Origin of the sequence: Pararhodobacter marinus (assembly GCF_003122215.1) — a bacterium.
In the GTDB taxonomy this organism is placed as follows: domain Bacteria; phylum Pseudomonadota; class Alphaproteobacteria; order Rhodobacterales; family Rhodobacteraceae; genus Pararhodobacter; species Pararhodobacter marinus.
The window spans coordinates 56,253-111,585 of sequence record NZ_QEYD01000010.1 but is presented as its reverse complement, the minus strand read 5'-3'; the positions used below and the strand labels follow the sequence as shown (position 1 = coordinate 111,585).

Below are 55,333 nucleotides of genomic sequence, written 5' to 3'. Positions count from 1 at the left end.
GCAACCTGGGGCTCATCGGCGCCATCGAGCTGGAGCCGATCGCGGGCGAGCCCACGAAGCGCGCCTTCAGCGCGTTCCTGAAAGCCTATGAGATGGGCATCCTGATCCGCACGACGGGCGACATCATCGCCATGTCGTCGCTGTCGCCGCTGTTGCCGCGCCACGGGGCGACAGACCGCCGATCATGAAGCCGGCACCGCCGGAAACCGGGCCAGAAACAAATTGCGCCGCACCGCTTTTTGGTCTTCCCTGCCAGGCCAGCGAAGGTGGAGCGGTTATCCAGACCAGCAATTTCCAGAAGCAGATCAGTCTCCGGCACCTGCGGGTGATTGCCGGCATGGGGGAGTTCAAGCTGGTGGCGCGGGTGGCGCAGGCGTTGAACGTGACCCAGCCCGCCGTTTCCAAGCAGCTTAACGAGTTGGAGCGCATCGTCGGCGCTCCCATCGTCCGGCGCGAGCGCAATCGCCTTTTCCTGACCCCGGTCGGCGAACGCCTTGCCGAACATGCCCGCATCGTCCTGAGACAGATCGACAGGGCGGCTTTCGATCTCGAGGCGATGGCCAGCGGCGCGGCCGGGCCGGTGCAGGTCGGCGTCGTCTCGTCGGTGGCGCCGATCCTTCTGCCGGGGGCGATCAACCTGTTCAAGCGCAGCGCGCCCCGTTCGAATGTGGTGGTCACCGAAGGGCATTTCGTTTCGCTTTTCCCGCTGCTGGAGGCTGGCCAGATCGACCTGCTGATCGCGCGGATCTGGCAACCCACCGAGCTGGAAGGCATCGACCAGAGCGTGCTGTTCCAGGAACCCGTGGTGGTTGTCGCCGGGCGTGATCACCAATTGGGAGCGATCGAGGCGATGACCTGGGCCCGGACCGTCGGCTGTTTGTGGATCATGCCCCAGGTGAACTCGGTGGCGAGACGGGCCGTGGATGCGATGTTCGCGGGGCAGGGGTTGGCGTCGCCGACGAATATCGTCGCCTCCTCGGCCCTGTCGCTGAATACCGAGATCCTGCGCCAGACCCAGGCGCTGGGACTGTTCCCCAAGAGCCTGGCCCAGGCGCATGCGGCGCGCGGGGATCTGGTCATCCTGCCGCTCGACACCGAGGGCCTGCTGTCCGAGGTCCGTTGCTTCTGGCGCGCGGGAGGCGACGAGGCGAACGGCACCGTGACCCTCTTCCGCAAATGCCTGGCGCAAGCGGCGGAGCAGCGGCAAACCATTCCCTCAGGTTAAGGTTCGCGCGCCAGAATTCATTATTCGCCCCCGTTTCCTTTCTGTAACCTTACCGCAGGTTCCTGATGGAGCAGGCCGGCGGGCCGGGGGAGGACGCGGATGATCTATGGGGATCCTACCGAACTGTCGGCACGACAGGTCATCGCCGCCTTTGGCGACAGAAGCCTGACGCCCAGCGAATACCTCGATGCCTGCATGGCGCGGATCTCGGCCCTGAATCCCGCGATCAACGCGCTGACCGCCTTCGACGGCGAGCGCGCGGTCGTTCAAGCGGCCGCGGCCTCGCGTCGCTGGCACGAGGGCCGGCCGGCCGGGATCCTCGACGGCTTGCCGGTCGGGGTCAAGGATCTGCAGGAAACCGCGGGACTTCTGACCACGCATGGCAGCCCGCGCGCACGCGGTCACGTGCCCCGGACGGACCTGCCGATGGTCGCGCGGTTGCGCGCCGCCGGGGCGATTGTCCTGGCCAAGACCAACGTCCCCGAACTGGGGGCCGGCGGCAATACCCGCAACCCGGTCTGGGGCGCCACGGGCAATCCCTTCGACCCGCGACTGACCGCCGGCGGTTCCTCGGGCGGGTCGGCGGCGGCGCTGGCGGCAGATCTTCTGCCCCTGTGTACCGGATCCGACACCGGCGGATCGCTGCGCCTGCCCGCCGCGCTTTGCGGCGTGGTCGGCTTTCGCCCCTCGACCGATGTCATCGCCCATCCCACCGGCCCCTGGGCTGGTCGGCGATCTCGGTGCTGGGACCCATGGCCCGCGAGGTGGATGACGTGCTTCTGATGCTGCGGGCCTGCCAGGGATTCGACGCGGGCGATCCGCTGTCGGCGCCCTCGGACCCCGCCCGTTTCGACGTCCTGCCTGAAAAACCGCTCGCCGCGCTGCGCCTGGGGTTCAGCGAGGATTTCGGCGGCGCTCCTGTCGATCCGGACATCCGCGCCACCTTCCGGGCGCGGCTGGCGGTCCTGGCCCCGCAGGTCGCCGAATGCCGCGAGGTCGATCTCGACCTGGGGGCGATGGACCGCGCTTTCGACATCCTGCGCGCGGAAAGCTTCGTTGCCGGCTTTGCCGAGGCGATCCGCGAAGCGCCCGACGATTTCGGGGTGCATATCCACCGCAATGTCGAGCTGGGCCTGTCCCTGACGCTGGCCGACCGCGCCTGGGCACATGCCGAACAGACCCGCATCCTGCGGGCTTTCAACGCCCGTATCGCGGGGCTGGATGCGATCGTTTTGCCGACATCGCCGGTGTCGCCCTTCGCGTGGACAGAGCCTTATGCCCGACGCATCGACGGGCAGGAGATGGACATCTATTACCGGTGGCTGGCTCTGACCTATCGCGGCTCTCTCGGCGGCGGGCCCGCGATCACGCTGCCCAGCGGGCGCGACGGGGCGGGGATGCCCTTCGGCCTGCAATTGCTGGGGCCGGTGCGGGGCGATGCCGGGCTCCTGGCCGCCGCACGCAGTATCGAGACCTTCCTGGCGCAGGACCCGCAAACCGCCCGCCCACGACCCGACAGCAAAGCCCTGACGCGCAGCACTGTCGATCTGCGCAGCATCGTCACCCACCCGCCCCTGCAGGGCACGCAGGCCGCGCAAGGCCTGAGAACCGTAGTCTGAGAGGCCGAGCATGTGGCTGATCCCCTTCATCTTCGTGCTGCTCCTGCTCAGCGGCACGGCCTTTGCCTATCTCATGGGCGCGGTTTCGATCCTGTCCTTCGTGATGGCGGACAAGACGCAGTTCCTGTCGATCCTGCCGCAACGCGTCTTCGCGCAGCTCGATGTCTTCGCCTTCATGGCGATGCCGCTCTTCATCCTGACGGCCGAGATCATGACCCGCGCAGGCGTGACCCGCAGCCTGATCGATTTCGCGCTCTCCATCGTCGGCCGCTTCCGGGGCGGGCTGGGGCATGTGAACATCCTGACCAGCGTGTTCTTCGCCGGCATCTCGGGCTCGGCCATCGCCGACAGCGCGGCCCTGTCGCGTACCTTCGTCCCCGAGATGGTCGAGCGCGGCTACAATCCCTACTACGCCGGGGCGATCACCGCGGCCTCGTCGATGATCGGCCCCATCATTCCGCCATCCATCATCATGATCCTCTATGGCGGCCTGACCGGCGCCTCGGTCGCGGCGCTGTTCGCCGCCGGGATCGTGCCGGGCATCCTGCTGGCGGTTGCCTTGATGGTGCTCAACGCAGTCATGGCGCGCATCGGTAACCATCCCGGTGGCACCGCGGCGACGGTTCCGTCCTTCTGGCCCAGCCTGCGCCGGGCGGCGCCGGCCTTGCTGTTGCCGGTGGTGATCCTCGGGTCCCTTGTGCTGGGACTTGCAACGCCCACCGAGGGGTCTGCCATTGCCGTCCTGTTCGCGTTGATCGCGGGCCAGTTCTATACCGGCCTGTCACGGCGCATGCTGTTCGACGCGCTCGAAGCGACGGCGCGCCTGACGGGAACGATCTTCATCATTCTCGCGGCGATCTCCGTCCTGGGGTTCCTGGCCGGGCAGATGGGCTGGTCGCAAGCGCTGGCCGATTGGGTCGACTCGATCGGTCTCACCGGCACGCGCTACCTGTTCTTCCTGGTCGGTATCTTCCTGATCGCCGGCATGTTCATGGACACGCCCGTCGCCCTGACGCTGCTGATCCCGCTCTTCGTGCCGCAGGCGCTGGCGCAGGGGGTGGATCCGGTGCATCTGGGGATCGTGTTGTGCTTCAACCTTTGCGTCGGGCTGATCACGCCGCCGCTTGGCAAGTGCCTGGTGGTGGTCGCGGCGCTGACCGGGCTCAATTACTGGCGCATGGCGCTGGCCGCGCTGCCCTTCATCGCCGTCCAGCTGCTGCTGCTTCTGGCGCTGGCCTATTGGCCGGAACTCAGCCTTGCCGTGCCGCGTCTGGCCGGCTTTTCCGTCAACTGACAGGCTTCATGGGAGGAGAAGAAATGACATTGAAAGCCCTAGCCCTCGCGGCGCTTATGGCCTCGGCGACATCGGCCGCGGCCGAGGTGAAAATCGCGCTCGATACCGCGCCGGACCTTGCGACCTCGGGTTCCTACAACTGGGCGGCGGCCTTTGGCGCGGCGCTGACCGAGGCCGGGTTCGAGGTGCGCGAGATGCCGCGCGGCTCGGTCGGCAACGAAGCCGAGATGTTCGACCAGGTCACCACGGGCCTTCTGGAAATCTCGCTCTCGGACATCCGGTCGGTGGCGCAGGTCGATCCCTTCATCTACGGTATCCGCCTGCCCTATCTCTTTGACGATGCCGCGCACATGCAACGCGCCCTCCAAGAGGGCGGCGTGTTCGAGCGGGTGAACGCGGCGCTGGGGACGCAGGAAGCCCTCCTGCTGGCGGTGGTACCGCTGGGTCCGTCCTCGGGCATCATCACCACCGATACCGCGGTGCGCTCTCCCGCGGACATGGCCAGCCTGCGCATGCGCGCCCTCGATGACGCGCAGATCGCGATGTACGAGGCCTGGGGCAGCAGCGGCACCATCGTGCCTTGGGGAGAGGTCCCCGCCGGGCTTCAGACCGGGGTGATCGACGGCTATCTGAATTCGCCCTTCGTGCCGATCATGTTCGGCCAGACGGATTTCGTGCGGAACTTCTCGGACGCCGGGGTGATCATTCCGGCCCGTGCGGTGCTGGCCTCGCGCCAGTGGTACGAGGAGCTCAGCGATGACGAGCGCGCTGCCGTGGATGCCGCGGTCGAAGCCGCCGATGCCGCCACCGCGGCCTGGCTGGCCGAAGTCGCCGAGACCTCGCTGACCGCGCTGGAGGAGGCGGGCGTCACGGTGCAGCGCCTGACTGACGAGGAAAGGGACGCCTTCCGCGAACGCTCGCTGGCGGTCTATGACTCGGATCTCATGCCGTCGGACGACGTGGCGCGCTGGCAGGACATCGCCGCCGCGAGCCGCTGATACCATCGGCGCGCCCCGCCGTCGCGGGGCGTGCCGGATCCTCCGGAGGAAAAGCCATGCGCAAATTCGTGCTCGGCCTGAGCAATGCCCTCGATACCCTTGCCCGCTCCGTCGCCGTGGCGGCCGTTGCGGGCATGTTCGTTACCGTGATGATTCAGGTCATCGCGCGCTATGGCTTCGCCTCGCCTCCGGTCTGGACCGAAGACGTCGCGCGTTACATGATGGTCTGGACGGGCCTTCTGGGCGCCACGCTGTCCTTCAAGACCCGCTCGGATGCCGTGCTGATGACCAGCGTCTTTCCCGCGCGCCCGCATTGGCTGGGGCTTCTGGCCGAAGCGATCCACAGCGCCGCGGTGCTGACCTTCGTGCTGCCCGTGGTCTATTTCTGCTTCGTCGGGCTGCGCGGCGGCTTTGCCCGCGGCTATCTCGCGCGGCAGGCGGCGCTGACCATGGACACGCTGGGCATTGCCATGGTCTGGGTCGCCTCGGTGGTGCCCATTGCGATGATCATCATCCTGATCCACCTTGCCGCGCGCTGGGCCGAAGTCCCTGCACCGGCACAAGCCGAGCCGCAGACAAGCCTCGACTAGGCCTTTGGCCCCCAGCTCTGTTGGTGCGGTCGTTTCTCACGAAACGATGGAAACCTTGCGCGATGGGTTCAGGTCGCCGCCGGGGTCGCTATTGCGCAAGGCTGCGGGCGATGACCAGGCGCTGGATGTCGCTGGTGCCTTCGTAGATCTGGCAGACGCGGACATCGCGCCAGATACGCTCGACCGGGAAGTCGCGGGTATAGCCGTAGCCGCCGAAGGTCTGGATCGCCGCCGAGGCCACGCGCTCGGCCATTTCCGACGCGAACAGCTTCGCCATCGAGGCCGCTTCCAGCGCGGGCTGCCCCGCATCCTTCAGCGCGGCGGCATGCAGCACCATCTGGCGCCCGGCTTCGACCTGCGTCGCCATATCGGCCAGCCGGAAGGCGACGGCCTGATGGTCCATCAGCGTCTTGCCCATGCTCTCGCGTTCCCTGGCATAGGCGACCGCCGCCTCCAGCGCGGCGCGGGCCATGCCCACGGATTGCGCGGCAATACCGATGCGCCCGCCTTCGAGGTTCGACAGCGCGATGCGGTAGCCCTGGCCTTCCTCGCCCAGAAGCGCTTCGGCGGGCAGTTTCAGATCCTCCAGCGCGATCTGCGCGGTATCGGACAGATGCTGGCCCGTCTTCTTCTCGATCGAGGCGACGCGCCAGCCTTCGGTTTTCGTCGGCACGATGAAGGCCGAGATGCCCTTCTTGCCCGCTTCGGGATCGGTGACGGCGAAGACGATCGCGATATCGGCATTCTTGCCCGAGGTGATGAACTGCTTCACCCCGTTCAGCACCCAGCCGTCATTGGTACGCGTCGCGCGGGTTCTCAGCGCCGAAGCGTCGGAGCCCGCATGCGGTTCGGTCAGGCAGAAGGCACCCAGCAGCGCTCCCTCGGCCATCGGCTGCAGATACTCCTGCTTCTGCGCCTCGGTTCCGAAGCGCAGGATCGGCACGCAGCCGACCGAGTTATGCACCGACATGATGGTCGAGATCGCGCCGTTGCCCGCAGCGATTTCTTCCAGCGCGCAGGCATAGGCCACGGCATCGGTCATCGCGCCGCCGAAGCTTTCGGGCACCAGCATCCCCATAAGCCCCAGTGCGCCCATCTCGGCAATCACCGCGCGGGGGAATTCGCCGGTCTCGTCCCAATGGGCCGAGTTCGGGGCCAGCCGTTCAGCGGCAAAGCGCCGGGCCATGTCGCGGATCATGGTCTGATCGTCGTTCAGGATCATCGGCGTCTCCTCCAATCGGCCCGGTTCGGCAGACATGCGTCTTGCCGCTCCGTTGATACCGACCCCGAAACGAACGGTGCAACCGTCTTCATCGAACCGCCGGGGTTTCCGTTACGGTTCGGCGTGCCACAATTCGATGAAGACATGGTCGGGATCGCCGGCAGGCGCGAAGGCGGTGCCGAACAGCATCATATCGGCAAGCCCCGCCCACGGCCCTTCCGACACTTCCAGCTGCGCCCGCGTCCGGCCGTGATAGCTGCCATCCGCTTGCGGCACCATGCGCCCGGCATTGTGGACCATCACCAGCGTGCCGTCCGTCAACGCCATCAGGTAGCGCGCCTCGACCTCGTAGGTGCCGTCGGGCAGGCGGCGCGCGAAATCCGCGCCGCCGGGCAGCAGGCGCGCGGTCCAGCCCGCCCCGGCCGCCTCGCCGCCGGTGATGGGGAACAGCGCGCGCCCGTGGCCCCGCGTCGTGTCGAACTCGGTCGGCTCCGCGATATCTGCCCGGATCGCGCAGACCCGTCGCAGGCGCGGCATGCCCGGCGACAAGGGCGCGCCCAGACGGGTGATGTCAGGGCATTCATGCGTCATGGGTGATACGTCCGTCGCAGATCGTCAGCGCGATGCCCATCTGCGCGATCCGGTCATGCGGCGTCGCTTCGATATCGCCCGACAGAACGGTCAGATCGGCCTTCATCCCTGCGCGCAGGGTGCCGGTTTCCGTCTCCATGAAGCCGACATAGGCCCCGTTGCGCGTATAGGCGGCCAGCACGTCATGCAGTTCCAGCCGCTGATCGGGCAGGCCGTCGATCCAGTTTTCGCGCATCATGGCGGCCTGGATGCCCGCCAGCGGCGAAATCGGCACGATGGGCCAGTCCGACGAGAACGCCACCACGGCGCCGGCGTCGTGCAGGTCCCGCCAGACATAGGCCTGCCGCGCCCTGTCCGGGCCGATGCCCGCGGTCGTGCCGCTTTCGCCCTGCGGCGCATGGGGCGGCTGCATCGAGGCGACGACGCCCAGTTTCGCCAGCCGCGGCACGTCCTCGGGCGCGATCATCTCGATATGCTCGATCCGGTTGCGCCGGTCGCGCGGGCCGTTCGCCTGCGCCGCCGCCTCGTAACCGTCAAGCGCCAGCCGCACCGCCGCGTCGCCGATGGCATGCACCGCGATCTGCAGGCCCCGGCGGTCGGCTTCGGTCGCGGCGGCCAGAAACGCCTCGCGGGTGAACAGCGTTTCGCCGCGATGACCGGGACGGTTGGCATAGGGGGCAAGCATCGCGGCGGTGCCGCTTTCGATCACCCCGTCGAGGAACATCTTCACATAGCCCGAGCTGAGCGTCAGCCCGGTGAAATCGCGCGTCATGGCGCTGGCCCGGTCCAGTTCGGACAGATCCATCTCGGGCGTCAGGTGAAAGGGCACCCGGACCCGCGCGATCAGGTCGCCCTCGGTCTCGATCTCGCGCAGGACCTCGAGCATGTAGCGGTTGCCGTCCATGTTGTGCATCGCGGTGATGCCATGACGGGCCGCATGGCGCAGGCCCAGCTTCAGGAAGGCGCGGTCATCAGCGCGCTCCTTGTCGCTCGGCGGCACGGGCGGTTCGATGCCCGACATGCCCAGCATTTCGCGCCCGCCGGTCGTGCGCAGGTCCAGAACCGGCAGGAAGGCGTGTTTCTCGTGCAATTCCCCGGTGGCCAACCCGTCCTTGCCCATCACTACCTCGTTCCCGGGCGGCAGGGCGCGACCCTGCAAAAGACCCGCGGCTTTCAGCGCGGCGGTGTTGGCAAAGGCCGAATGGAAATCATAGGCCATGACGATCAGCGGGCGGTCGGGACAGATCGCGTCCAGCGTGTGACGATCCAGCATCCGGTCGGGACCCAGCAGCGCGTAATCCGCCCCCTGTCCGAAAAGAAGCGGGGTATCGGGATTGGCGGCGGCGAATCCGTCGACCGCGCGCTTGAGCGCGTCGAAACCCTTTACCCCGGCCAGTTGCAGAAGCGTTTCGCCATACGCGCCCGAAAACAGGTGCAGATGCGATTCGACGAAGCCGGGAAGCAGCGTTGCGCCGCCCGCGTCGCGACGCCGGGTGTCGGGGCCGGCCAGGGCGCGGATGTCGTCGTTCCTGCCCACGGCTAGGATCCGGTCGCCCGCGATGGCGATGGCCTCGGCGCGCGGATTGTCCGGATCCATGGTCAGGATGCGGGCATTGGTCAGGATGAGGTCAGCGTCCATCGGGGGCTCCGGATCTGCGAAGGCGGGGAGAGGCCAGGCTTTCGTCGTCGAAAACCAGCGAAAGGACCGGCAGCACGCGCCGTGCCACCAGCGCGTCATGCTGCGCGATCGTCATCCCCGGATCGGTGATCAGGCTGATGAAACAGGGCATCCACAGATCGTGCAGCATGGTGGCAAGGTCATGCGGATCCAGCGGCGCGCCCTGCCGGGTTGTCAGCGCGTAGGCACCCAGCGAGGCGGCGATCGACTCGACCAGCAGGGTTTCGATCTGCCGATAGGTATTCGACAGCTCGGTATGGGGGTGGCGGATGATCGAGGCTTCGGCATAGCGCCACACCCGCTTCGGGGCGACGTCCAGCGTCTGCGACGAGATCCGCGAGAACAGCGCCCGGACGACATCGGGCAGGGACACGCCTTCGGGGCGGGGCAGGCGGGTTTCGTTGTCGCGTCCGCGCCGGGCGCCTTCGTCGATGATCGCCATCAGGAGCCCGTCCTTGGACCCGAAATAGTTGAACACCGTCGGCACCGACACGTCACAGGCTTCGGCGATGTCGGCCATCGTCGTCGCGTCGACCCCCTTGTTGCCGAACAGCGTCGTCGCGGCCGCGATCAACGCGTCGCGCCGGCGTGCCTTTTTCCGGTCCCGCAGGCTTTCAGCGGCAATGTCAGCAGCCATTCTTACCATCGTTTTTTAGTCTGATAAAAAATTTGTATTGACTAAATAAACTTTGTCAATAGCGTTGCCGAAACCAGAGACGAATGGACTCCGATGCTGGAAATTAAGTCCCTATCCAAGACTTTCGGGGCCGGTGTGGCCGCCTATCACGCCCTCCGGTCGGTGGATGTCACCGTCGCGGAAGGCGAGTTCTTCACGCTGCTCGGCCCCTCGGGATGCGGCAAGACGACCCTGTTGCGGCTGATCGCCGGGTTCGAGCAGCCCACGGGCGGCCAACTGGTGCTCGACGGGCAGGACATCGCCGCCATCCCGCCCAGTCGCCGCCCGGTGAACACCGTTTTCCAGAGCTACGCGCTGTTCCCGCACATGACCGTGGCGCAGAACGTGGCCTTCGGGCTCGAGGCGCGCGGCACGGCGCCGGGGGATGTCGCCCGGCGGGTCGACGAGATGCTGCAGCTGGTGCAGATGGATCACCTGCGCGACCGCAAGAGCGCCGCGCTGTCGGGCGGGCAGCAACAGCGCGTGGCGCTGGCGCGGGCGCTGGCGCCGCGGCCCCGGATCCTGCTGCTCGACGAGCCGCTATCGGCGCTGGACCTGAAACTGCGCAAGGAGATGCAGGCCGAGCTGAAGCGGCTTCAGCGCGAGATGGGCCTGACCTTCATCTTCGTCACCCACGATCAGGACGAGGCGCTGACCATGTCCGACCGGATCGCGGTGATGGAGGGCGGGCGCCTGCAGCAGGTGGCGACCCCGCGCGACCTGTACGATCACCCGGCGAATCGCTTCGTGGCGGGTTTCATCGGCGAGACGAATTTCCTGCCCGGCCGGGCGGCGGAGGGCCAGCTCCGTCTCGACGGCTTCGCCCCTGTCGCGCTGGCCGAGGCCAAAGCCGTCAACGGGGCCGTCACGGTGATGATCCGACCTGAACACATCATCGTCGGGCGGGAAGCGCCGGATTGCGTGCAGACAAGCGGCCAGATCGACGAGCTGGTTTTCTTCGGCACCGACACCCATGTGAAGCTGACGCTGCCGGGCGGCGCCAGCCTGACCGCCCGTGCGCAGAACAGCCTGCATTCGGCAACCGACCTGAACCCGGGGCAGACCGTGCCCCTGTCGTTGCCTTACGACGCCCTGCGCATCCTGCCCGACGAGGCCGCGCATGCTGTCTGAGGCTTCCAACGGCGAGGCGCTGCTGCGGCGCGCCGAGACGCGCCGGCGCTGGTCGCTGGCGATGCCCGCCCTGATCGTGATCGCGCTGTTCTCGATCCTGCCGCTGGCGGTGATGGTCGTCTATTCGTTCCTCACGCCGGGCACCTACGGCAATGTCGTGTGGCAATTCTCGCTCGACGGCTGGTTCTCGGTCGTGTTCGAGCGCGACCTGTTCGACGACACGCTGGGGCTTGCCGACGCGCATCTGTCGATCCTTGGCCGCTCGGCGCTGCTTGCGCTGGCGACCACGGGGCTGACCATGCTGTTCGGCCTGCCGACCGCCTGGTTCATCGCGACCCGGCCCGTGGCGACGCGCGCCTATTGGATGTTCCTGATCACCGTGCCGTTCTGGACCAACCTTCTGGTCCGCACCATCGCCATCCAGGAAGTGATCCGCGCCGACGGCACGATCAACCGGCTGCTGCTGGGCCTGGGCGTGATCGACGCGCCAATCCAGATGATGTTCACCAATGGCGCGGTGCTGCTGGGCATGACCTATGTCTATCTGCCGCTCATGGTTCTGCCGGTCTACGCGGCGATCGAGAAATTCGATTTCCGGCTCGCCGAAGCGGCTTACGATCTTCATGCTTCGCGCTTCTATTGCCTGCGCCGGGTGATCTTTCCGCTGATCCGCCCCGGTATCGTTGCCGGGTCGATCCTGGTCTTCATTCCCGCGCTCGGGGCCTATGTCACGCCGCGGCTGATGGGCGGCGGCCGGGCGATGATGTGGGGCAACCTGATCGACCTGCAATTCGGGCAGGGCCGTAACTGGCCGCTGGGCGCCGCGCTGTCGGTGTCGCTGACGCTGCTGGTGATGATCGCGCTTGTCCTGAGCGTCCGGCGCTTTGCCGGCGGAGGGCGGTCGGATGTCTAAGCGCAAGTTCTCCGTCCGGCATGTGCCCGGTGCCGCGCCGATCGCGATCGTCACCTTCGTGGCGCTCTACGCGCCGGTTCTGATCCTGATCGCCAACGCCTTCAATGCCGGGCCGGTGATCGGCCGGTGGGAAGGCTTCTCGGGGCGGTGGTTCGTCGCGGCGATCGGGAACGACGCCTTTCGCAATGCCGCTCTCAACTCGCTGATCGTGGCCGCGCTGGCCGCGTTGATCTCGACCTCGCTGGCGACGATGGCGGCGCTTGCCATCACGCGGGGGCGGCGGCTCAGGGGCGAGGGTGGCATCTTCGTCGTGCTGAACCAGCCACTTCTGGTCCCCGAGATCGTGCTGGCCATCGCGCTGATGATCGTGCTGGCGCAGATCAAGCAGGCGACCGGCTATCACGGCCTGGGTTACCTGATCGTCGCGCATTCGACCTTCTGCATTCCCTTCGCCTTCATGCCGATCCGCGCGCGGCTCGAAGGCATGGACCTGACGCTGGAAACGGCGGCGATGGACCTCTATGCGGGCCGTTTCTACACGTTCCGGCGGGTCACGCTGCCCTTGCTCGCGCCGGGCATCCTCGCCGGGTTCATGCTGGCCTTCGTGGTGTCGCTCGACAATGTCGTCGTCAGCAGCTTCGTCAAATCGCCCGGGCAGGAAACGCTGCCCACCTACCTGATGGGCGAATTGCGCCGCAATCTCAGCTCGGAAATCTACGCCATCTCGGCCCTTCTTCTGTTTGCCAGCGTGACCGTCGTCGCGGCCTCGTGGCTCATTACCAGACGCAAACCGTAACCCACCAAGCCTTGACCAACCAAGAAACGGTCCAACAACGGAGACATAGACATGAAACGGAACGCCTGTTTTCTGGGGACGGCCGCGGTCGCGGCGCTGATGGCCCAGGGCGCCCTGGCCGAAGGGCAGCTCAACATCTACAATTTCGGGCTCTACACGCCGCCCGAGTTGCTGGAACGCTTTTCCGAAGCCTATGACGTCGAGGTATCGCTGACCGAGTTCGCGGCGAACGAAGAGGCCATCGCGCGGATTCAGGCGGGCGGTCACGGGCTCGACGTGGTGCTGGTCAGCGGGTATTTCATCCCCGCCTATCTCGATCAGGGGCTGCTGATGGAAAGCCGTCCGAACGAAATGGAGAATTTCGGCAATATCGCCCCGGAATGGGCGTCGATCACCGGCGATCCCGAGCGCGCCTATACCGTTCCCTGGGTCTGGGGGACGACGGGGGTGATGGTGAATACCGGCCTTTATGACGGCGATATCAACACCGCCGCCATCTTCCTCGACCCGCCCGAGGCGCTTCGGGGCACGATCAATCTGGTGCCGTCGATGAACGATGTGATCGACATGACGCTGCGCTATATCGGTGCCGAGCCCTGCACCAGCGACCGCGAGGCGCTGAGCGCCGCGCGCGATCTGCTCACCTCGGCCCGCGAGCACTGGGCCTCGATCGACTACGCGTCGTTCGAGAAATTCGTCAACGAGGATCTCAACGCCTCGGTCTTCTGGAGCGGCGCGGCCGGGCGTATCCGCGAGGCCAATCCCGACTTTGCCTATGGCTGGCCGGAAACCGGCTATATCCAGTGGATGGACAATATGGCGATCCTGGCGGATGCGACCAATGTCGAGAACGCGCGCCTGTTTCTGAACTTCATCATGGACCCGGAAAATGCTGCGCTGATCTCGAATTACACGCGCTATGGAAACGGGATTTCGGGGTCCGACGCGTATATGGATGCGGGGCTTCTGGACTCGCCCGAGCTGCAGGTGCCCGAAGCGCTGCAAGGCGCCGCGATCGATCAGCAACTCTGCGCGCCCGAGGTGCAAGAGCTTTATACCCGGATCTGGACCGAGCTCACGCGCTGACCCATGGATCCCCGCCGCCGGCTGAGGCGGCGGGGGTCGGCTTGTGGGACGGGGCCCGCTTCCTGATCGGGTCCCGTTTTGTCCGGGGCTTTCCCTGACCGCCGTATCGGCGGGCGCCCTCGGCCTTCGCCGGCAACTTGCGGTTTTCCTGTCGGCTGGATCCTGTCCACCGTCGGCCGAGGCGCGGAGCTTTCGTTGTCCGACATGGCAAGGATACCTGCTCATAACGCGTCTCAGTGAACTACGAGATCGGCATGCAAGGCGCCGGCGGCGTTGATCGTGTTCAGGATGTCGATCATGTCACGCGGCCCGACCCCCAGCGCGTTCAGGCCCGCGACCACTTGCGCGAGGGACGTTCCGCCCTGCAACTCGGCCAGCCCGATACCGGGTTCGGGCGCGATCTGGGCATTCGTTCGCGGCACCACGACCGTCTCTCCCGGAGAGAAGGGGTTGGGCTGGATCGCCTGCGGCGTCTCGTCGACCCGTAGCGTCAGCCCCCCCTGCGCCACGGCCACCCGGCTGATGCGCACGTCTTCGCCCATCACGATCGTTCCCGACCGCTGGTCGATCACGACCCGCGCACGGGTTCCGGGCGCGATGGGAAGATTTTCGATCCGGCTCAGGGCGTGGGCGGCGGTCGGCGCCCGGGTCGCGGCAATGTCGAGAACCACGGTGCCGGCATCCTGCATTGCCGCGACCGCCTGTCCGAAATGCGCGTTGATGGCCCTTTCGATATGCAGCGCCGTGGTGAAATCCGCCTGCCTCAGCGCAAGCCTCACCCGCGACAGCGACGCGAGCTGGAAGTCGACTTCGCGCTCGACCCGTGCCCCGCCGGGGATCGTGCCCGAGGTTGGCACGCCTTCGACCACCTGGGCGGCATCGCCGCGCGCGGCCACCCCGCCGGCGATTACCGCCCCTTGCGCCACGGCATAGATCTGGCCATCCGCGCCGTTCAGCGGGGTCATCACCAGCGTGCCGCCGAACAGCGAGTTCGCATCGCCGATCGCCGAGACGGTCACGTCGATCCGGGATCCCGTTCGCGCAAAAGCCGGCAGTGTGGCAGTGACCAGCACCGCCGCGACGTTGCGCGGGCGGAATTGCTCGCCCGTGACATTGACGCCCAGCCGTTCCAGGATGTTCGTCATGATGTCTTCGGTGAAAGGCGCGTTGCGCAATCCGTCGCCGGTTCCGTCCAGTCCGACGACCAGCCCGTAGCCGATCAGATCGTTCCCGCGCACGCCATCGAATTCCACCAGATCCTTCAGCCGGATCTGCGCGCTGGCGGTGTGGCAGGCGAGCGCCAGGAACAAGCCGAGCCAGAGCGCGATCCGCATCAGAGATACTCCGTCAGCGACAGCCGCGCGGTTCTGGCGGTGAAGGCATAAAGCGTTTCGAGCCGCGCCTGCACGACTTCCAGCTGTCCCGCCACCTCGTAGGGGTCGGCGCCGATCAGGGACTGGCGGGCCAGCCGCAGCGTGTCGCGTTCGCCCACGAGCCGGGCTGAGACGTCTTCCAGCTGCGCCTGCGTGTGACCCAGATCACCCTGAAGGATGGCCGTGCCGGCGGCGCTGGCCATCAGGGTTTCGGAACCCGCGCGCGCGAGGGCGCGGCGCTGGCCCTCCGACAGGCTCAGGCTGTCCGACCCCGCCAGCGCCGATATCACCAGCCCGGCCATGACCTGGCGCAGGGCCGGGTCGGCGGCGGTGGGCAGCGCGTCGGCCGTCACGCCGCGATCGATCGCGGGCCCTGTCGCCGGCGCGCCGCCCAGGTAGAGCGTGCTTTCGAAGATGCCGCCGGGATCCATGAAGGCCGACATCACGCGGGCGGCGATGTCGTCGGTGCTGGACCAGCCGGCAAGCGACGGGAGGATGGCGCCGATCATCGTCCCGGCATCGGGCAGCGGCGGCGTGTCGCTTGCGATGCCCGAGAACACCGCCCTGCCGGCGAAGCGCTGGCCAAGGGCGGCGCTCAGATCGTCGAGCGCCCCTTCCGCGGCGCCGGCGGCTGCGCGGAGGGTCGGGATCGCGGTTCCGTCCGACGAGACCGCGAGCATGCGCGATGCCGTATCCGAGGCACTGTCCGCGACACGCTGAAGGATGGCTTGCGCGAGGTCGGCGGCGCCGGAGGCGAGCGCGTTGGTTTCCAGGAAGGCTCCGATGCCGGTCAACCGGGAGTCAATCGCGTTGAGCGGAGACAGGTCGCCGTTGAGGACCTTCTCCGGTCTTGCCACCTGGCCCGTCGTCAGTTCCGTCCCCAGACGCGAGACATGATCGCGAAGGGTGACGGCGTTGCGGTTCAGTTGAAAGGGCAGCGCAAGACTGCCGAGGGATAGCCAGGTCATCGATCAGATCTCCAGCAGGGTGCGGATCATGGCGTCGGCGGTCTGGATGACGCGGGCATTGGCTGCATAGGCCTCTTCGATCAGCAGCAATTTCTGCATTTCGGCATCGGTATCGACGCCCTGTTCCAGCATCGCCTCGGTCAGGGTGTCGAGCCGCGTCCTTGCGGTGGTGGCGCCGTTTTCGGCCAATTGGCGTTCGGTCGAGATATCGGTCAGGATCGCCCCCAGCGTGGTGGCGGAATCCTGCAAGGGGGCGCCCGGCCCGGAGGAAATCACGCGTTCGAGCGCGCCGAGCATCGCGTTGATCCGCGTCGCGTCGCCGACGGGGCCCGCCACCGCGGCGCCGATTCCGTCACGCAACCGCCAGAGCGCGCCGCCATTCGCCGGATCGACGAGGCTGTTCACGCTCAGCCGTCCGGCAAGGCCCGGCAGGCCGGTATCGGGGGCGTCATTATCGGTAAAGAACCCGACCGCACCGGCCAGCGTGGCATCCGTCGCCGGATCGGCGAAGCGGGCGATCAGGTCGCGGGCATAGCCGTCGATCTGCGATTGCGCCGAGACGGCGTCGATATCGCGCGCGGTGAAGGCGGCGGCAAGCCGCCCGCCGCCCAGTGGCCCGGTTTTCGAGGTCGAAACGGCCTGTCCGTTGATGGTGAGGCCCGACAATTCCACGCCGACGCTCATCGAGGCGTCGATCGCCACGGTCGGGGAGAATGCGAGCGTGGCGGGTTGCGTGTCGAGCAAAAGGCGGCCCGAGGCGGAATAGATCATCACCCGACCGTGGTCGCGCGGATATTCCTTGATCGGCACGATCTCGGACAGGCGACCGATCAGGGCCTGGCGTTCGTCTTCCAGACCCAAGGTGGACTGGCCGCTCAGGCGCATCTTGACGATCTGGTCGTTGAGTTTGTCGATCTCGACAAGACCATTGTTGACGGTGTCGACATCGCGCGCGATCTGCGCGTCGGCCTCCACCCGCAGGGTCTGCACGCGATCTTCGACCGTCGCCAGAGTGCTGGCGAGCGCCGCGCCGGTTTCGACGATGCGCGAAAGGCGATTGTCCAGATCCGGCCGTTCCGAGGCCGAGATCAGCGCGCCTTCAAAGGCCGAAAGCGCGGCGGAGACGCCCTTGTCGGGAAGCCCCATCGCGGTTTCGACGCTTTGCCAGAATGTCTGCGCATAGGTGCTGGCCGCGGTCGAGGCGCCGGCATCGCGGTGCAGGCCCAGGACGACGGGATCGACGATCCGCGTCACGCCGGCGATCCGCACGCCCGATCCCGCGCCGCCGAGCGATGACGAGGCGAGATCCAGGCGGCGCGCGGCGTAGCCCGGTGTCAGCACGTTGGCGACATTGGCCGATGCGACCTGAACCGCCCGCGCCGTGGCCGTCAGGCCGGTTGTCGCGTTGTGGAGCGAGCTGGCGATGCTCATGTCGGCCTCCTGTCAGGTCAGCGTTTGATGTTGGTGGTTTCCTGCAGCATCTCGTCGACGGTCTGGATGACCTTGGCATTCGACGAATAGGCGCGCTGCGTCTGGATCATGTTGGTCAGCTCGGCCGCGACATCGGTCGAGGATTGTTCCTGCGAGAAGCCGAGGATCTCGCCGGTCGGACCGTCGCCGGCATTCCACAGGAACATGGCGCCGGAATTCGGCGAGACGCTGTAGGTCTGGTTGTCATGCGAGGCCAGGCCGTTGGGGTTGGGCACGTCGACCAGCGGGATCTGTCCGATGGTGCGGATCAGGCCGGAATCGTAATACGCCTTGACCATGCCCAGTTCATCGACCTGCACGCCGACCAGCGATTGCACGGGCGAGCCGTCGCGATCCGAGGAAACCGGGATGAAACTGTCGGCCATCTGGGTGATCGAATCCTCGCTTGCCGGCATGCCGATATTCAGCGCGATGTCCTGCCCGCTATCGGTGGTGACGGTGAATTCGCCGGTCAGCGGGTCATAAGGGCCGCCGGCCGCACCGGGCGTGACGCTGAGGATCCGGCCGCCATTGGGGGGCACGTCGTCGAAGACGATGGTGTATTCGCCGATCAGGGAACCCGTCGTCGGATCGGTGACGGTGGCCGTCCATTCGTTCGACTGGCCCGTCGCCGGAACGGTTGGCGTGAAGGTCATGGTCAGCGTATCGGTGGTGCCGAGCGGGCTGTAATATTCCAGCGCGATGTCATGCGACGCGCCGTCGGAATCAGCGCGCGTGCCGGTGGCGGGCAGGTTCGCGCGGACTTCGATCCGGGTGGTCGGGTCCGAGGCGAACTGGTTCGAGTTGATGCGGATCGGTTCCAGCCCGCCGATCGTGTCGCGCGGGAAGGCGGGGATCGTGCCGTCGGGATCGGCCGGCCAGCCCAGCAGGATCAGCCCTGCGGGATTGCGCAACAGCCCGTCCTGATCGGCCCGGAACGAGCCCGTGGTCGTGAGCAGAAGCGGCAGCGTGCCGGTGCGTTCCAGCGCCGAGGCATTGGTCACGGGCAGAAAACCGCGCCCGCTGACGGCAAGGTCGGTGGCGTTCGAACTGGCGACCAGCGCGCCGCGTTCGTCGATCAGCCGCATCGTCGAGGCGCGGACGCCGCCGGCGATATAGGGTCCGTAATTCGACCCTTCGCCCATCACCATCGACTGGAACGAGGCGATGACGCGCTTGTAGCCGAGCGTGCCGGTATTCGCGATATTGTCCGAGATCGCGGCAAGCCGCGTCGCGTTCGAGTTCAGGCCGGCGATACTGGCATTGAACGAGGAATAGAGCGTGGACATCGGGGCAGACCTTTCGTGCTGGTGCGGAGCGATTTCCGCCGACACTGACCGAGTCGCGTTAAAGTGTGCCTAACGCGCGACCGATCCCCCGCACGCCCGAAAGGTCGCCGTCAGGTCCGCCGCAGCAGGATCAGCTCCAGCCGGTTGTTGCGCACCGCCATCGGGTTCGGATCCGCCGGGCGCCGGTCGGCATGGCCCGTCACCCGCGAAATCCGCGCCGGATCGTACCCCGCCGCGTCGAGCAGGCGCCGCACGCGGTCGGCGCGCGCCGCGGACAGCGTCCAGCCGGGATCGTTGGCCTGCACGACCGGATAGCTGCGCGTATGCGCCTCGATCGCGAGCGGGTTGACCACCATCGGGAAGATCTGCGCGACCACGTCGATGATGCGCCGCGTCACCGGCGTCGGTTCGTCGGTTTCGGGGACGAAGAGCGGCGCGTCTGGCAGATCGAAGATCTCGATCACCAGCCCTTCATCGGTGAGCCGCGTGACGACATGGCGCAAGGCTTCGTTCAGGATCGCGCTTTCGCCGCCCATCCCGGTCAGGCGCTGCTGCAGATCCTCAAGGCTTTCGGTTTCGGCCTGCGTGTCGATCCCGGTTTCGGTGTCGCTGTCGTCGGGCGTGGCCGGCGCAGCCTGATCCGCGGTTTCGATATCGGTGCCGCCGAACATCCCTTCCCCGCCCGAGGCGATCCGGTGCACCGGAACCGAGGGATTGAAGTAATCCGCAAGCCCCCGTCTTTGCGATTCCGTCGTGGCGCCCAGCAGCCACATCATCAGGAAGAACGCCATCATCGCGGTCACGAAATCGGCATAGGCCACCTTCCAGGCGCCACCGTGATGACCGCCGCCGGCGATCACCTTTTTCCGTTTGACGATGATGGGCGCGGCATTGTTCTGCCGGCTCATACCACCACCTCTTGCTTTCACCCGTCTCCGGGATAGCGCGCAGAAGTGAAGCCGGGGTTAAGCCGCGCCGGGCCGCAGCGGGACTCGCCCCTCGTCTGTCAGCACGAAAACCTCGCGGCCCTCGACGACGATGGCGGTGAGCGGTCCGTCATAGCCCGCGCCGGTATCGATATCGATGCGGTTGCCGTGATGTTCGGGCGTCTTGCAGGTCGTGTGGCCATGGATGACAAGCCAGGGATGCGCGCCGGTGAAATCGAGAAACGGCGCCCGGATCCAGACCAGATCGTCTTCGGTCTGATCGTCCAGCGCGACCCCGGGGCGGATGCCGGCATGGACATAGAGTACCTCGCCCATCCGGTGATAAAGCGGCAGCGAGGCGATGAAATCGCGATGGGCCTGCGGCACGGCGGCGGCGACGCGCGGCGCCGGAAGCTCGGGGTCGAGGCCGTAGCTCTGCAGCGTCCGCCGCCCGCCGATGCGCGGATCGAGATAGGTCAGCCCCGCGCGCAGCGCCGGGTCGCGTCGGCCGTCGAGATGATAGCCGAACATGCGGTCGTGGTTGCCCTTCAGCACGATCCAGGGCTGGCCGGACAGCTGGCCTTTCACCAGATGGTCGATCACCCCGCAGGAATCCGGCCCGCGATCGACCAGATCGCCCAGATGGATCACCGGCGCTTCGGCATCGCCGGTGCGGGCGCGGTCGGCCATGATGCGCGCATGGGCGGCGTGCAGCTTGTCGAGCTGGCCGTGAATGTCGCCGATGGCATAGCTGCGCAGGGTCATGCGGGCTCCGTTTTTTGCTGCGACCTTGTGGGCCGAAACGGCGCCGGTTTCAACGCCGGCCCGGGTTGCAGAATAAACCGTGCCGCTTCCGCCACGGCAAGAGGCGGGAAGCGCTGGGGAAATTGGAAGATCCGCAGCGAATGCTGTTGCCGATCGCGCCGCGGTGGGTAAAGTCAGGCATGGCAACGCGCCACATCAGCGGGTTCGGCACGGCACGGGAGGCACCTGAGACAGACGAGACCGGCGCCACGACAGCGCAAGACCGGGTCAACCGCGCGAAAGACGCGGCAGGACAGACGGGCAAGCGTCGCCGATTTCACATCTCACGGGCTTCGAAGCCGCCCGCGTTTCAAGATCCACAGGGAAGGATATCCAATGAAAAAGCTTCTTCTGACCACGGCCCTCGCCGGGTTTGCCGCCGGTGCCGCGCAGGCTCAGGATGTGCCGGTCGGCATCATTCTGGGCTTTACCGGCCCTCTGGAGACGATCACGCCCACCATGGCGGACGGGGCCGAGCTGGCGCTCTCGGAAGCCAACGAATCGGGCAATTTCTCGCTGGGCACGCTGACCCCGGTGCGCGCGGACTCGACCTGCATCGATTCGGGCGCGGCGGTGGCCGCGGCCGAGCGTCTGGTGACCTCGGACGGTGTGGCCGGCATCATCGGCGCCGATTGCTCGGGCGTGACCGGCGCCATCCTGCAGAACGTCGCGCGTCCCAACGGCGTGGTGATGATCTCGCCCTCGGCCACGTCGCCGGCGCTGTCGACCGCCGAAGATGACGGCATGTTCTTCCGCACCTCGCCCTCGGATGCGCGCGGCGGGGAAATCGCCGCGGAAGTCCTGCGCGACCGCGGTGTCGAGACGGTGGCGATCACCTATACCAACAACGATTACGGCGCCGGCCTGGCTGAAAGCATCCGCGCCGCGTTCGAAGAGCAGGGCGGCACGGTGACGCTGGTCGCCTCGCACGAGGAAGACAAGGGCGACTACACCGCCGAAGTCGGCGCGCTGTCGTCGGCCGGGGGCGATGTGCTGGTCGTTGTCGGCTATGTCGATGGTGGCGGTGCGGGCATCATCCGCTCGGCGCTGGATCTGGGCGCGTTCGAGACCTTCTACCTGCCCGACGGCATGATCGGCGACTCGCTGACCGAAACCTTCGGCGATGAAATCGACGGCTCGTATGGCGCGCTGCCGGGCACCGACAGCGAGGGCGCGTCGCAATTCGCGGAAATGGCCTCGGCGGCCGGTTTCGACGCGACCTCGGCCTATGCCGGCGAATCCTATGACGCCGCGGCGCTGATGATCCTGGCGATGGCACAGGCCGGTTCGACCGCCCCGGCGGATTATGCCGAGCATATCATGTCGGTGGCCAACGAGCCGGGCGAGCAGATCTATCCGGGTCAGCTGGGCCGCGCGCTGGAGATCATCGCCGAGGGTGGTGAAGTCGACTATGTCGGCGCGACCGCCGTCACGCTGATCGGGCCGGGCGAAAGCGCCGGGTCGTACCGCGAAGTGGTCGTCGAGGGCGGCGCGCTCGAAACCGTGCAATATCGCTGATCGCCACCTGGCGGCATTTTCGGGCAGTCCGGCCATCCCGGGCTGCCCATTCGCACAGGGTATCGCATGATCCGCGTTGAAAACCTGCACAAGCATTTCGGCGGCTTCCATGCCGTCGACGGTGCCAGCCTGACCATTGCCGAAGGGTCGATCACCGGCCTGATCGGTCCCAACGGCGCGGGCAAGACCACGCTGTTCAACGTCATCGCCGGGGTTCTGAAACCCACATCGGGCCATGTCTTCATGGCCGGCGAGGACATTACCGGCCTTGAGCCGCACGAGCTGTTCCACAAAGGCCTGTTGCGCACGTTCCAGATCGCGCATGAATTCCACTCGATGACCGTACGCGAGAACCTGATGATGGTTCCGGCGCGTCAGGCGGGCGAGAGGCTGATGTCCGCGTGGTTCCAGCGCGCCAAGGTCCGGCTCGAGGACGAGGAAATCCGCCGTCGTGCCGACGAGGTGCTGGAATTCCTGACCATCGACCATATCGCCGACCAGAAGGCCGGGCAGATTTCGGGCGGGCAGAAGAAGCTTCTGGAACTGGGCCGCACGATGATGACCGACGCGCGGATCGTGTTCCTCGACGAGGTCGGGGCGGGCGTGAACCGCACGCTTCTGAACACCATCGCCGACGCCATCGTGCGCCTGAACAAGGAGCGCGGCTATACCTTCGTGGTGATCGAACACGACATGGATTTCATCGGCCGCATCTGCGACCCCGTCATCTGCATGGCCGAGGGCAAGGTTCTGGCCGAGGGCACGCTCGACGAGATCAAGGCCAATGAGCATGTGATCGAGGCCTATCTGGGCACCGGCCTGAAGAACAAGGTAACGGCGGAGGGCGGCCATGTCTGAGCATCCCGTGACCCCCAATCCCGATGCCGTTCTGATCGGCGAGGGCATGACCGGCGGCTATGGCGGCGCCGACATCCTGCACAATTGCACCATCGCCGTGAACAAGGGCGAGATCGCGGTGATCGTCGGTCCCAACGGAGCGGGCAAATCCACCGCGATGAAAGCCGTGTTCGGCATGCTGAACCTGCGCGAGGGTCAGGTGCGGCTGGACGGCAAGGACATCACCGGGCTGACACCGCAGGCGCGGGTCGGCATGGGCATGGGCTTCGTGCCGCAGACGCGCAACATCTTTCCGTCGATGAGCGTCGAGGAAAACCTCGAAATGGGGGCCTTCATCCGCCACGACGATATCCGCACGACGATGGAGCAGGTCTATCACCTGTTCCCGATCCTGAAGGACAAGCGCCGTCAGGCGGCGGGGGAATTGTCGGGCGGTCAGCGTCAGCAGGTGGCCGTCGGCCGCGCGCTGATGACGAAACCCTCGGTGCTGATGCTTGACGAGCCGACCGCCGGGGTCTCGCCCATCGTCATGGACGAACTCTTCGACCGGATCATCGAGATCGCCCGGACGGGGATTTCCATCCTGATGGTCGAACAGAATGCCCGGCAGGCGCTGGCGATTGCCCACAAGGGCTATGTGCTGGTGCAGGGCGCCAACCGATACACCGACACCGGGCAGGCACTTCTCGCCGATCCCGAGGTCCGGCGTTCGTTCCTGGGGGGCTGAGGGATGCGTATGCTTCTGCCGCTTCTGGCGGCCACCGCCGCCGCCCTGTCCGTCCTGCCCGCGCTAGCCGAAAGCCAGCGCGACGCGTTCGATTGCGCGGTGCTGCAAAGCTGCGCCCCCGGGGGCGCCTGCACCGAAAGCGCCCTTGCCTTCGAGTTGGCCTTCCTGGGCGGCGGGATCGAGCTGTCGATGGACGGGCAGCTCCATGCGCCGGTCTACGATGGCGATCTGCGCAGCGCCGCATGGCGCCATGACGGCACGATCTATCAGCTGCGCTTCACCGGCGACGGCGCCGGGGTTCTGACCGTCACGCCCGAAACCGGGGATTTCACCCAAGCGCGGCTGGAATGGCTGCACTGCTCGCCGCAATGAGGTCCGCGATGCCCGAGACATTCTTCCGCTTCGCCCGCGACGCGCAGATCCGAAAGGTTCCGACATGGATGTGCTGAACGCGCTTGTCCTTCTGTCCAACTTCGTGCTGCTTCCGGCCGTGTCCTATGGCAGCCAGCTGGCGCTGGGTGCGCTGGGCATCACGCTGATTTACGGGATCCTGCGGTTCTCGCATTTCGCCCATGGCGACGTGATGGCCTTTGCGACGATGACGGTGATCCTTGTGACCTGGTGGCTGCAGGGGATGGGGGTGTCCATCGACCCGCTGCCCACCGCGCTGCTGGCCCTGCCCGTGGGGATCGCGATCACCGCGCTGCTGCTTCTGGGCACAGACCGCGTGGTCTATCGCTTTTACCGACGGGTCCGCGCGGCGCCGATCGTGGTGGTGATGGCCTCGCTGGGGGTGATGTTCGTCCTCAACGGGCTGGTCCGCCTGATCATCGGCCCCGACGACCAGTATTTCGCCGATGGCGCGCGCTTCCTGTTCACGGTGCGCGAGTTCCGCGACTATACCGGCCTTGAAGAGGGCGTCGGCCTGCGCGTTTCGCAGCTGATCACCATCGTCGTGACCCTTGTCGTCGTGGCCGTGCTGTTCTGGTTCCTCAACCGCACGCGCACCGGCAAGTCGATGCGTGCCTTTTCGGATAACGAGGATCTGGCGCTGCTCTCGGGCATCAACCCCGAGCGCGTCGTCACCGTGACATGGCTGATCGTCGCGGTCCTGGTGACCGTGGCGGGCACGCTTTACGGTCTGGACAAAAGCTTCAAGCCCTTCACCTATTTCCAGCTTCTGCTGCCGATGTTCGCCTCGGCGATCCTGGGCGGACTGGGCAACCCGCTGGGCGCGGTCGCCGGCGCCTATGTCATCGCGCTCAGCGAGGTGGGCGTGACCTACGCGTTCCGCAAGTTCCTGCAATACCTGCTGCCCGAAAGCCTTGAGCCCTCGGGCCTCGCGCAGCTTCTGTCCACCGATTACAAATTCGCGGTGTCCTTCGTGCTGCTGGTGCTGGTGCTGCTGTTCCGCCCGACGGGCCTGTTCCGGGGACAATCGATATGAGCCTGAAACACGCATCCTATTTCGCGATCATGGCGGTCCTTCTGGTGCTGGTCGGCTGGCTGCAAAGCTGGTCGGTGGCGATGGGCCTGTTCAACATGTGCCTGATCTCGGCGATCATGGCGCTGGGCGTGAACATCCAGTGGGGCTATGCCGGGCTGTTCTCGGTCGGCACGATGGGCTTCGTTGCCCTGGGCGGCCTGGCCGCCGTGCTGACCTCGATGCCGCCGGTGCCGGCGGCCTGGTCGGCGGGCGGTTTGCGCGTTCTGGCGGCGCTGGCGCTGGGCGCGGCGGTGATCCTGGTCTCGGTCCTGATCTATCGGAAGATGGCCAAGGGCGTTGGCCGTGCCGTCGCGCTGACAATCACCATCGTCGTGGGCTTCTTCGTCTACCGCGCGGTGCTGGACCCGGCGGTCGACGCGATCGAAAGCGTCAACACGGCGGCCGAGGGTTATCTGGGCGGCATGGGCCTGCCCATCGTGCTGAGCTGGGCCGTGGGCGGTCTGCTGGCCGCGGGCGCGGCCTGGGTGATCGGCAAGATCAGCCTGGGCCTGCGGTCCGATTACCTGGCCATCGCCACGCTGGGCATTGCCGAGACGATCATCGCCATCCTGAAGAACGAGGAATGGCTGTCGCGCGGCGTGAAGAACGTCAACGGCCTGCCGCGCCCGGTCCCTTACGAAGTGGACCTGCAGCAAAGCGCCGATTTCCTGGCCTGGGCCGAATGGCTGGGGCTGAACCCGGTCGAGGCGTCGTCGCTTTTCGTGAAAGCCTGCTACGCGGTGATCTTCATCGTCGTGCTGGCGCTGATCATGTGGCTGTCCGAGCGCGCGTGGAATTCGCCCTGGGGCCGGATGATGCGCGCGATCCGCGACAATGAAACCGCCGCGCGGGCGATGGGCAAGAACGTCACCAAGCGCCACCTTCAGGTGTTCATCCTCGGCTCGGCGGTCTGCGGGATCGCCGGGGCGATGCTGACCACGCTGGACGGGTTGCTCACGCCCGGCACCTATCAGCCGCTGCGCTTTACCTTCCTGATCTGGGTGATGGTGATCGTTGGCGGGTCGGGCAACAACTGGGGCGCGGTGCTGGGCGGGTTCCTCGTATGGTTCCTGTGGATCGAGGTCGAGCCGATCGGGCTATGGCTGATCACCAACCTGACCTCGACCATGGCCGAGGATTCGGCGATCCGGCTTCACCTGCTCGACAGCGCGGCGCATATGCGGCTGCTGACGATGGGGGTGATCCTGCTTCTGGTGCTGCGTTTCGCCCCCCGCGGCCTGATCCCCGAGCGGTAAGCTCGCGCAGGCTTGAGGGCGCGCGCCGGACCCGGGCGCGCGCCCTCGGAGTTGTCTTCCCTGATGTGAAAAAAGGGAAGTCCGATGTCCGACACCATTACCACCGTGAATCCGGCAACCGGCGAGACGCTGGAACGCTACACGCGGATGAGTGGCCGCGAGGCCGCCGACGCGGTCGAAGCCTGCCACAAGGCCTTTCTGGACTGGCGCCACCGCCCGCTGAAGGAACGCGCCGATGTCATCCGCGCGATCGGCAAGGAGTTGCAGAACTCGAAGGACGCGCTGGCCCAGCTGATGACCGACGAAGTCGGCAAGCTGCTGAAAGACAGCCGTCAGGAAATCGACCTGTGCGCCGCGATCTGCGATTTCACCGCCGAGAACGGACCCAAGGTTCTGGCCGACGAAGAGCGCAAGATCGACAACGGCACCGGCGTTATCACCTATGCGCCCGTGGGCGTCATCTATGGCATCCAGCCGTGGAACTTCCCCGCTTACCAGGCGATGCGCTACGCCATTGCCAACCTGATGGCCGGGAACGGCGTGCTGCTCAAACACGCGTCCAGTTGTACGGGCTCGGGCCTGATGCTGCGCGACATCTTCGAACGCGCGGGATTGCCGAAGAACCTGTTCACCGTGCTGCTGATCGATCACGACACGTCGGACGCGATCATCGCCAACCCGCTGGTTCGGGGCGTGACGCTGACGGGTTCGGACAAGGCGGGCAAGCTGGTCGCCGAAAAGGCGGGCGCGGCGCTGAAGAAAACCGTGCTCGAACTGGGGTCCAACGACGCCTATGTGGTGCTCGACGATGCCGATCTGGAACTGGCGGTGAAGACCTGCGTGGCGGGCCGGATCTACAACAACGGTCAGACCTGCGTGAACGCCAAGCGTTTCATCGTGACCGAGGCCAATTACGACGCCTTCGTCGCGGCCTATACCGAGGCGATGCAGAAGATCGAGCCGGGCGATCCCACGGACAAGGCCACCAAGCTGGGCCCCATGTCGGATGCGGGTCTGCGCGACGATCTGCACAAGCAGGTCGAGCAGAGCCTGCAAAAGGGCGCCCGTGCGCTGTGCGGAGCCAAGGTGCCCGACCGTCCCGGTGCGTGGTATCCCGCGACCGTTCTGGTCGATGTCGCGCCCGGGCAGCCGGCCTATGACGACGAATTGTTCGGGCCGGTCGCCTCGATCATCCGCGCGCGCGATGACGAAGACGCGATGCGGATCGCCAATGACAGCCGGTACGGGCTTGGCGGCGGGATCTTCTCGAAGGACGTGGCGCGCGCGCGCAAGCTCGCGTGCGAGCATTTCGATACCGGGATGGTCTCGGTCAACGGCTACAACGTGGCCAAGCCGAACATGCCGTTCGGGGGCGTCAAGGATTCGGGCTATGGCCGCGAACATGGCGGCTTCGGCATGAAGGAATTCGTCAACGCGAAATCCGTCTTCCTGACCGACGCCTGACCCCGGGCTGCAGAGTGACCCGCGCCGCGCGGGTCACTCCTCGTCGTCGGTGTCGTCCGGAGTGGTGAAAGCCGGCATGCTGAGCGTCAGCCGCAAGAGCTCGTCCGACACGTCGCGCTTCAGATCGGCGCCCAGCTGCATGACCGACGCCTGCACCAGCCGCGACCCGAATCCCGGCCCCGTATCGCTTTCTTCGAAAGCTTCGATGCTTTCTTCCCAGACGATGCGGAATTCTTGGTCCCCGTTCGTCCAGTCGACCTTGAGCGTGCCGTTGGGATCGGACAGCGCGCCGTACTTGGCCGAATTGGTGCTCCATTCGTGCAGGATCAGCACCAGCGGCGTCAGCTCGCGCACAGGGACCAGCGTATCGGGACCCTCGATGCGGATCGTCTGGCCGCCGCGCGCGGGCTCCAGCACCCGGTCCAGCAATTGCAATAGCGGGATCGGCGCGCGCATGTTGTCGCGCAGCATCAGCGCGTGGGCCCGGTCCAGAGCCGAGATCCGCCCGCGCAGGTTCTTCGAGAAATCGCGGGTCGACTCGCTTTCACGCTCGACGCTGGAAATCATCGCCGAAACCACCGCGAACAGGTTCTTGATCCGGTGATTCATCTCGGCCAGGTGCAATTCGCGCTCTTCCAGCATCCGGTGCTCGGCGCTGATGTCGAAGGTCACGCCCATCACCCGCGGATCGCCGTCGCGCAGCACGAAGCGGCCCAGCCCGCGCAGCCACCGTGTTTCGCCGGTCTCGTCGGTGACGCGGAAGCTTTCGTCGAAATTCCGCTTGTTCGCCGCGGCATCGGTCAGCGACCGGGTCACGGCGTCGCGGTCTTCCTCGTTCACGCGGTCCATCAGCTTGGCCAGATCGCTGGGCTCGTCGTCGCTAAGGCTGAAGAATTCGCGCTCGGTCTCGTCAAGCTCGGTGTAGCCGGTGATCGGGTTGTACGACCAGATCCCCACCTTCGCGACCTCGATCGCCAGCGCCAGCCGCGCGCGTTCGTCTTTCAGCGCGCGTTCGAGCGACAGCGAGGCGGTGATGTCGGTAAAGATCAGCGTCGCGCCGTCCTGCGCCCCGTCGAGCAGTCGGTAGGGCATCACGCGCACCGCGAAATCGAGGCCCCGCTGTTCGTCGCGCATCCGGTCTTCGATGGTCTCGCCGGTTTCGGCCACCTTGCGCGCATGGTCCAGATAGCGCGTCGTGCCCAGCGGCGAGGTCACATCGGCCAGGGACCGGCCCCGGTCGCCGGGCTGGAACGGAAACAGCGTCATCGCCGCATCGGTGAAGCTGCGGATCTGCATGTGGCGGTCGACCACGATCACCGCAAGCTGGGTCGAGTCGAAGAAATTCTTCAGGTCCGCATTCGCCACGGTCAGCTGATCGACCTTGGATTTCAGCTCGTCGTTGACGGTGGTCAGTTCCTCGTTCGTCGATTGAAGCTCTTCGTTCATCGACATCATTTCTTCGTTCGAGCTCTTGAGCTCCTCGTTCGCGGTCTCCAGCTCTTCGACGGTCGAGCGCAGGCGATGACGCATCACCCGCAGCTCGTTCTCCATCAGGTGGACCTGGCTGTCGCCGTCGCGCAGTTCGACGTAATCTTCCTCGCCATTGGTCTGAAAGCCGCCGGTCTCGCGGATGACGATCAAGAGCGCGTTGTCGCGGACCGGCTCGCAGATCACGCGCACCGGCTGCGTGCCGAAATCGGCACGGACGGTGACATCCTTGACGATATGCGCCCGGCGGTCGCCCGAGGTCTGGCGCACCAGCGGCCCCAGCACGTCGCGCAGCCCGGGCTTGGCCAGCGACGGCGCGTATTGCCGGCGCTCGCGTTCCGAGGGGAAATCGAAATAGCGCCCGACCGGCCCCCACGTGTTGATGATCCCGCCCGCGCTGTCGACCAGCAGGGTCGGCGGCGCGTAGCGCTGGGTCATCTGCTGCAGCGCTTCGCTTTCCAGCCAGTCGAGGCTCTTGGTATCCCGTTCCTGCTGCGGACCGGGCGCCTGGTTCCGCCGTGTGCCGCCGTTGGGCAGGTTCAGCGGATAGCTCAGCCGCACCGACCGGCGCCGGAACAGGCGGTGCCGGTGATTGACCTCGTCGAAGAGATCGTCGAAGCGGCCGATGGTTTCGGACGAGCCCAGGAACAGGTAGCCATCCTGCCGCAACGCGTAATGCATCAGCGGCATGACCGCGCGCTGCAGATTTTCATCAAGATAGATCAGCAGGTTACGGCAGGATACAAGATCGATGCGGGAAAACGGCGGATCCTTGATCAGGCTGTGCGCGCTGAACCGCACCATGTCGCGGATCTGCGGCACGATGCTGAAATGATCGCCCGACGCGGTGGTAAAGCGCGTGCGGAAAGGCTCGGGCACATCGGCGAGGGCGGACAGCGGATAGGTCCCCTCGCGGGCGATGTCGAGCATCCGTTCGTCGATGTCGCTGGCGAAGATATTGACCACGGGATAGCGCTTGTGGCGCGTCATCGCATCGCGAAACAGCATGGCGATGGAATAGGCTTCCTCGCCGCTGGAACAGCCCGCCACCCAGATCCGCAGCTCGTCGGAATCGCTGGCTTCGCGCACCAGCGGGTCGATGGCGCGCTCGGCCAGCGTGGTGAAGGCTTCGGAATCGCGGAAGAAGCGGGTGACGTTGATCAGCAGGTCGCGAAACAGCGTCTGGCACTCGGCCGGATCGCTGCGAACGCGGGTGACGTAATCGCCACCCTCGGCGATCCCCAGCACCTGCATCCGGCGCTGGATCCGGCGTGACAGCGTGCTGCGCTTGTAGCCGGCAAAGTCATGGCCGGTGGCGTCGTTCAGCGCGATGCACAGATCGTCGATGTAATCGGCCACCTGCGCGGTCGGGTCGGTGACCGGGTTCTCGGCGTCGTGGCGGAAGAAATTGCTGATCACCGACAAGAGGTCGCGCGCGGGGCGGACAAAATCGACCAGCCCGGTCCCCTCGGCCGCCAGCGGCATCCCGTCATAGCGCGCGTCGGCCGGTTCCTGCACGACCGCCAGACCGCCATGTTCCTTGATCGCGCGGATGCCCCGGCTGCCATCGGCGCCGGTGCCCGACAGGATCACGCCCGCCGCGCGGCGCCCGTGTTCCACGCCGAGGATCTCGAAGAAATCGTCGATCGGCCGGCGCATTCCGCGCGGCGCGTCGAAGTCGTGCAGCTCCAGCACGCCGTTGCGGATGCTCAGGTTGCGGCCCGGCGGGATCACGTAGACGTGACCGGGTTCGACCCGCTCGCCGCCGCTGATCTGCGTCACCGGCATCGATGTGTAGCGGTCGATGAGCTGCGCCATCATCGATTCGTGATTCGGGTCGAGATGCTGAATCACGACAAGCGCCATCGCGGCGTCGCCCGAAAAGCCTTCGAGCATGTCGCGCAGCGCTTCAAGGCCGCCTGCGGAGGCCCCGATGCCGACGATCGGAAAATCAGGTCGTTGGTCGTTCATGGCAGAGAGGCGGCAAACCCGGTACGGAAGCAGTTCCGCACATTAACACCGCATTAGTTTCACTGTCCAGAAGTTAACGGCCGGCGGCAAGAGGCCTGCCTAGTCGAGCATCAGGTCGCCCTTGCCGTACAGATAGGCCGGATCGAAGCCGCCCAGTTCGATCAGCGCGTCCGTGTCCATGATCGTGACACGGCCCCGGGAAATGTCGGCGATACCGCTTTCGCGCAGCTTGCGCACGACCCGGTTCATGTGGATCGCCGTCGTGCCGCAGGAATCGGCGAGTTCCTGCTGGGTCAGCGGGAACGAGAAACCGCTGGGATCGGCCATGCCCACGAAATCCAGACGCTGCCAGATCTCGGCGATCAGATGCGCCAGACGGCCATCGGCGCTGAGATGTTCGAGCTTGAGGATCCATTCGCGGTGCATCGCCGCGTCGAGCAGGGTCGAGAACCACAGCATCCGCGCCAGGCGGGGGCGCGTTTCAAGGATTTCTTCCAGCTTCGTATGCGGCGTGTAACCGACCAGAACCGGACCGATCGACACGATGGAATGATCCAGCCGCTTCAGCGCAAAGGCGTGCAGGTCGACGAAATCGCCGGGCACATGCAGCGCCAGGATATGGCGGCGGCCATCCTGCTTGATGACACGGGCGATGAAGCCTTCGATCAGCAGCGTGCTTCGGCTGACGACGTCGCCGCGCTCAAGCACCGAATGGGCCGAGGTGAAACGCTCGACATCGGTGATCATCTCTTCGATCGTGCGCTGATCCTCGTCGTCGAGCCTGTGCCGGGCGCGGCCCAGCAGAAAGCGGTGCGACAGGGGATAGAGCGTCGACGTCACTGGTTCGCTCCTCGGGACTGGGCGATGAGGGCGGTGCTGGTCGCAAGGGCCTCGATGCTGCCATACATCAGGAAACCCGTGTCGCCCGCGATGACCGATAGCTGACGGACATCGTCTTTCAGCGCGGAATCATAAAGCGTGTCGTTGCGTCCGTCGATCCGTGCGGCATCGAATTGCGAGCCCAGCACGAAAACACAGGTCTTTCCGTGGAAAATCTTCGTCATATACAGGACGTTGACGAAGGGGGTGCCGTCCTTTCGGCGGTTGGACAAAAGAAAGCGCTCGGTCGTGTTTGCATCATTGGCCAGGTAAGCCCGGATCCGTTCGCGCACCGGACCGGCGCCTTCGGGCGGTTGCAGGAACCGGCAATTCTGACCGATCACCGACTCGGGCCCGTAGCCCGTCAGCTTGCAGAATGCATCGTTCACGAAGAGCAGCGGGAAATCTTCACTCGTCGCATCGGCAAGCGTCAGCGCGACGCCGCTCTGCTTCAGGAACGATAGCAAGGGGGCAGGGACAGTTGCAGTCATGGTGCTTATTCGGCTTCCGGCGGCGCCAATCTGCACTAACATAGGTTAATGCACCATCGCAAACCTCGTGGAAGATTGCGATTTCATTGGAAAACCAACGTAAACCGAGTCTGTTCCACGGGGCTATCGGAAAATTCGTCCGACGGGGCGGCGCGGCTCTTCCGGGCTGTTGCATGCCAGCGCGTGTGTTGCGGCGCAGGTTTTGCGGTTTCCGGTCCGATGGTGCAGTATGCGGACCGATCCCGGCGAAACCGCCCATCCCCAACCCGGACCGAACCATCCCGCGCCCCATGTTGCAGCGCCCATGACCCTGACACCCCCGAACCGGGCCCCGACGCCGCCCCGCTCGTCCCGCACGGCCCCGCGCCGCTCGCGGCCCGTTCGCGTGGCCGAAGAGATCAAGGACTGGGTGGTCGAGCGGAACCTGAAAAAGGGCGACCGCCTGCCTTCGGAAACCGAGCTGATCGCGCAGTTCGGCATGGCCAAGGGGACGATCCGCGAGGCGATGCGCATACTCGAGGCGCAGGGCCTGATCGAAACCCGCACCGGGCCGGGCGGCGGCAGTTTCATCGGCGAGGTGACGGCGGACCGGGCCAAGGCACTGCTGGCCAACTACTTCTACTTCACCGAGCTGTCGGTCGCCGATATCTACCAGCTGCGCAAGGCGCTTGAGCCGGAACTCGTCGCCTCGCTGGCCGGCAAATTGGACGCGGCGCAGATCGCCGAACTGGAAGCGGTCATCGCGCAATATCCCGAACCCGCGCAGGATGCCGAGGAAGAGCGCGAGCAGCACATCGCCTCGCTGGTCTTTCACCGGCGGCTGGCGAATTTCTCGAACAATCCGCTTCTGGCCTTCGTGGTCAGCTTCATGGCCCGGATCCTGACCGACCTGACGGTGTATCGTCAGCTTTATGATCCCCCCAACCGCGAGCTTTACGAAAAGGGCACGGCCTATCAGAAGGACCTGATCGCCGCGCTGAAAGACGGCCGCGCCGAGGATGCGCGGGCGATCATGCGGGCGCATATGGAGACCGCCGAGGCGCTGATGCAGTTGCAGGAAGCGAAGGTCCTGCGCCGGTTCATCGCGGAATAGAGGCGCTGTCGAACAGGCGCTTGTCGTCCTCGGTCGGCGCGCGAAACGGATCGTCCGTCACGGGCACGACGCGCAGCCAGCCGTGATAAGGCTCGGCCGTCGCGCGGGCATGAAGATCGGCCAGCGCGGCCAGCGGATCGGCGGCATGGTCGATGCGCAGCGTGAGGGGCGGAATATCCCGCCCGACGACCAGCAGGGCCGCCGACTGGTAGCCGCGCACATCGCCCCCCTCTCTCGCCGAGGCCCCAAGCGCGGCCATCAGACGCTCGGCGAAGGGCAGGGGCGACGTCAGGAAGGCGTCGAGCGCCGCTTGCAGCACGGCGGGCCCCGTCAGCATGTTGCCCGCCACCACCACGCCCGGCGCCGTCACCGCGCTGGCATGGGGGACGCTGTTGTCGCCGGTGAAATGCGCGGTGCCCCGGTTCAGGTCCAGCGCCGCCAGTTGCCGTTCCGCCCGCCCGGTATCGGGATCGGTCATCGCGCGCACCGCGTCCTGGGCCGAGGCGCCCTCTTTCATCCGCGCCAGCACCCCCTCGCCCCACAGCGTCGAGGGCGCCGATCCCTGGCTTGCCGACAGGCCCGATTCGGCGTGACCCCGCAGCACCCATCCCCCGACGCACAGGCTCCCGGTCGCGGCGGCGCCCCCGAGGCGGCCCGATTTTTCATCAAAAGCAAGGATCGAGATCGTCACGCGCAAACCTCCGCAGCAAGGCCCTTGCATTTTTCATGATAATTTGCGGTCATGCAATTCATAATGAAAAATTCGGTTGTCCCGACAGGAGAGGTAACACCCATGAAACTTCTGACCCTGACACGACGCGCGCTGATGGCCGGGGGCGCGGCCCTTGCCCTGGGCGTGTCGTCGCTGGCGCCGGCGATGGCGCAAACCCCGCCGGGCGTTCTGATCGTGGGGCAGGTTGCCGAACCGCAGGCGCTGGATCCGGCGGCGGTCACGGCGGTCAACGATTTCCGCATCCTGATGAACGTCTATGACGGGCTGGTGCGCTACGCCTCGGGCACGCTCGAGGTCGAGCCGGCGCTGGCCACGGATTGGGAGATTTCCGAAGACGGCACCGTCTATACCTTCACCCTGCGCGAGGGCGTCACCTTCCACGATGGCACGCCCTTCGATGCCGAGGCCGTGGTGTTCAACTTCGAGCGGATGCTCAACGACGACCACCCCTATCACGACACCGGCCCGTTCCCGCTGGCCTTCTTCTTCTCGGCGGTCGAGACGGTCGAGGCCGTCGATGACATGACGGTGCGGTTCACCCTGAACGCGCCCTATGCGCCGTTCCTGTCGAATCTGGCCTATCCCACCGGGCTGATCGTCTCGCCGCAGGCGGTTATGGATCAGGGCGCCGAATTCGGCCGCAACCCGTCGGGCACCGGGCCTTTCCGCTTCGTCGAATGGCGCTCGAACGAGGCCGTGGTGATCGAGGCCAATCCCGATTACTGGGACGGCGCGCCCGAGCTTGAGGCGGTCGTGTTCCGCCCGATCACCGACGCCAATACCCGCGTGGCCGAGATGCTGTCGGGCGGGATCGACCTGATGGTCGAGGTGCCGCCCGTCGCCCTGAGCGAGTTTCAGGGCGATGCGTTCAACATCGTCGAACAGGCCGGGCCGCATCTGTGGTTCCTGATCCTGAACATGCGCGAAGGGCCGTTCACCGATCAGCTTGTCCGTCAGGCCGCGAATTACGCAATCAACAAGACCGCTTTGGTCGAAGAGGTGCTCGAAGGCACCGCCGCCGTGGCCGCCGGCCCGACGCCGCCCGCCTTCGCCTGGGCCTATAACGAGGATCTGGAACCTTATCCCTACGACCCCGACCGCGCCCGCGAATTGCTGGCCGAGGCGGGGGTCGAGAACCCGTCGATCACCTTCTATGTCACCGAGGGCGGTTCGGGGATGCTGGACCCGGTCGCCATGGGAACCGCGATTCAGGCCGATCTGGAAGCGGTGGGTTTCGACGTGACCATCGAAACCTATGAGTGGAACACCTTCCTTGGCCGCGTGAATCCGGGGCTCGAGGGCGAGGCCGACATGGCCGAGATGGCGTGGATGACCAACGATCCGGACACGCTGCCCTACCTGGCGCTCAGGACCGATGCCTTCCCCGATGCGGGCGGCTTCAACTCGGGCTATTATTCGAACCCCGAGGTCGATGCGCTGCTGGAAGAGGCCCGCACCGCGACCAGCCAGGAGCGCCGCGCCGAGCTGTATCGCGAGATGCAGGCGATCGTGCAGGAGGACGCCCCGTGGGTCTTCGTCGCGAACTGGGTGCAGAACGCCGTGACCTCGGACCGGGTCGAGAATTTCTCGCTCGAGCCGTCCTTCTTCCTGCTTCTCGACGACGTGGTGAAGAACTAACCGGAAGACCGGCGGGGGCGCTTGTCCGCCCCCGCCGTTGCGGTTTTCAATCCCGCAGGTTGCCGGGGCGCGTGATGTCCCGTCCGTCCTCTCCGTGAAAGGGACGCGATGCTTCGCTTCATCCTGAACCCCTACATCCTGAAACGGCTGATTTCGGCGGTGCCGGTGCTTCTGGGCATCTCGGTCATCGTTTTCGCGATCATGGCGCTGATCCCGGGCGACCCTGCCACCGCCATTCTGGGAAGCTACGCGACGCCCGAAAACGTCGCCGCCCTGAACGAGGATCTGGGTCTGGATAAGCCCTTGGTCCAGCAGTATTTCATCTGGCTCGGAAATATGCTGCAGGGCGATTTCGGCCGCTCTTTCGCGCTCAATCGCCCGGTTCTGGACGAGGTTCTGGAGCGCTTCAACGCCACCCTGATCCTTGCCGGGACCAGCTTCGTTCTGTGCTCGATCCTCGGGATCATCGCGGGGGTCGTCTCGGCCGCCAATCAATATGGCTGGGCGGACAAGGCGATCACTTTCGTCGTGCTTCTGGGCATTTCGATCCCGTCCTTCTTTCTGGGCATGATGATGATCCTGACCTTTGCGGTGAACCTGCGCTGGTTCCCGGCCTCAGGCATGTGGCCGATCTACGGGTCGCGCGATATCTGGGCGCTGATCGACCACCTTGCCATGCCCGCGCTGGCGCTGTCGGTCGTCGCCACCGGAGTCATCGCGCGGTTGTCGCGCTCGGCCATGCTGGAGGTGCTGCGGCAGGATTTCATCCGCACCGCGCGCGCCAAGGGCGTGCATGAACGCGGCGTGATCTGGCGTCACGCCCTGCGCGCCGCGATGGTGTCGATCATCCCCGTTCTGGGCGTGCAGGCAGGCTTCGTGCTGTCGGGCGCGGTCTATATCGAGGTGGTATTCCAGTGGCCGGGCCTTGGCCGGATGCTGGTCGATGCGATCCTGCGCCGCGACATCCTGCTGGTGCAGGGCGGGGTGGTGTTCGTCGCCGCCTGCTACGTCTTTTTCAACATCGTCGTCGATGTCGCGCAGTCCTATCTGGATCCGAGGATCAAGACATGAGCTTCCTGTCTCTCCTCGCCCGCAACCGTCTGGCGCTGGCCGGGCTCATCGTGATCGGCATCGTCGTGCTACTGGCGCTGCTGACCCCGTGGCTGCCGCTGAAGCCGCCCAACGTCACCGACACGTCGAACCGGTTTCAGCCGATTTTCTCGGACGGCGCGCTTCTGGGCACCGACCATCTGGGCCGCGACCTGCTGAGCCGGCTGATGTGGGGCACGCGGCTGAGCCTCGCCGTGGGCTTTGCCGCGGCCCTGGTCGCCGCGACACTGGGCGCGGCCATCGGGATCGTCGCGGGGTATTACGGCGGGCGCACCGACAACATCATCATGCGCGGCGTCGATATGCTGATGGCGTTTCCCTATATCCTGCTGGCGCTGGCCATCGTCGCAGCGCTGGGTCCGGGACTGCTGAACGCGCTGATCGCCGTGGCCGCCGTCAACATCCCGTTCTTCGCGCGCAATATCCGCGGAATTACAGTGGGCATCGCGCACAAGGAATTCGTCGATGCGGCGCGGCTGTCGGGGATGTCGAATACGCGCATCATCCTGTCCGAGATCCTGCCCAACGTGATCCCGGTGATCGTCATCGCCATGTCCACCACCGTGGGCTGGATGATCCTTGAAACGGCGGGTCTGTCGTTTCTGGGCCTCGGCTCGCAGCCACCGGTGGCCGATCTGGGCTCGATGCTGGGGGAGGCGCGCTCGGCGCTGATCACCAATCCGCATACCTCGGTCGTGCCGGGGGTGATGATCCTGATCATCGTCATGGCGATCAACCTTCTGGGCGACGGCGTGCGCGACGCGCTGGATCCGCGTCTGAAATCCGGCGCGCTCAACCGTCCTCTGCCGGCCACGATGGTCGCCCGCGACCGTCAGCCCGCTCCGGCGCAGGCCGAGGGCATCCTGACCCTGTCGGACCTGCAGACGCAGTTTCACGTCAAGGACAAGGTCTACCGCGCGGTGGGGGGCGTGTCGCTGTCGGTGAAACCGGGCGAGTGCCTGGGCATCATCGGCGAATCCGGGTCGGGGAAATCGGTGACGGCGTTGTCGGTGATGGGGCTCGTGGCCTCGCCGCCCGGCGTGATCGCGGGCGGGTCGGTGCGCTATCAGGATCAGGAGCTGATCGGCGCGCCCTATGGCACGCTGCGCAGTCTGCGCGGGCGCGAGGTCGCCTATATCTTCCAGGACCCGCTGGCCACGCTGCACCCGCTCTACCGCGTCGGCGACCAGCTGATCGAGGCGATCAAATGCCATCGTCCCATCGGCCGCGCCGAGGGTCGGCGCAAGGCGATCGAGCTGCTGGAAGCCGTGCGCATTCCCAACGCGTCGGCACGCATCGACGATTACCCGCACGAGATGTCGGGCGGGATGCGCCAGCGGATCGGCATCGCCATGGCGCTGGCCAATGACCCCGAGGTCATCATCGCCGACGAGCCGACCACCGCGCTGGACGTCACGGTGCAGGCGCAGGTTCTGTCGCTGCTCGACGATCTGCGGCGCGAACGCGGGCTGGCCATCGTGTTCATCACCCATGATTTCGGCGTGGTCGCGCAGCTTTGCGACCGGGTGGCGGTCATGTATGCGGGCCGGATCGTCGAAGAGGGCGCGACGCGCGCCATCCTTGACGCGCCCCGCCATCCCTATACCGCCCGGCTCATGGCCTGCGTGCCCGAACTGGGCGGCGGCAAACGCCGGCTCGAAGCGATCCCTGGCCTGCCCCCCGTCGTCAGCAACCTGCCCGAAGGCTGCGCCTTTGCCGAGCGCTGCACCCGCGTGCAGGGCGATTGCCGGAAGGGCGAGATCCCGCTGGAGAACGGCGTGCGCTGCCTGCACCCGGTGACGTATCAGGAGGCCCCGGCATGAATGCGCCCGCTCTGCGCCTGACCGACCTTTCCAAGACCTTCCCGCTGGGGCGCAAGATGTTCGGCAAATCGGGGCCGGGCGTGCGCGCGGTGCATCCGGTGACGCTGGACGTGCCGCAGGGCGAAACGCTGGGCATCGTCGGCGAATCCGGTTGCGGCAAGTCCACGCTGGCGCGGATGCTGGTGGGGTTGCTGGACCCCACGACCGGCACGATCGAGATCGAGGGCGAGGCGCTCGACAATGCCGATCCGGCCTTGTTCGGCAAGCGCATCCAGTATGTGTTTCAGGACCCGATCTCGTCACTGAACCCGCGCAAGACGATCCGCCAGATCATGGAGGCGCCGCTGAAGCTGCTGCACGGGATGAACCGGGCCGAGCGGGCCAAGCGGATTTCCGAGATCTTCGATACCGTCAGCCTGCGCGAGGAATTCCTCGACCGTTATCCGCATGAATTCTCGGGCGGGCAGGCGCAGCGGATCGGCATCGCCCGGGCGCTGGCGGCGCAGGCGCGGATTTTGATCCTGGACGAGCCGGTCTCGGCGCTGGATGTCTCGGTGCAGGCGCAGGTGCTGAACCTGCTGGCCGATCTGAAGGCGCAGCTGGGCCTGACCTATCTGTTCATCAGCCACGATCTGGCGGTGGTCGAGGCGGTCTCGGACCGTATCGCGGTGCTGTATTTCGGCTCGGTGGTCGAGCTTGGCCGCGCCGAGGACGTGTTTCGCGCGCCCCGGCATCCCTATACCCGGCTGCTGGCGAATTCGGCGCCGGTGGTGGGTCGCGCCCTGACCGCCCCCGAAGGGCGCGAGACCGAGCTGCCCGATCCGCTCGACCCGCCCAAAGGCTGCGCCTTCCGCGCGCGCTGTCCCTTCGCGACCGAGATTTGCGGCACGGCGCCGCCCCCCCTGGAAGACAAGGGCAGCGGTCATCTGGCGGCCTGCTATCACCCGCTCGATGCGGCTCAGATCTGAGCGCTGGTGCGGCGCAGGATCCAGAGCCGCCGCAGGAAGGCCAGCACGAACAGTGCGGTCAGGATCAGGATGATCGTCGGCGCCGGTGCGCTGTCGAGAAAGAAGCTGGCATAAACGCCCGCCATCATGGACAGCAGGCAGACAGCCACCGCCACCGCCAGCATTCGCCCGAAGCGGCGCGTGACCAGAAAGGCGATGGCGCCGGGCGCGATCAGCAGCCCCACGGCCAGGATCAGCCCCGTGGCCGACATCGTCGCGACGATGGTCAGCGACAGGATCGTGAGCAAGCCGTAATGCAGCCATCCCACCCGCAGGCCGGAGGCCTGAGCCTGCGCCGGGTCAAAAGCGTGCAGCATCAGGTCTTTCCATTTGAGCAGCAGCAGTCCCGAGACCAGCACCGAGATGATGCCCGCGGTCCACAGGTCCTGCGCGTCGATGCCCAGCATATTGCCGAACAGGATATGGTCCAGATGCGCGTCCGACCGGATCGAGGTGAACAGCACGATCCCCAGCCCGAACATCCCCGAGAATACCACACCCATCACGGTGTCCTGCTTGACCCGGCTGTTGGCCGACAGATAGCCGGTGGCCAGCGTCGTCACCATTCCCGCGACAAAGGCGCCGATGATCAGCGGAATGCCCAGGATATAGGCCAGCACCACGCCCGGCAGGATCGCATGGCTGACCGCGTCGCCCATCAGCGCCCAGCCCTTGAGGACCAGAAAACACGACAGCAGCGCGGTCGGCACCGCGACGATGGCCGCGATCAGGAAGGCGTCGCGCATGAAGTTGAATTCGAACGGGAAGAGCAGTGTCTCGATCACGGCTGCACCTCGTCCGTCAGCGCCGCGCGGGCCTTGGCGCGGGCGGCGAGCAAGCCATGCTTGGGCGCAAGCACGAAAACGGCCAGGAAGATCAGCGTTTGCAGGCAGACGATCACCCCGCCCGTCGCGCCGTCGAGGAAATAACTGAGATAGGCGCCCACGAAGCTGGTTACCGTCCCGATGGCGACCGACAGGGCGATCAGGCGCGGGAAGCGGTCGCAGAGCAGATAGGCGGTGGCGCCGGGCGTCACCACCATGGCGATGACCAGAAACGCACCCACCGTCTGCATCGCCGCCACCACGCTGGCCGAGAGCAGCATGAAGAACACGCCCTTCAGAAGGCCGGGCCGCAGCCCGATCGTGCGCGCGTGGTTCTCGTCGAAGAACACGACCATCAGGTCCTTCCATTTGAGCAAGAGCACAGTCAGCGACACCACACCGATGATCACCAGCTGCAGCGTATCCTCCGGCGTGATCGCCAGGATATTGCCCATGGTGATGGTCTGAATCGATACCGCCATCGGGTTCATCGACACCATGAACAGCCCCAGCCCGAAAAAGCCGGTGAAGATGAGGCCGATCACCACGTCGACCTTCAGCCCTGAACGGTCGGACAGGAACAGCATTGCGGCGGCAGCCAGCCCGCCCGACAGGAACGCCCCCAGCGCAAAGGGCAGGCCCAGCATGTAGGCGCCCGCCACGCCCGGCACGACCGAATGGGACAGCGCGTCGCCGATCAGCGACCAGCCTTTCAGCATCAGATAGGCCGACAGGAACGCGCAGACCCCGCCCACCAGCGCCGAAACCCACATCGCGTTGGTCATGTAATGATAGCCGAAGGGTTCGAGCAGCAGGTCCATCAGAGTTCCTCGCGCGTGCGGGTCTGATCGCCGTATTGCACGAAGGGCCGCTCGTCATCGGTGAGGATGCTGATATGGCGGGGGTCGTCATCGTCGTGTAGATGCTCGCCGCCCAGCGTGAAATGCCGAAGCACGCCACCGAAGGCGCGCTCCAGGTTCTCGCGGGTGAAGGTCGTCTCGGTCGGCCCGTAATTCAGCACCGTGCCCTTGACCAGCACTACGCGGTCGCAGAATTCCGGCACAGAGCCCAGGTTATGCGTCGAGACCAGCATCACCCGCCCCTCGGCACGCAATTCGCGCAACAGGGCGATGATCTGTTCCTCGGTCTTCACGTCGACGCCGGTAAAGGGCTCGTCCAGCAGGATCACCTGGCCGTCCTGCGCCAGCGCGCGGGCCAGGAAGACGCGTTTCTTCTGCCCGCCCGAGAGTTCGCCGATCTGGCGGTGCCGGTATTCGGTCATGTTGACCCGCGCGAGCGCGGCCTCGACCGCCGCATGGTCCGCGGCTTTCGGGCGGCGCAGGAACCCCATATGCCCGTATCGGCCCATCATCACCACGTCCTCGACCAGCACGGGAAAGGACCAGTCGACCTCTTCCGCCTGGGGGACATAGGCCACGAGGTTCTGCTTCAGCGCCTCGCGCACGCTCAGTCCCAGAAGCCGGATCTCGCCGCCTGCGGCCGGAACGAAGCCCATGATCGCCTTGAACAGCGTGGATTTCCCCGCGCCGTTCACGCCCACCAGCGCCGTGACCGTGCCGCGCGGGATCTCGAAACTGGCATGGCGCAGCGCGGTCATGCCGTTGCGATAGGTGACGGTGACGTCCTGCGCGGTGATGCCGCTGCCTGCGTCCTGCGGGATGTCGTGCGGCTGTGTCATGGGGTTACTCGGTCCCTGTCAGTCCGTTGACCACGGTCTCGGAGGTGACACGCAGAAGGTCCAGATAGGTGGGCACCGGGCCGCCCGGTTCGGACAGGCTGTCGACATAGAGCACGCCGCCGAACCGCGCGCCGGTCTCGCGGGCGACCTGTTCGGCGGGGGCGGTGTTGACCGTGCTTTCGCAGAACACGACCGGAATGTCGTTGTCGCGGACCCCGTCGATCACGCTGCGCACCTGCCGGGGTGTGCCCATCTGGTCGCTGTTCATCGGCCACAGATAGAGCTCCCGCAGACCCAGATCGCGCGCGAGGTACGAGAACGCGCCTTCACATGTCACAAGCCAGCGCTGCTGTTCGGGCAGACCCTCCAGCTGGGCCGCGATGGGTTCCAGTGTCGCGCGCAGCTCGGCCTTGTAGGCTTCGGCATTGGCAAGGTAGGTCTCGGCGTTGTCGGGGTCGTGTTCGGCAAAGGCGCGGGCGATGTTGTCGACATAGATCTGCGCATTCGCCAGCCCCATCCAGGCATGGGGGTTCGGCAGCCCCTGGTAATCGCCGCCGGCGATCGAGATCGGGTCGATCCCGTCGGTCAGCGTGACCGAGGGCACGTCGCCCAGATTGTCGAGGAATTGCGAGAACCACAGTTCCAGATTCAGTCCGTTCCACAGGATCAGGTCGGCGCCATGCGCGCGGACCAGATCGCGGGGCGTGGGCTGATAGCCGTGGATCTCGGCACCCGGCACGGTGACCGAGACCACCTCGGCCGCGTCGCCCGCGACGTTGCGGGCCATGTCGGCAAGGATGGTGAAGGTGGTGACGACCTTCATCGGTTCGGCGCCGGCGGCTGTGGCGCCAAGGCCAAGCGCGGCGGTGGTGGCAAGAAGACGGGCGATGCGACCGGGCATGAGCGTTCCTGTCAGGTTCAGATGCGAAGGATTCGCAAAAAGGGATCTGTCGCCCAGAACCCTAACAGGAAGATTGCAGGTTTCAACTGCGAATTAGTCGCATTAAAGAAACCCCGTCGTCGTGACGCCGCCGGGACCCCGTGCTAAGCTGGGGCCCAAGGCGCTCCGGCGCCCCGGAAGACCAGCGAGTGCGATGTCATGACCCAGACGGCCCCGTCCATCCTTGCCCGGCGCATACAGGAGGCGGGCCTGCGGCTGACGGCGCCGCGCCGGGTGATCCTGCAGGTGCTCGACAGCGCCGACGATCACCCCGATGTCGAAGAGCTGCATCGCCGCGCGCAGGCGATCGAGCCGGGGATTTCCATCGCCACGGTCTACCGCACCATGAACGCGCTGACCGAACATGGCCTGATCGAGCGGCAGCGATTCGACGACGGGCGCATGCGCTACGAAGCGGTGCCCGAAGAGCATCACGACCATTTCATCGATGTCGAAACCGGCGAGGTGGTCGAGTTCCGCTCGGACGAGATCGAGCGTTTGCAGCAGGACATCGCCCGCGCGCATGGTTTCGAAATCGTCAGCCACCGGCTGGATATTTTCGTCCGCCGCAAGCGCTGAACGGGTTGCACCCGCGCGCCGCGCGTCATAGGCAGCGCGCCTTGCGATTTCGGGATGACGCACATGACCACGCTGGCGATTGACTTCGGCACGTCGAACTCGGCGGTTGCTGTGCTTGAAAATGGCCGGATCCGGCGCCTGCCCATCGAACAGGGCTCGGACACGCTGCCCACCGCCGTGTTCTTTCCGGCGGGAAGGGGCGACATGCTGATCGGCGCGGCCGCGGGCGAGGCGCTGATCGCCGGCGAGGAAGGCCGCTACATGCGCGCGCTCAAAAGCGTGCTGGGCACGTCGCTGTTGCACGAATCGCGGCTGATCGGCGGCAAGCGGCGGACCCTGTCGGACATCGTTACCGAGTTCCTCAAAGCCTTGCGCCAGCGGGCCGGTGCCGCGACCGGGGTGTCGCATACCCGGGCTCTCTCGGGGCGTCCGGTGCATTTCCACTCCAACGATCCCACCCGCGATGCGCAGGCCGAGGCCGATCTGCGCGCCTGCTATCACGCCGCCGGGTTCACGCAGGTCGATTTCCTGCCCGAACCCGAAGCCGCCGCGCTGGCCAGCCACGGGCTGAGCGGCGAGACCGGCCTCGGGCTGATCGTCGATATCGGCGGCGGGACCTCGGACTTCACGGTGTTCCGCAATGACAAGGGCCAGCCGCGCATTCTGGCCAGTCACGGGATCCGGCTGGGCGGGACGGATTTCGACCATGCCGTGTCCATGGCCCACGCGATGCCGCTTCTGGGGTTGGGCGGCGCCTTGCGGCGCGAGATGGGCGAGGGCGTGCTGCCCGTGCCGCGCGCTCCCTATCTTGACCTGTCGACCTGGGCGAAGATTCCGTTTCTTTACGCGCCCGAGACCCGGCGCATGGTGGCCGACATGGTCAAGCTGGCGGTGGACCCGATGCCGATGGCGCGGTTCCAGACCGTGCTGACCGAGGAACTGGGCCACGATCTGGCCTTCGCCGTTGAACGCGGCAAGATCGCCGCGAATGGCGCGGCGGGGCAGGGCCGGATCGACATGACCGAGATCGAGCGCGGGCTTTCGGCGCAGGTCACGCAAGAGAGCCTCGATGCGGCGCTGAAAGGCTACCGTGACGATCTGCGCACGGCGGCGGCAGAGACGCTGGCCATGGCCGATTGCGCGCCCGGGACGCTGGACAGCGTCATCCTCGTCGGTGGTTCGTCGCTGATGCAGCTTGTCACCGACGAGATGCGCGCGCTCTGCCCCGGCGCCGAGATCCGCACGAGCGAGGCTTTCACCGCCGTGGTGGACGGGCTGGCGCTGGCGACGGGCGAAAGCTGAGGGGCGTCAGTCCGTCAGCCAGCCGAAAGCGCGCCTCAGGACCTCTTGTGCCTCCGCGGTTACGGGGGTGCCGTGCGCCATCACGACGCGCTGGGCGGGCCATGACAGGATGTGGCGGGCGGCCTGCTTTGCCGCGTCACGGTCCCTCAGCGCCAGCCGGAACTTGCGCGGCATGGTGGGCCGGGCTTCGGTCATCCGGTCCAGCCGCGCGATCAATCCGCGCCAGCCGCGATGCCAGCCTGCCGGGAATTGCTGGATGAAATCGGTCAGCAGGACCGTGCTGCTGGGTCGATGGAAGAACACCACCTCGTCGGTGATCGCGCTGCGCAACACGACCTGATCCATCTCTTGCGCCCAGGCAGGCGGGGCGCGGTCGCCAAGCGTATCGGCGAAGGTCAGATCGGGATGCGCGCGGGCGATTCCGGGCGCTGGATGCAGAACCGCCTGCGGAAAGGCCGCGGCCCAGCCGGCAAGGAACGTGTCGTGCAGGCTGTTGGGCGCGATGACATGCCCGACGGGGCCCAGCCCGGCCAGAGCGGCGCGCAGGGCGTCCGTCAGCGCGACGGGCGACCAGACGACCAGATCGCCACCGCCAAGCCGGATAACCGCCATCCGCGTCGGATAGCGAAACCCCAGCGCGGCCGTCAGCACGGGACCGTCGGAAAGCCAGATCTGCGGGCCGAAAGCGGTGAGCATGAAAGGTCCTTTCTGTCGGAAAGGATAAGCGCTGGCATAAAATACACAAGTGTGTAAATTCGGGCCATGAACCGCCGCGTCCGCACCCGATCCGCGATCCTTGATGCCGCTGAGCAGGCGTTCCGCGATCAGGGCTATGGCGCGACCTCGATGGAGGATATCGCGCAACGCGCGGGCGTGGTGCGCAAGACGCTCTACAACGCCTTCGCCTCGAAAGAGGACATCGCCGGGCATCTGGTCCTGCGCGCCGAGGCGGCCTCGGAACCGCGGTATCGCCACCGGATCGACGCGGGTGAGAACGCGCTGGACCTGCTGGCCGTCATGTTGGCCGACAGCGCCGGCTGGTGCCTGCAATTCCCTGAGCTTGCGGCCTTCGCGCTGTCGCCGCGGATCCGGCCCGCCCTCAGCCCCCCGCCTGACCGGCCGTCTTTCCAGCGCATCATCCGCGACACCCTCGCCGCCGGCCAGGCGCAGGGCGTGATCCGGCGCGACGAGGACGCGGATTTCCTGGCCCTGATGCTGCTGGGGATCTACGCGCAGCACATGACGTCGGTCCTGGCCGGCGCGGCGTTCGATCCGGGGCAGATCCGGCGCATCCTCAGGCTGCTGGTCGAAGGGATCGGCGCCTAGAACCGGTCGCGCGCGGCGATCTCGACCAGCCAGTCCAGGAACGCCTGCGCCCCGTGCGAGAGCCTTTGCGCCGAGGTGACGTAATAGGCCGTGCCCACGTCGATCGCGCCCCCGGGCCATTCCTTCAGCGCGCCGTCGATCACCAGCTTCGCGGTGATCGAGCGCCAGCCCAGCATCAGCCCGCGTCCGTCCAGCGCCGCCTGCGCGCCTTGCACGTAATTGTTGAAGCTCTGCCCGCCCAGCCGCTGGCGGGCGATCCCGCGCTGGGCGAGGTAATCCTCCCATCCGGCCCAATGCTGATTGTTGGGACTGCGCACGTGGATCAGCGGCGCATGATCCAGCCCGGTCCCGGCCGCCAGCAGGCGCTCGACCAGCTGCACCGTGCCGACCGGGCAGATTTCCTCGGGGAACAGCATCTGCGTCACGCCTTCACGCCAGCCGCCGCTGCCGTAGCGGACGGCGATGTCGATACCGGGCGCCAGCGTCGGCAGGTCGCTGGGCGGGGCCTGCACGTTGACGGCGATATCGGGATACCGCGCGTAGAAATCCGACAGCCGGGGCATCAGCCAATAGGTCGCCATGCCCAGCGTGCAACTGACGGTGACGTGGCGGTCCTCGTTGCCGCTCAGCGCGCGGATATCCTCGATCGCCGCCGCGATCTGCCCCAGCCCGCCGCGCACCGCGCGCGCCAGCAAATGGCCCGCATCGGTCAGGCTGGCCGGGCGCGTGCCGCGGTTGAGCAGCTTGGCGCCGACATCGTCTTCCAGCATCTGCAGTGCCTGGCTGACGGCGGGCTGGCTGACATTCAGCACCGCCGCCGCCTCGCGCATCGAACCCAGCCGCGAAACGGCCTCGAAAGTGACGAGCAGGCGCAGAGGGGGCAAGCGTTCCATGGTTTTTCCGGACGGTGTTTACGCCAGCCTGTCGCGAAAAGCCGGGCGGCGAAAGGGGCAAGATGCGCGGGCCCAAGGAGGCGCATAGGCCGGTGCGCCGGAAGGGTCAAAGGTTAAGCCAGGACTTAACTTATCTTCAGCCGATCCCGCCTGTTTGTCCGGCAGGTCGCGTGGGATGGTGGCACCAACCGGCTTCGGCCCCTGCCCAGCAACCCCTGACGACCGAGACCCGCATGAACATCATGACCGCCCCCCAGATCCCCGTCGACGTGAAAGAGACCGGGGTCGAAATCCGTCTGAGCGACGGCGCGATGCATTATTTCAATGCCTATTGGCTGCGCGACAACGATCCGACCTCGTTCAGCCCGGTAACGCGCGAACGCAGCTTCGACATCTTCCATCTCGACACCGCGCCGATGGTGAAAAGCGCAATGGTGGACGGTGACGCTCTGGTGCTGCACTGGACGCATGAGGATCACGTCACGCGGATGCCGCTGTCATGGCTGGAAGGCTTCCGGAACGGCGCGCGGCGCCCCGATCCCGCCGATCTGCCCCGCCGCGCATGGTATTCCGACCATTACCCCGCGATTCCGCGGTTCAGCCATGCTGCGCTGATGGCAGAGCCCGGGCAGCGCGCGCGCTGGCTGGAGGCGCTGATCGTCGAAGGGCTCGCCATCGTCACCGACATGCCCGACACGGACGAGGCGCTGACCCAGACCGTCAACCTGATGGGCGCGGTGCGGCCGACCTTCTTCGGCGATTATTTCGACGTCTATACCCACATCAACCCGACGAACACGGCCTATACCGCCGGCCCGCTGGAGCTGCATACCGACACCCCGGCCGAGGAATTCGCGCCCGGCATCCAGTTCCTGCATTGCCGCCGGAACTCGGTCCAGGGGGGCGAGAGCATCTATTCGGACGGCGTCGCGGTCGCCAACGATTTCCGCAAACGCGACCCGCGCGGGTTCGAACTGTTGTCGACCATCGACGTGCCGTTCTTCTGCGAGCATGACAGCTACGACATGCGCTCGCGGCAGACGGTGATCGAGCTGGACCGCTACGGCGAGGTCTCGGGGCTGACGATCAGCCAGCACATGCTGGACCTGCTGGATCTCGATCAGCACCTTCTGGACGAGTATTATCCCGCCTTCTGCCGGTTCGGCAAAATGCTGCAGGAAAAGAAATACATGATGCGTTTCATGATGAAGGCGGGCGAGTGCATGGTGTTCGACAATCACCGCATCGTGCATGGCCGCGCCGGCTACGTGGCGACCTCGGGCGAGCGGTTCCTGCGCGGCACCTATGCGGATCGGTCGGAAATGCGCTCGACCTACCGCGCACTGGTCAGCGAGGGGCGGTTCAAGGCATGAGGGACATGATCGCCTCCGAAGCCGCGTTGCGCGACGACCTCGCCGCTGCCTTCCGCATCACCCACAGGCTGGGCTGGAGCGAAAGCGTCGGCAACCATTTCAGCGCCGCCTTGTCCGAGGACGGCAAGCGGTTCCTGCTGAACCCCCGCTGGCAGCATTTCGCCACGATCGGCCCCGACGACCTTCTGGACCTGCATTCCGACGATACCGGCGTGCTGGACCGGCCCGACGCACCCGATGCCTCGGCCTGGTGCATCCACGGCGCGATCCACCGCGCCCTGCCGCGCGCGCGGGTGATCCTGCATGTCCATTCTCCCTATGCCACGGCTTTGGCCTGCCTGGCCGATCCCACCATGCTGCCCCTCGACAACAATACCTGCCGGTTCTTCGGGCGCGTGGCCTATGATCTCGATTTCGGCGGCATTGCCGATGCCGAGGAAGAAGGCGCGCGCATCGCCGGCTCGCTGGAGGACAAGGACGTGCTGCTGATGGGCAATCACGGCGTGACGTTCATCGCGCCCACTGTCGCCGCCGCGTTCGAAGACCTTTATTTCTTCGAGAAGGCCGCGCAGACGATGATCCTGACCCGCTCGACCGGGCAGAAACTGGCCGTCTTGTCCGACGCGGTCGCGCAGCACACGGCAGAGGGATGGCGGTCCTATGCGGGCATGGCGGATCGCCATTTCGCCTGGCAGAAGGCGCAGGTCCCGCTCTGATTCGGACCCGGGCGCGCGGATCCGGCCTGATGGCGCGTGAATTGCCCCTTGGATCACAAGGCCCGTGATCGCATATAGGGGGCAACACAACGCTGAGAGGATGCCATGCTGGGCAATTTGGATGCCGCGCCGCAAGCGGGCGACTGGATCAAGGACACAAGCGAAGCCACCTTCATGGCCGACGTCGTCGAAGCCAGCCAGGAAGTGCCGGTCATCGTCGATTTCTGGGCGCCGTGGTGCGGCCCCTGCAAACAGCTTGGCCCGGCGCTGGAAGCCGCCGTCACCGCCGCCAAGGGCAAGGTGAAGATGGTCAAGGTCAATGTCGACGAGAACCAGAACATCGCGGCCCAGCTGCGCATCCAGTCGATCCCGACGGTCTATGCCTTTTTCCAGGGCCAGCCGGTCGATGCCTTCCAGGGCGCGCTGCCGCCTTCCGAGCTGAAGACCTTCGTCGAGAAACTCGCCGCGATGGGCGGGGATGACGGGCTGGGTGCGGCGCTGGACGAAGCCGAGACGATGCTGTCCGAAGGCGCGCTGGCTGATGCCGCCGAAGTCTTCGCCGCCGTGCTGGCCGAAGAGCCCGAGAATGCGCGCGCGCTGGGCGGGCTGGCCCGGGTGCAGATCGCCGCGGGCTCTCTGGATCAGGCCGAGGCGCTGATCAACAACGCCCCCGCTTCCATCGCGACGTCGCAAGAGGTCGAAGCGGCCCGCGCCCAGCTGGCGCTGGCCCGTCAGGCCGAGAATGCGGGCCCGGTGGACGAATTGCGCGCGGTTCTGGCCGACCAGCCCGACAACCATCAGGCCCGTTTCGACCTGGCGAAGGCGCTGCATGCCAAGGGTGATGTGGCCGGGGCGATCGACGAATTGCTCGACTTGTTCCGCCGCGACCGTGACTGGAACGAGGGCGCTGCAAAGACACAGCTTTTCACGATCTTCGAGGCGCTGAAGCCGAACGATCCGCTGGTATCGAAGGGCCGTCGCCGCCTGTCGTCGATGATCTTCGCATAACCGCGCCGGACCCTTTGCCGGATGCCGGGCGCGCACTATGTCAGGGGGATGCTCACCGCGACCGACCTCCCCGAAACGATCGCCCTGTTCCCCTTGCCGGGCGCGCTGCTTCTGCCGCGCGCCAAGCTGCCGCTGCATATCTTCGAGCCACGCTACCTGCAGATGATCGAGGATTGCATGGCCACGCGGCACCGGCTGATCGGCATGATCCAGCCGCGCCCGACGCCGGGCGGGGCTGGCGAGCGGCTCCATGCCATCGGCTGTGCCGGGCGCCTGACCGCGTTCTCGGAAACCGAGGACGGGCGCTACATGATCACGCTCACCGGCATCAGCCGGTTCCGCGTCCGGGCCGAGCGCACCGAGACCGCCATGCCCTACCGGCAGGCGCAGGTGGACTGGTCGGATTTCGGTCCGGATCTGGGCCATGCCGAGCGTGATCCCGCGCTGGACCGCGACGGGTTCATGGCGCTTCTGACCCGCTATTTCGAAGCGATGGCGCTGTCGACCGAATGGGACAGCCTGAAAGAGGCCGAGGACGAGCTGCTGATCAACGCGCTGGCCATGCTCTGTCCTTTCCCGCCCGAGGAACGCCAGGCGCTTCTGGAAGCGCCGTCGCTGACGACCCGGCGCGAGACGCTGGTCACGCTGATGGAATTCGCCATGCGCGGGGCGCGCGGCGGCGACAGCAACGACAGGATGCAGTGATGGGTGAACTGGGTGGTGCCGCGCAGGACAAAGGCCCCCGGGCCGAGCGCCACATGCTGGAATCGCTGGTCTGCCCGGTGACGCAGGGCCAGCTCAGCTATGACGCCGATGCGCAGGAGCTGATTTCGGCCACCGCGCATCTGGCCTTCCCGATCCGCAACGGGATTCCCATCATGCTGGCCTCGGAAGCGCGCGAGCTGGAGTAAGCGTCAGCCGAAGCGCGTGCGCCAGGCGGGCAGCACATCGCCCGGCATCGGGCGTGCGGCGTGGATCGCCCGCGCGATGGCCCGGCTCAGCACCAGAGCGGCCGCATGGCCCAGCTCCAGCGCCGCGCCATCGGGCAGATCCCGCTGACCCGTCGAAACCGCGAAAACCAGATCCCCGTCATGGGGCGTGTGCGCCGGCACGATGGCCCGCGCCAGCCCGTCATGCGCGGATGTGGCAAGCCGGGTCGCCTGCGGCTTGGTCAGTGCCGCGTCGGTGGCGACGATGGCGATGGTCGTGGCCTCGCCCAGCCGCTTGATCGGCGGCGGCATCATGGCGGCGGGCGTGGTCTCGATGCCCAGACCGCCGAATTCGGCGCCGATCTCGAAGGGCGCGGCCCAGAAGCGCGGGCCCTCGCCGACCGTCACGCTGCCAAGCGCATTGACCGCGACCAGCGCCCCCACTGTGACGCCCGACGACAAGACCTGCGAGGCCGATCCGAGCCCGCCTTTCAGGCCCGCCACCAGCGCGCCGGTGCCCGCGCCCTCGGATCCCAGCGCGAAGTCGCTGCCGCAGGCGGCCAGCGCGCCGCGCCCGAGACGCGGATAGGGGTTTTCCGTCCAGGCCTTGTCGCCGCCATTGATCAGGTCGAACAGGATCGCCCCCGGTACGATCGGCACGCGCGCGGGACCCACGGCAAAGCCGCGCCCCTGTTCGGCCAGCGCGTCCATCACCCCCTGCGCCGCAGCCAGCCCGAAGGCCGAGCCCCCCGACAGAACCACCGCATCCACGGCCTGCACCATCTTGTCGGGCGCCAGCAGATCGGTCTCGCGCGTGCCCGGCGCGCCGCCCATGACATGCACGCCCGCCACCATCGGTTCGTCGCCCAGAAGCACCGTCACCCCGGTCTTGATCCGGTCGTCGCGGGCATTGCCGACGCTCAGGCCGGGCACGTCGGTGATCAGGTTCCGGCGCCCGGCGCGGGGGCCGAGATCGTGCTGAATGCGTTGCGTCGTCATCCGAGCCTCCTGTTTGTGCAGCCACGCTATGCCTGCTTGCCTTGGGCGTAAACGTCTAGGCACGCTCGGCAATCTGCGATAGCGTCCGGTTTTGATCAGATTGTCGCGGATCCCATGGCCTCGAACGACCCTGTCGCACCGGGAACGCCCGGAAAGCTGCCCGAACACGAGGCCACCTATCGCCGCCTGCGCGACATGGCGATGTTCGGCGAGCTGGTGCCGGGACAGAAGGTCACGATCCAGGGGATCACCGCGCAGCTGGGGGCGGGCATGACCCCGGTGCGCGAGGCGATCCGGCGCCTGACCGCCGAGGGTGCGCTGGTCCTGCACGAGAATCGCCGCGTCTCGGTGCCCCGGCTGACCCCGTCGCAGGCGGACGAGCTGGCCTTTGCGCGGCTGGCGCTGGAGCCGCGTCTGGCCGAGCTGGCGCTGCCGCGTCTGGATGCCGGACAGATCGACGCGCTGGAGCGCATCGATGCCGAGATCGACGCGGCCATCGCCGCGGATGACGTGCGCGGATACCTGGCGGGGAATTACCGCTTTCACTTCCGGCTCTACGAGGCGGCCGAGGCGCCGATCCTGACCTCGCTCACCCGCTCTCTGTGGCTGCGCTTCGCGCCTTCGCTGCGGGTGGTGATGACGTCGGAGAACGAGATCGGGCCGGACCGGCACAAGGACGCCATTGCCGCTTTGCGTGAGCGCGACGCGGCCGCGCTGGCGCGGGCCATCGACGGCGATATCCGGCAGGGTATCGAGCGGGTTCAGGCCGAGGCGCGCTTGCAGGGCTGAGAATGGCGGAAAGCCGCGGGGGAGGGGTTTCGCCCTCGCCCGGCAGGGCTGCGCCCTGCAGGTCTCGGGCGACCGGCCGGGGGCTCTGCCCCCGGACCCCCGGGATATTTCCGGAACGAAGATGGGCAGGCATGCGGGCCTTCGGGGTGCGCGATGGGAAGGCGCGGGGAGCGTGGGCGCCGGGAGCGGAAGCCGCCTTCGGATTAATTTGATCAAATTCCATTGCGCGTTCCGGTCCGGATGCGTATCGTGCAGCGAATCCCCCGCCTTCGCGGGGCAAAAGGAGGTTCCGCCATGCGCACGATCACCAACCATATGCCCACGGCCGAGCTGCAAGCGCTCGACGCGGCGCATCACATGCACCCCTTCACCACCAATGCGCAGCTGGGCAAGAAGGGCGCGCGGATCATCACCCGCGCCAAGGGCGTGTTCCTGACCGACAGCGACGGGCACGAGATCATCGACGGCATGGCCGGCCTGTGGTGCGTCAACGTGGGCTATGGCCGCGATTCGATGGCCGAGGCCGCCGCGCGCCAGATCCGCGAGCTGCCCTATTACAACACCTTCTTCCAGACCTCGCATGTGCCCGCCATCGCGCTGGCGGCGCGCATCGCCGAACTGGCGCCCGGGGATCTGAACCATGTGTTCTTCGCCTCGTCGGGGTCGGAGGCGAACGAGACCAACATCCGTCTGGTGCGCCATTACTGGGCGCTCAAGGGCCAGCCCGAGCGCTCGGTCATCATCTCGCGTATGAACGGCTATCACGGCTCGGGGATGGGCAGCGCCAGCCTCGGGGGGATGGTGTCGATGCACGAGCAGGGCAACCTGCCGATCCCGGGCATCGTCCATATCGGCCAGCCGCACTGGTACGCCGAGGGCGGCGACATGACGCCCGAGGAATTCGGCCTGAAGCGCGCGCGCGAGCTGGAGGAAAAGATCCTGGAAATCGGCGCCGACAGGGTCGGGGCCTTCATCGCGGAACCCGTGCAGGGCGCGGGCGGCGTGATCATCGCGCCCGACAGCTACTGGCCCGAGATCCAGCGCATCGTCGACAAATACGGCATCCTGTTGATTGCCGACGAGGTCATCACCGGGTTCGGCCGCACCGGCAACTGGTTCGGCAGCCAGACGCTGAACATCATGCCGCATATCATGACCATCGCCAAGGGCCTGTCCTCGGGCTATGCGCCGATCGGCGGCTCGGTCGTGTGTGACGAGGTCGCGGCAGTGATCGGTTCGGACGAGTTCAACCACGGCTACACCTATTCCGGCCACCCGGTAGCCGCCGCCATCGCGCTGGAAAACCTGCGCATCATGGAGGAAGAGGGCGTGGTCGAGCATGTGCGCGACGTGGCCCATCCGCATCTGGCCGAACGCTGGCACGCGCTGGGCGATCACCCGCTGGTGGGCGAGACGAAGCTCATCGGCATGATGGGCTCGCTGGCGCTGACGCCGGAAAAGGGCAGCCGCGCGCGGTTTGCCGCCGATGCGGGCACCGCAGGCTACATCACCCGCGAGCGTTGCTTCGCCAACAATGTCATCATGCGCCATGTCTATGACCGCATGATCATCTCGCCGCCGCTGGTGATGACCACGGACGAGATCGACATCCTGATCGATCGGGCTACACTGGCGCTGGATGAAGCCTATGCGCAGCTCAAATCCGAAGGGTTGCTGAAAAAGGCGTCCTGATCGGAATAGGACCCCATGGACCTGCTGACCGCCAATGACACGCCGGGGCATTACCCGGCGAGCTGGTACGCCG

55 protein-coding genes (2 of these 55 only partly in view) are annotated in these 55,333 nt (G+C 66.4%); 34 read left to right on the top strand and 21 right to left on the bottom strand.

All coding sequences use genetic code 11. The features are described 5' to 3' along the window. The 7 genes from C4N9_RS16175 to C4N9_RS16150 all read left to right on the top strand — a co-directional run. Positions 1-188: the 3' end of an aminotransferase class III-fold pyridoxal phosphate-dependent enzyme gene (locus C4N9_RS16175; protein ID WP_342748818.1), read on the top strand. 289 nt of this gene lie to the left of the window's left edge; the window shows 188 of its 477 coding nt (coding positions 290-477); the start codon falls outside the window, past its left edge; the stop codon is at positions 186-188. After that, positions 185-1,225, top strand: a complete 1,041-nt coding sequence (locus tag C4N9_RS16170; RefSeq protein ID WP_109534386.1) for a LysR family transcriptional regulator — start codon at positions 185-187, stop codon at positions 1,223-1,225. The genes C4N9_RS16175 and C4N9_RS16170 overlap by 4 nt, the downstream gene beginning before the upstream one ends. A gap of 99 nt (positions 1,226-1,324) precedes the next feature. Then, a complete protein-coding gene (locus C4N9_RS22380; protein ID WP_281260138.1) occupies positions 1,325-2,008 on the top strand; it encodes an amidase family protein in 684 nt (227 codons plus the stop codon). Continuing rightward, the gene (locus C4N9_RS22375; protein ID WP_281260137.1) at positions 1,966-2,844 is read left to right on the top strand and encodes an amidase family protein; all 879 of its coding nucleotides are present in this window, start codon (positions 1,966-1,968) and stop codon (positions 2,842-2,844) included. The genes C4N9_RS22380 and C4N9_RS22375 overlap by 43 nt, the downstream gene beginning before the upstream one ends. Before the next feature lie 10 nt (positions 2,845-2,854). Then, positions 2,855-4,138 carry a TRAP transporter large permease gene (locus C4N9_RS16160; protein ID WP_109534385.1) on the top strand — a complete coding sequence of 428 codons (1,284 nt, stop codon included), beginning with the start codon at positions 2,855-2,857 and terminating at the stop codon, positions 4,136-4,138. Positions 4,139-4,161: 23 nt separating this feature from the next. Next, positions 4,162-5,136 (top strand): TRAP transporter substrate-binding protein, encoded by a 975-nt coding sequence (locus C4N9_RS16155; protein ID WP_109534384.1) that lies wholly within the window; start codon positions 4,162-4,164, stop codon positions 5,134-5,136. A 56-nt stretch (positions 5,137-5,192) separates the two neighbouring features. Beyond that, positions 5,193-5,726, top strand: coding sequence for a TRAP transporter small permease (locus tag C4N9_RS16150; RefSeq protein ID WP_109534383.1), 534 nt, complete (start codon positions 5,193-5,195; stop codon positions 5,724-5,726). 88 nt (positions 5,727-5,814) lie between these two features. Here the strand turns inward: C4N9_RS16150 and C4N9_RS16145 are convergent, their stop codons facing one another. The 4 genes from C4N9_RS16145 to C4N9_RS16130 all read right to left on the bottom strand — a co-directional run bounded on the left by C4N9_RS16145 (position 5,815) and on the right by C4N9_RS16130 (position 9,854). After that, the gene (locus C4N9_RS16145) at positions 5,815-6,948 is read right to left on the bottom strand and encodes an acyl-CoA dehydrogenase family protein (RefSeq protein WP_109534382.1); all 1,134 of its coding nucleotides are present in this window, start codon (positions 6,946-6,948) and stop codon (positions 5,815-5,817) included. 111 nt (positions 6,949-7,059) lie between these two features. Further along, positions 7,060-7,539 (bottom strand): DUF3237 family protein, encoded by a 480-nt coding sequence (locus tag C4N9_RS16140; RefSeq protein WP_210404059.1) that lies wholly within the window; start codon positions 7,537-7,539, stop codon positions 7,060-7,062. Beyond that, on the bottom strand, positions 7,529-9,178 hold the full coding sequence (locus C4N9_RS16135) for an amidohydrolase (protein WP_109534381.1): 1,650 nt from the start codon (positions 9,176-9,178) through the stop codon (positions 7,529-7,531). Before C4N9_RS16135 ends, C4N9_RS16140 begins: the two co-directional genes overlap by 11 nt. Next, positions 9,168-9,854: a TetR/AcrR family transcriptional regulator gene (locus tag C4N9_RS16130; protein ID WP_168192261.1), complete on the bottom strand. Its 687-nt coding sequence runs from the start codon at positions 9,852-9,854 to the stop codon at positions 9,168-9,170. Before C4N9_RS16130 ends, C4N9_RS16135 begins: the two co-directional genes overlap by 11 nt. A gap of 93 nt (positions 9,855-9,947) precedes the next feature. On the opposite strand from C4N9_RS16130, the gene C4N9_RS16125 reads away from it, so the two are divergent. Genes C4N9_RS16125 through C4N9_RS16110 form a run of 4 tightly spaced genes read left to right on the top strand, consistent with a single transcriptional unit; the run spans position 9,948 to position 13,819 of the window. Continuing rightward, positions 9,948-11,024, top strand: coding sequence for an ABC transporter ATP-binding protein (locus C4N9_RS16125; protein ID WP_109534379.1), 1,077 nt, complete (start codon positions 9,948-9,950; stop codon positions 11,022-11,024). Then, positions 11,014-11,937, top strand: coding sequence for an ABC transporter permease (locus C4N9_RS16120; RefSeq protein WP_109534378.1), 924 nt, complete (start codon positions 11,014-11,016; stop codon positions 11,935-11,937). Before C4N9_RS16125 ends, C4N9_RS16120 begins: the two co-directional genes overlap by 11 nt. Beyond that, positions 11,930-12,733, top strand: coding sequence for an ABC transporter permease (locus C4N9_RS16115; protein WP_109534377.1), 804 nt, complete (start codon positions 11,930-11,932; stop codon positions 12,731-12,733). Before C4N9_RS16120 ends, C4N9_RS16115 begins: the two co-directional genes overlap by 8 nt. A 51-nt stretch (positions 12,734-12,784) precedes the next feature. Beyond that, a complete protein-coding gene (locus C4N9_RS16110; RefSeq protein ID WP_210404058.1) occupies positions 12,785-13,819 on the top strand; it encodes an extracellular solute-binding protein in 1,035 nt (344 codons plus the stop codon). Positions 13,820-14,052: 233 nt separating this feature from the next. On the opposite strand, the gene C4N9_RS16105 is transcribed toward C4N9_RS16110, so the two are convergent. The 6 genes from C4N9_RS16105 to C4N9_RS16080 form a co-directional block, all read right to left on the bottom strand. After that, positions 14,053-15,153, bottom strand: coding sequence for a flagellar basal body P-ring protein FlgI (locus C4N9_RS16105; RefSeq protein ID WP_109534376.1), 1,101 nt, complete (start codon positions 15,151-15,153; stop codon positions 14,053-14,055). Next, positions 15,153-16,160: a flagellin gene (locus tag C4N9_RS16100; RefSeq protein WP_109534375.1), complete on the bottom strand. Its 1,008-nt coding sequence runs from the start codon at positions 16,158-16,160 to the stop codon at positions 15,153-15,155. The genes C4N9_RS16105 and C4N9_RS16100 overlap by 1 nt, the downstream gene beginning before the upstream one ends. Before the next feature lie 3 nt (positions 16,161-16,163). Then, positions 16,164-17,591 (bottom strand): flagellar hook-associated protein FlgK, encoded by a 1,428-nt coding sequence (gene flgK, locus C4N9_RS16095; protein ID WP_109534374.1) that lies wholly within the window; start codon positions 17,589-17,591, stop codon positions 16,164-16,166. Between the two features lie 17 nt (positions 17,592-17,608). Next, entirely contained in the window at positions 17,609-18,919 is a 1,311-nt protein-coding gene (locus C4N9_RS16090) for a flagellar hook protein FlgE (protein ID WP_109534373.1), read from the bottom strand. Between the two features lie 110 nt (positions 18,920-19,029). Next, positions 19,030-19,827 (bottom strand): flagellar motor protein MotB, encoded by a 798-nt coding sequence (locus tag C4N9_RS16085; RefSeq protein WP_109534372.1) that lies wholly within the window; start codon positions 19,825-19,827, stop codon positions 19,030-19,032. Positions 19,828-19,884: 57 nt separating this feature from the next. Beyond that, positions 19,885-20,604: a metallophosphoesterase family protein gene (locus C4N9_RS16080; protein WP_109534480.1), complete on the bottom strand. Its 720-nt coding sequence runs from the start codon at positions 20,602-20,604 to the stop codon at positions 19,885-19,887. A gap of 381 nt (positions 20,605-20,985) precedes the next feature. Here C4N9_RS16080 and C4N9_RS16075 point away from each other — a divergent pair, with 381 nt between their 5' ends. From C4N9_RS16075 to C4N9_RS16045, 7 genes are all read left to right on the top strand, one after another. Continuing rightward, complete coding sequence (locus tag C4N9_RS16075; RefSeq protein WP_109534371.1) at positions 20,986-22,167, top strand: ABC transporter substrate-binding protein; 1,182 nt, start codon at positions 20,986-20,988, stop codon at positions 22,165-22,167. Positions 22,168-22,233: 66 nt separating this feature from the next. Next, on the top strand, positions 22,234-23,025 hold the full coding sequence (locus C4N9_RS16070; protein ID WP_109534370.1) for an ABC transporter ATP-binding protein: 792 nt from the start codon (positions 22,234-22,236) through the stop codon (positions 23,023-23,025). After that, complete coding sequence (locus C4N9_RS16065) at positions 23,018-23,752, top strand: ABC transporter ATP-binding protein (protein WP_109534369.1); 735 nt, start codon at positions 23,018-23,020, stop codon at positions 23,750-23,752. The genes C4N9_RS16070 and C4N9_RS16065 overlap by 8 nt, the downstream gene beginning before the upstream one ends. A gap of 3 nt (positions 23,753-23,755) precedes the next feature. Then, positions 23,756-24,124, top strand: a complete 369-nt coding sequence (locus C4N9_RS16060) for a hypothetical protein (protein ID WP_146195177.1) — start codon at positions 23,756-23,758, stop codon at positions 24,122-24,124. A gap of 64 nt (positions 24,125-24,188) precedes the next feature. Next, positions 24,189-25,199: a branched-chain amino acid ABC transporter permease gene (locus C4N9_RS16055; protein WP_109534367.1), complete on the top strand. Its 1,011-nt coding sequence runs from the start codon at positions 24,189-24,191 to the stop codon at positions 25,197-25,199. Continuing rightward, positions 25,196-26,494: a branched-chain amino acid ABC transporter permease gene (locus tag C4N9_RS16050; RefSeq protein ID WP_109534366.1), complete on the top strand. Its 1,299-nt coding sequence runs from the start codon at positions 25,196-25,198 to the stop codon at positions 26,492-26,494. Before C4N9_RS16055 ends, C4N9_RS16050 begins: the two co-directional genes overlap by 4 nt. Before the next feature lie 84 nt (positions 26,495-26,578). Beyond that, positions 26,579-27,958 carry an NAD-dependent succinate-semialdehyde dehydrogenase gene (locus tag C4N9_RS16045; RefSeq protein WP_109534365.1) on the top strand — a complete coding sequence of 460 codons (1,380 nt, stop codon included), beginning with the start codon at positions 26,579-26,581 and terminating at the stop codon, positions 27,956-27,958. 33 nt (positions 27,959-27,991) lie between these two features. Here C4N9_RS16045 and C4N9_RS16040 read toward each other — a convergent pair whose 3' ends face one another. The 3 genes from C4N9_RS16040 to C4N9_RS16030 all read right to left on the bottom strand — a co-directional run bounded on the left by C4N9_RS16040 (position 27,992) and on the right by C4N9_RS16030 (position 32,787). After that, a complete protein-coding gene (locus C4N9_RS16040) occupies positions 27,992-31,417 on the bottom strand; it encodes a CheR family methyltransferase (protein WP_109534364.1) in 3,426 nt (1,141 codons plus the stop codon). A gap of 99 nt (positions 31,418-31,516) precedes the next feature. Further along, positions 31,517-32,257, bottom strand: coding sequence for a Crp/Fnr family transcriptional regulator (locus tag C4N9_RS16035; protein WP_109534363.1), 741 nt, complete (start codon positions 32,255-32,257; stop codon positions 31,517-31,519). Next, a complete protein-coding gene (locus tag C4N9_RS16030; RefSeq protein WP_168192260.1) occupies positions 32,254-32,787 on the bottom strand; it encodes a PAS domain-containing protein in 534 nt (177 codons plus the stop codon). The genes C4N9_RS16035 and C4N9_RS16030 overlap by 4 nt, the downstream gene beginning before the upstream one ends. 304 nt (positions 32,788-33,091) lie before the next feature. Between C4N9_RS16030 and C4N9_RS16025 the strand changes: the two genes are divergently transcribed. Next, positions 33,092-33,880 carry a FadR/GntR family transcriptional regulator gene (locus C4N9_RS16025; RefSeq protein ID WP_109534479.1) on the top strand — a complete coding sequence of 263 codons (789 nt, stop codon included), beginning with the start codon at positions 33,092-33,094 and terminating at the stop codon, positions 33,878-33,880. Here C4N9_RS16025 and C4N9_RS16020 read toward each other — a convergent pair. Continuing rightward, positions 33,867-34,571, bottom strand: a complete 705-nt coding sequence (locus C4N9_RS16020; protein WP_109534478.1) for a DUF1028 domain-containing protein — start codon at positions 34,569-34,571, stop codon at positions 33,867-33,869. The genes C4N9_RS16025 and C4N9_RS16020 overlap by 14 nt on opposite strands. 102 nt (positions 34,572-34,673) lie before the next feature. Here C4N9_RS16020 and C4N9_RS16015 point away from each other — a divergent pair, with 102 nt between their 5' ends. From C4N9_RS16015 to C4N9_RS16000, 4 genes are all read left to right on the top strand, one after another. Further along, on the top strand, positions 34,674-36,251 hold the full coding sequence (locus tag C4N9_RS16015) for an ABC transporter substrate-binding protein (protein ID WP_109534361.1): 1,578 nt from the start codon (positions 34,674-34,676) through the stop codon (positions 36,249-36,251). Positions 36,252-36,374: 123 nt separating this feature from the next. Next, a complete protein-coding gene (locus C4N9_RS16010) occupies positions 36,375-37,322 on the top strand; it encodes an ABC transporter permease (RefSeq protein WP_109534477.1) in 948 nt (315 codons plus the stop codon). Further along, positions 37,319-39,184, top strand: coding sequence for a dipeptide/oligopeptide/nickel ABC transporter permease/ATP-binding protein (locus tag C4N9_RS16005; RefSeq protein ID WP_109534360.1), 1,866 nt, complete (start codon positions 37,319-37,321; stop codon positions 39,182-39,184). The genes C4N9_RS16010 and C4N9_RS16005 overlap by 4 nt, the downstream gene beginning before the upstream one ends. Then, complete coding sequence (locus C4N9_RS16000) at positions 39,181-40,152, top strand: ABC transporter ATP-binding protein (protein ID WP_109534359.1); 972 nt, start codon at positions 39,181-39,183, stop codon at positions 40,150-40,152. Before C4N9_RS16005 ends, C4N9_RS16000 begins: the two co-directional genes overlap by 4 nt. Here C4N9_RS16000 and C4N9_RS15995 read toward each other — a convergent pair. Genes C4N9_RS15995 through C4N9_RS15980 form a run of 4 tightly spaced genes read right to left on the bottom strand, consistent with a single transcriptional unit; the run spans position 40,143 to position 43,615 of the window. Next, on the bottom strand, positions 40,143-40,976 hold the full coding sequence (locus tag C4N9_RS15995; protein WP_168192259.1) for a metal ABC transporter permease: 834 nt from the start codon (positions 40,974-40,976) through the stop codon (positions 40,143-40,145). The two genes, C4N9_RS16000 and C4N9_RS15995, sit on opposite strands and share 10 nt — an antisense overlap. Then, positions 40,973-41,836, bottom strand: a complete 864-nt coding sequence (locus C4N9_RS15990; RefSeq protein WP_109534358.1) for a metal ABC transporter permease — start codon at positions 41,834-41,836, stop codon at positions 40,973-40,975. Before C4N9_RS15990 ends, C4N9_RS15995 begins: the two co-directional genes overlap by 4 nt. After that, positions 41,836-42,714: a manganese/iron ABC transporter ATP-binding protein gene (locus C4N9_RS15985; RefSeq protein ID WP_109534357.1), complete on the bottom strand. Its 879-nt coding sequence runs from the start codon at positions 42,712-42,714 to the stop codon at positions 41,836-41,838. Before C4N9_RS15985 ends, C4N9_RS15990 begins: the two co-directional genes overlap by 1 nt. A gap of 4 nt (positions 42,715-42,718) precedes the next feature. Next, on the bottom strand, positions 42,719-43,615 hold the full coding sequence (locus tag C4N9_RS15980) for a metal ABC transporter substrate-binding protein (RefSeq protein ID WP_109534356.1): 897 nt from the start codon (positions 43,613-43,615) through the stop codon (positions 42,719-42,721). A 198-nt stretch (positions 43,616-43,813) separates the two neighbouring features. Here C4N9_RS15980 and C4N9_RS15975 point away from each other — a divergent pair, with 198 nt between their 5' ends. Together C4N9_RS15975 and C4N9_RS15970 are read left to right on the top strand one after the other, a co-directional pair. Continuing rightward, positions 43,814-44,233 (top strand): Fur family transcriptional regulator, encoded by a 420-nt coding sequence (locus C4N9_RS15975; RefSeq protein WP_109534355.1) that lies wholly within the window; start codon positions 43,814-43,816, stop codon positions 44,231-44,233. Positions 44,234-44,296: 63 nt separating this feature from the next. After that, positions 44,297-45,535: an Hsp70 family protein gene (locus C4N9_RS15970; protein WP_109534354.1), complete on the top strand. Its 1,239-nt coding sequence runs from the start codon at positions 44,297-44,299 to the stop codon at positions 45,533-45,535. Between the two features lie 6 nt (positions 45,536-45,541). On the opposite strand, the gene C4N9_RS15965 is transcribed toward C4N9_RS15970, so the two are convergent. Next, positions 45,542-46,231, bottom strand: a complete 690-nt coding sequence (locus tag C4N9_RS15965; protein WP_109534353.1) for a DUF4336 domain-containing protein — start codon at positions 46,229-46,231, stop codon at positions 45,542-45,544. Between the two features lie 66 nt (positions 46,232-46,297). Between C4N9_RS15965 and C4N9_RS15960 the strand changes: the two genes are divergently transcribed. Continuing rightward, positions 46,298-46,861, top strand: a complete 564-nt coding sequence (locus C4N9_RS15960) for a TetR/AcrR family transcriptional regulator (RefSeq protein WP_109534352.1) — start codon at positions 46,298-46,300, stop codon at positions 46,859-46,861. On the opposite strand, the gene C4N9_RS15955 is transcribed toward C4N9_RS15960, so the two are convergent. Further along, positions 46,858-47,754: a LysR substrate-binding domain-containing protein gene (locus C4N9_RS15955; RefSeq protein WP_109534351.1), complete on the bottom strand. Its 897-nt coding sequence runs from the start codon at positions 47,752-47,754 to the stop codon at positions 46,858-46,860. The genes C4N9_RS15960 and C4N9_RS15955 overlap by 4 nt on opposite strands. 233 nt (positions 47,755-47,987) lie before the next feature. Here C4N9_RS15955 and C4N9_RS15950 point away from each other — a divergent pair, with 233 nt between their 5' ends. From C4N9_RS15950 to C4N9_RS15930, 5 genes are all read left to right on the top strand, one after another. Next, complete coding sequence (locus C4N9_RS15950; RefSeq protein ID WP_109534350.1) at positions 47,988-49,127, top strand: TauD/TfdA family dioxygenase; 1,140 nt, start codon at positions 47,988-47,990, stop codon at positions 49,125-49,127. Continuing rightward, positions 49,124-49,843 carry a class II aldolase/adducin family protein gene (locus C4N9_RS15945; RefSeq protein WP_109534349.1) on the top strand — a complete coding sequence of 240 codons (720 nt, stop codon included), beginning with the start codon at positions 49,124-49,126 and terminating at the stop codon, positions 49,841-49,843. Before C4N9_RS15950 ends, C4N9_RS15945 begins: the two co-directional genes overlap by 4 nt. Positions 49,844-49,948: 105 nt before the next feature. Then, positions 49,949-50,851 carry a thioredoxin gene (gene trxA / locus C4N9_RS15940; RefSeq protein WP_109534348.1) on the top strand — a complete coding sequence of 301 codons (903 nt, stop codon included), beginning with the start codon at positions 49,949-49,951 and terminating at the stop codon, positions 50,849-50,851. 48 nt (positions 50,852-50,899) lie between these two features. After that, positions 50,900-51,556, top strand: coding sequence for an LON peptidase substrate-binding domain-containing protein (locus C4N9_RS15935; RefSeq protein ID WP_109534475.1), 657 nt, complete (start codon positions 50,900-50,902; stop codon positions 51,554-51,556). Beyond that, complete coding sequence (locus tag C4N9_RS15930) at positions 51,556-51,762, top strand: Trm112 family protein (protein WP_109534347.1); 207 nt, start codon at positions 51,556-51,558, stop codon at positions 51,760-51,762. Before C4N9_RS15935 ends, C4N9_RS15930 begins: the two co-directional genes overlap by 1 nt. Before the next feature lie 3 nt (positions 51,763-51,765). On the opposite strand, the gene C4N9_RS15925 is transcribed toward C4N9_RS15930, so the two are convergent. Then, on the bottom strand, positions 51,766-52,779 hold the full coding sequence (locus C4N9_RS15925) for a P1 family peptidase (protein WP_109534346.1): 1,014 nt from the start codon (positions 52,777-52,779) through the stop codon (positions 51,766-51,768). A gap of 114 nt (positions 52,780-52,893) precedes the next feature. Here C4N9_RS15925 and C4N9_RS15920 point away from each other — a divergent pair, with 114 nt between their 5' ends. From C4N9_RS15920 to C4N9_RS15910, 3 genes are all read left to right on the top strand, one after another. Further along, a complete protein-coding gene (locus tag C4N9_RS15920) occupies positions 52,894-53,568 on the top strand; it encodes a GntR family transcriptional regulator (RefSeq protein WP_109534345.1) in 675 nt (224 codons plus the stop codon). Positions 53,569-53,862: 294 nt separating this feature from the next. Next, entirely contained in the window at positions 53,863-55,260 is a 1,398-nt protein-coding gene (locus tag C4N9_RS15915) for an aspartate aminotransferase family protein (protein WP_109534344.1), read from the top strand. A 15-nt stretch (positions 55,261-55,275) separates the two neighbouring features. Further along, positions 55,276-55,333, top strand: partial view of an NAD(P)/FAD-dependent oxidoreductase gene (locus tag C4N9_RS15910; RefSeq protein ID WP_109534343.1) — the beginning only. It continues 1,244 nt past the right edge of the window; only the first 58 of its 1,302 coding nucleotides appear in the window; the start codon lies at positions 55,276-55,278; its stop codon lies beyond the right edge, outside the window.

What these genes read in the sequence shown, in the direction of transcription:
- C4N9_RS16170 (WP_109534386.1), top strand. Translation starts at nt 185, where the DNA reads ATGAAGCCGGCACCGCCGGAAACCGGGCCAGAAACAAATTGCGCCGCA.
- C4N9_RS22380 (WP_281260138.1), top strand. Translation starts at nt 1,325, where the DNA reads ATGATCTATGGGGATCCTACCGAACTGTCGGCACGACAGGTCATCGCC.
- C4N9_RS16160 (WP_109534385.1), top strand. Translation starts at nt 2,855, where the DNA reads ATGTGGCTGATCCCCTTCATCTTCGTGCTGCTCCTGCTCAGCGGCACG.
- C4N9_RS16155 (WP_109534384.1), top strand. Translation starts at nt 4,162, where the DNA reads ATGACATTGAAAGCCCTAGCCCTCGCGGCGCTTATGGCCTCGGCGACA.
- C4N9_RS16150 (WP_109534383.1), top strand. Translation starts at nt 5,193, where the DNA reads ATGCGCAAATTCGTGCTCGGCCTGAGCAATGCCCTCGATACCCTTGCC.
- C4N9_RS16145 (WP_109534382.1), bottom strand. Translation starts at nt 6,948, where the DNA reads ATGATCCTGAACGACGATCAGACCATGATCCGCGACATGGCCCGGCGC.
- C4N9_RS16140 (WP_210404059.1), bottom strand. Translation starts at nt 7,539, where the DNA reads ATGACGCATGAATGCCCTGACATCACCCGTCTGGGCGCGCCCTTGTCG.
- C4N9_RS16135 (WP_109534381.1), bottom strand. Translation starts at nt 9,178, where the DNA reads ATGGACGCTGACCTCATCCTGACCAATGCCCGCATCCTGACCATGGAT.
- C4N9_RS16130 (WP_168192261.1), bottom strand. Translation starts at nt 9,854, where the DNA reads ATGGCTGCTGACATTGCCGCTGAAAGCCTGCGGGACCGGAAAAAGGCA.
- C4N9_RS16125 (WP_109534379.1), top strand. Translation starts at nt 9,948, where the DNA reads ATGCTGGAAATTAAGTCCCTATCCAAGACTTTCGGGGCCGGTGTGGCC.
- C4N9_RS16120 (WP_109534378.1), top strand. Translation starts at nt 11,014, where the DNA reads ATGCTGTCTGAGGCTTCCAACGGCGAGGCGCTGCTGCGGCGCGCCGAG.
- C4N9_RS16115 (WP_109534377.1), top strand. Translation starts at nt 11,930, where the DNA reads ATGTCTAAGCGCAAGTTCTCCGTCCGGCATGTGCCCGGTGCCGCGCCG.
- C4N9_RS16110 (WP_210404058.1), top strand. Translation starts at nt 12,785, where the DNA reads ATGAAACGGAACGCCTGTTTTCTGGGGACGGCCGCGGTCGCGGCGCTG.
- C4N9_RS16105 (WP_109534376.1), bottom strand. Translation starts at nt 15,153, where the DNA reads ATGCGGATCGCGCTCTGGCTCGGCTTGTTCCTGGCGCTCGCCTGCCAC.
- C4N9_RS16100 (WP_109534375.1), bottom strand. Translation starts at nt 16,160, where the DNA reads ATGACCTGGCTATCCCTCGGCAGTCTTGCGCTGCCCTTTCAACTGAAC.
- flgK (WP_109534374.1), bottom strand. Translation starts at nt 17,591, where the DNA reads ATGAGCATCGCCAGCTCGCTCCACAACGCGACAACCGGCCTGACGGCC.
- C4N9_RS16090 (WP_109534373.1), bottom strand. Translation starts at nt 18,919, where the DNA reads ATGTCCACGCTCTATTCCTCGTTCAATGCCAGTATCGCCGGCCTGAAC.
- C4N9_RS16085 (WP_109534372.1), bottom strand. Translation starts at nt 19,827, where the DNA reads ATGAGCCGGCAGAACAATGCCGCGCCCATCATCGTCAAACGGAAAAAG.
- C4N9_RS16075 (WP_109534371.1), top strand. Translation starts at nt 20,986, where the DNA reads ATGAAAAAGCTTCTTCTGACCACGGCCCTCGCCGGGTTTGCCGCCGGT.
- C4N9_RS16070 (WP_109534370.1), top strand. Translation starts at nt 22,234, where the DNA reads ATGATCCGCGTTGAAAACCTGCACAAGCATTTCGGCGGCTTCCATGCC.
- C4N9_RS16065 (WP_109534369.1), top strand. Translation starts at nt 23,018, where the DNA reads ATGTCTGAGCATCCCGTGACCCCCAATCCCGATGCCGTTCTGATCGGC.
- C4N9_RS16060 (WP_146195177.1), top strand. Translation starts at nt 23,756, where the DNA reads ATGCGTATGCTTCTGCCGCTTCTGGCGGCCACCGCCGCCGCCCTGTCC.
- C4N9_RS16055 (WP_109534367.1), top strand. Translation starts at nt 24,189, where the DNA reads ATGGATGTGCTGAACGCGCTTGTCCTTCTGTCCAACTTCGTGCTGCTT.
- C4N9_RS16050 (WP_109534366.1), top strand. Translation starts at nt 25,196, where the DNA reads ATGAGCCTGAAACACGCATCCTATTTCGCGATCATGGCGGTCCTTCTG.
- C4N9_RS16045 (WP_109534365.1), top strand. Translation starts at nt 26,579, where the DNA reads ATGTCCGACACCATTACCACCGTGAATCCGGCAACCGGCGAGACGCTG.
- C4N9_RS16040 (WP_109534364.1), bottom strand. Translation starts at nt 31,417, where the DNA reads ATGAACGACCAACGACCTGATTTTCCGATCGTCGGCATCGGGGCCTCC.
- C4N9_RS16030 (WP_168192260.1), bottom strand. Translation starts at nt 32,787, where the DNA reads ATGACTGCAACTGTCCCTGCCCCCTTGCTATCGTTCCTGAAGCAGAGC.
- C4N9_RS16025 (WP_109534479.1), top strand. Translation starts at nt 33,092, where the DNA reads ATGACCCTGACACCCCCGAACCGGGCCCCGACGCCGCCCCGCTCGTCC.
- C4N9_RS16015 (WP_109534361.1), top strand. Translation starts at nt 34,674, where the DNA reads ATGAAACTTCTGACCCTGACACGACGCGCGCTGATGGCCGGGGGCGCG.
- C4N9_RS16005 (WP_109534360.1), top strand. Translation starts at nt 37,319, where the DNA reads ATGAGCTTCCTGTCTCTCCTCGCCCGCAACCGTCTGGCGCTGGCCGGG.
- C4N9_RS16000 (WP_109534359.1), top strand. Translation starts at nt 39,181, where the DNA reads ATGAATGCGCCCGCTCTGCGCCTGACCGACCTTTCCAAGACCTTCCCG.
- C4N9_RS15990 (WP_109534358.1), bottom strand. Translation starts at nt 41,836, where the DNA reads ATGGACCTGCTGCTCGAACCCTTCGGCTATCATTACATGACCAACGCG.
- C4N9_RS15985 (WP_109534357.1), bottom strand. Translation starts at nt 42,714, where the DNA reads ATGACACAGCCGCACGACATCCCGCAGGACGCAGGCAGCGGCATCACC.
- C4N9_RS15980 (WP_109534356.1), bottom strand. Translation starts at nt 43,615, where the DNA reads ATGCCCGGTCGCATCGCCCGTCTTCTTGCCACCACCGCCGCGCTTGGC.
- C4N9_RS15975 (WP_109534355.1), top strand. Translation starts at nt 43,814, where the DNA reads ATGACCCAGACGGCCCCGTCCATCCTTGCCCGGCGCATACAGGAGGCG.
- C4N9_RS15970 (WP_109534354.1), top strand. Translation starts at nt 44,297, where the DNA reads ATGACCACGCTGGCGATTGACTTCGGCACGTCGAACTCGGCGGTTGCT.
- C4N9_RS15965 (WP_109534353.1), bottom strand. Translation starts at nt 46,231, where the DNA reads ATGCTCACCGCTTTCGGCCCGCAGATCTGGCTTTCCGACGGTCCCGTG.
- C4N9_RS15960 (WP_109534352.1), top strand. Translation starts at nt 46,298, where the DNA reads ATGAACCGCCGCGTCCGCACCCGATCCGCGATCCTTGATGCCGCTGAG.
- C4N9_RS15955 (WP_109534351.1), bottom strand. Translation starts at nt 47,754, where the DNA reads ATGGAACGCTTGCCCCCTCTGCGCCTGCTCGTCACTTTCGAGGCCGTT.
- C4N9_RS15950 (WP_109534350.1), top strand. Translation starts at nt 47,988, where the DNA reads ATGAACATCATGACCGCCCCCCAGATCCCCGTCGACGTGAAAGAGACC.
- C4N9_RS15945 (WP_109534349.1), top strand. Translation starts at nt 49,124, where the DNA reads ATGAGGGACATGATCGCCTCCGAAGCCGCGTTGCGCGACGACCTCGCC.
- trxA (WP_109534348.1), top strand. Translation starts at nt 49,949, where the DNA reads ATGCTGGGCAATTTGGATGCCGCGCCGCAAGCGGGCGACTGGATCAAG.
- C4N9_RS15935 (WP_109534475.1), top strand. Translation starts at nt 50,900, where the DNA reads ATGCTCACCGCGACCGACCTCCCCGAAACGATCGCCCTGTTCCCCTTG.
- C4N9_RS15930 (WP_109534347.1), top strand. Translation starts at nt 51,556, where the DNA reads ATGGGTGAACTGGGTGGTGCCGCGCAGGACAAAGGCCCCCGGGCCGAG.
- C4N9_RS15925 (WP_109534346.1), bottom strand. Translation starts at nt 52,779, where the DNA reads ATGACGACGCAACGCATTCAGCACGATCTCGGCCCCCGCGCCGGGCGC.
- C4N9_RS15920 (WP_109534345.1), top strand. Translation starts at nt 52,894, where the DNA reads ATGGCCTCGAACGACCCTGTCGCACCGGGAACGCCCGGAAAGCTGCCC.
- C4N9_RS15915 (WP_109534344.1), top strand. Translation starts at nt 53,863, where the DNA reads ATGCGCACGATCACCAACCATATGCCCACGGCCGAGCTGCAAGCGCTC.